The sequence below is a fragment of the Scandinavium sp. genome (genome assembly GCF_032012665.1).
GTDB lineage: Bacteria > Pseudomonadota > Gammaproteobacteria > Enterobacterales > Enterobacteriaceae > Scandinavium.
In genome coordinates, this window is record NZ_DALZVG010000003.1 from 57,672 (window position 1) to 112,862 (window position 55,191).

Sequence of the window (55,191 nt, forward strand, 5' to 3'; positions counted from 1 at the left end):
TGGAAGATGGCAGCGATCCGGACGCGCTCTACACCATCGAGCACCATTTCTCGGCAGATGATTTCGACACGCTGGAAAAAGTGGCGGTTGAGGTCTTCAAGCTGGGTTACGAAGTGACCGAGCCGGAAGAGCTGGAAGTTGAAGAGGGCGGTGAAGTGGTTATCTGCTGCGACGCCCTCAGCGAATGCGCGCTGAACCCGGAACTTATCGACGCTCAGGTTGAGCAACTGATGAACCTGGCCGAGAAATTCGGCGTGGAATACGACGGATGGGGCACCTACTTCGAAGATCCGAACGGTGAAGGCGAAGAAGGCGACGACGAAGACTATATCGACGAAGATGACGATGGCGTCCGCCACTAAATAACGACCGGTGCGGCAGCATTTGTTGCCGCATCCTTTCATGAGATCGTGCCAGATAGATGGATTACCCCCAACTCCTCGCGCCCGTTTTAGCTTTCCTCCAGTGCCCGACACCGCAGGCGTGGATCGACAAAGCCCGTTCCCCCGAACATTTGCCTCTGTTGCTCACCGATCATCTGGTGTGCGAGCTGAAAGCTGCACAGACCGCAATGCTGCTGGTGCGTAAATACGTGGCCGACAAAGCCGGTGCCGACGCGCTACTGGCCTGGCTCCAGCCTTACGAAGCCTTTGCCTTTCGCGGTGGCCCGGAGCCGGATTTTGCGGCGCTGCAAAAGCAGATAGGCAAAAGCGTGATGCCGCAGACCGACGATCCCTGGGGCCGGCAGCTTATTGACAGTATGGTGCTGCTCATCAAAGAGGAGCTACATCACTTCTGGCAGGTGCGGGAAATCATGATTGAGCGTGAGATCCCCTATGTGAAAATCACCGCCAGTCGTTATGCCAAAGGAATGCTTAAAGAAGTGCGCACGCATGAACCGCTGACGCTCATCGATAAGCTGATTTGCGGGGCGTACATTGAAGCGCGCTCCTGCGAGCGCTTTGCCGCGCTGGCACCCTATCTGGATGAGCCATTACAGAAGTTTTACCTGTCGCTGTTGCGCTCCGAAGCGCGGCACTATCAGGATTATCTGGCACTGGCGCAGCAGATATCGGACACGGATATCACGCCGAGAGTGCGTTTCTTTGGTGAAGTGGAAGCCACGCTGATTTCGACCCCGGATGCGGAGTTTCGCTTCCACAGTGGGGTGCCAGCGTAGTTTTCCCTGAGTGAGAGCTGAGGCGCAGAGACGAAGAAGGACAGATTCAGTCTTCGTCAAACCCGGCGTTGAACAGCGCAATAACCGCCGCCAGGGCTTCTTCTTCCTGCGGGCCGCTGGCCTCGATCTCAATCTGGCGACCTTTGGCGGAATCCAGCATCAGCAGGGCGATGACGCTGCTGGCTTCAGCCTCAGTGCCCTCATCGTTTCGAAGCCACACTTCGGCGTCAAAATTCTGAACCAGCTCAAACAGCTTCATCGCCGGGCGGGCATGCATGCCCAGCTTGTTGGTGATCTCAACGGTGTGCTTTACGCTCATGTTTTACGTTTTTCCAGCGTCCGGTGACGAGACTGAACGTTTTTGCCGCGCGAGCGGAAATAGTCAGCCAGCTGTTCGGCAATGTAGACCGAACGGTGTTTACCGCCGGTGCAGCCAATCGCGACCGTCAGGTAGCTTCGATTGTTGGTTTCCAGCATGGGTAACCATAGCTCAAGATAGCTGCGGGTCTGGTAGATAAAATTGTGTACTTCTGTGTGTCGGTCGAGGAAGGCGGCGACCGGCTTATCGAGGCCGGTCATTGGGCGTAGCTTCGGGTCCCAGTGCGGGTTTGGCAGGAAGCGTACGTCAAACACGTAGTCGGCATCGATGGGAATGCCGTGCTTAAAGCCAAAGGATTCAAATACCATCGTCAGTTCGCGTTCACGTTTGCCCAGCAGACGCGTGCGCAGCATTTCCGCCAGCTCATGGACGGACATTTCAGACGTATCGACGATAAGATCCGCGCGCGATCGCAGCGGCTCAAGCAGATCGCTTTCCTGATCGATGGCGCTTTCCAGCGAGAGATTTTTGCTGGACAGCGGGTGCAGACGACGCGTATCGCTGTAGCGACGAATCAGCGTGTTGCGATCGGCATCGAGGAACAGCAGCTGCGGCGAGAAACAATCAGGCAGGTTTTCCATCGCCTGTTCGAAAATCTCCGGCGACTCCGGCATATTTCGTACATCAATGCTGACCGCGGCCGATATTTGTCGGTCGGCAAGGCTTTTGGCGAGCTCGGGCAGCAGCACAACTGGCAGGTTATCCACGCAGTAAAAGCCCATGTCTTCCAGCGCGCGCAGAGCCACAGATTTGCCTGATCCCGAGCGACCGCTGACGATCATCAGTACCATCAGTTGCTTCTCCTTACGACAACCGGGTTATCCTCAGGCCTCTTCATCGCCGTTCTCTTCTCCGGTGATGATTTCATACAGTTCCTGATCGCTTTGAGCGCTGCGTAAGCGGCGGCAAATCGTTTTATCCGCCAGGCGTTTTGCGACCAGGGACAGGGTATGCAAATGCGTTTTGGTCTGGTCTGCTGGCACCAGCAGTGCGAACAACAGATCAACCGGCTGGTTATCAATCGCGTCAAAGGCTATCGGCGTTTCGAGCTGCACAAACACGCCAACGGCGCGCAGCGTATCCTCTTCCAGCTTACCGTGCGGAATGGCGATGCCGTTACCGATGCCGGTACTGCCCATTTTTTCACGCGTCAGGATAGCTTCAAACACCACCTGTGGCGGCAGACTCAGCTGTTTTGCCGCCAGTTCGCTGATGATTTCCAGCGCGCGCTTTTTACTCTGGCAGTGAACGCCACTGCGGGTACATTCCTGGTTCAGGACATTGCTCAGTTGCAGAGCGGAATCGTTGTTCATCATAAATTCACCTGCGTGCCGCCTGGCCCGAAACGTCGGGTCAGGCGCACGCCCGGACAATTAGTGTTGTTTCAGTTTATCTTTATGTTTGGTTAGCTGTCTTGCAAGCTTATCGATAAGACCATCTATTGCGGCATACATATCCTGCCCTTCCGCACTGGCATGAATTTCGCCCCCATTAACATGCAGGGTAGCGTCCGAGATATGAGTCACCTTTTCCACTTTTAACACAACATAGACCTGATTAATCCGTTCGAAAAACTGTTCGAGCTTGGCGAATTTCGTTGTCACAAATTCGCGCATTGCATCGGTGATTTCAACGTTGTGTCCTGTGATATTGAGCTGCATAGTGTCTTCCTTATCGGTTGTGTCAGACCAGCTGTTTACGCTGATTTGACGGCGGAATGGATAAAGACTCTCGGTACTTTGCAACGGTACGGCGTGCCACCATGATACCCTGTTCGGACAGCATGGAGGTCAGCTTACTGTCACTCAGTGGCTTCGCGGGATTCTCCGCGGCAATTAACTTCTTCACCAGGGCGCGAATGGCTGTTGACGAGGCTTCGCCACCGCCTTCGGTATTCACATGACTGGAGAAGAAATACTTAAGCTCAAAAATGCCCCGTGGGCTGTGAAGATACTTTTGCGTTGTCACACGCGAGATGGTTGATTCATGCATCTCGACGGCCTGGGCGATATCCGCCAGCACCATCGGCTTCATAAACTCTTCGCCCTGTTCAAAGAAGGCCTGCTGCTGTTCTACGATGCAGCGGCTAACCCGCAACAGCGTGTCGTTGCGGCTCTCCAGGCTTTTAATCAGCCATTTGGCTTCCTGGAGGTTGCTGCGAATAAACTGGCTGTCAGCGTCGTTGCGTGCGGTGTTGCACATCCCGGCGTAGTGCTGATTGATTTGCAAGCGCGGAATACTGTCGGAGTTGAGTTCGACAGCCCAGCGTCCGCTGATCTTGCGTACCAGCACATCCGGGATCACGTACTCCGGCTCGCTCGTCTGGATCGACTGACCCGGGCGAGGATCGAGAGACTGAATCAGCGACACCGCTTCCTTCAGCACGTCTTCTTTCAGGCGCGTGACGCGCATCAGCGTGCGGAAATCATGGTTTGCCAGCAGATCGAGATGATCGCAGATGATAGTTTGGGCTTCCGTCAGCCACGGCGTGTCTTTCGAGAACTGAGAAAGCTGGATCAGCAGGCAGTCGCGCAGATCTTTCGCCGCTACGCCGATCGGATCGAAACGCTGGATGCGTTTGAGGACGGCTTCAACTTCATCAAGATCGAGATCGTCATTGCCAATGCTTTCGAGGATCTCTTCAACGGAGGTGGTGAGATAACCCGTTTCATCCACCGCATCGACAATCGACGTCGCAATGGCACGATCGGTATCAGAAAACGGCGTCAGCCCAACCTGCCACATCAGATAATCCTGAAGCGACTGCGTAGTTTCACCTTGATAGACAGGGAGCTCGTCGTCCTGATAATCGGTGCCCGTGCCGGACGGCGTGCCTGCGGTGTAAATCTCATCCCAGCTGGCATCGAGCGGCAGTTCATCGGGCATCTCCTTTTGCTCGAGGGCATCGACGGTATCAAAGGCTTCGGTATCGGTTTCTTCCTGTGAATCGATTTCTTCGTGAAGATCGGTTTGCTCAAGCAGGGGATTGCTCTCCAGCGCTTGCTGAAGTTCCTGTTGCAGCTCGAGCGTTGAAAGCTGCAACAGACGAATGGCCTGTTGCAACTGTGGCGTCATGGCGAGCTGTTGGCTGAGCCTTAATTGCAAACCTTGCTTCATAATCAGGGCAAATTTCTCCGGCCAGAAATGTCTGTACTCACTACCCTATCAGAGTCTGAAGTCTTCCCCAAGATACACACGCTTAACGTGTTCGTCTTGCAGGATTTGTTCCGGTGTACCGTGAGCAATCAGGTGTCCCTGACTCACGATATAAGCGCGTTCGCAGACGGCTAACGTTTCACGAACGTTATGGTCGGTGATAAGCACGCCCAGGCCGCTGTCGCGCAGGTGTTCAATGATGCGCTTGATGTCGATGACCGAGATGGGGTCGACGCCCGCAAAGGGTTCATCCAGCAGGATAAATTTAGGATTTGCCGCAAGCGCACGAGCAATCTCCACGCGGCGGCGTTCACCGCCTGAGAGAGCCTGCCCGAGGCTGTCGCGCAGATGTTCGATGTGGAACTCTTCCATCAGCTCGTTCGCACGATCAACGCGCTGCTCATTGCTCAGATCGTCACGGATTTGCAGCACGGCCATCAGGTTATCGAACACGCTCAGGCGACGGAAAATGGACGCTTCCTGCGGAAGATAGCCGATACCACGGCGAGCTCGTGCATGCAGCGGCAGCAGGCTGATGTCTTCGTCATCAATAATGATGTTGCCCGCGTCGCGTGAAACAATGCCCACGACCATGTAGAAGGTGGTGGTTTTACCCGCACCGTTCGGGCCAAGCAGACCAACGATTTCGCCGGAATTCACCGTCAGGCTGACGTCTTCAACAACCCGACGTCCTTTATAGGCTTTCGCCAGATTCTTTGCAGTTAAAGTAGCCATAACGTCTTAGTTACTCTTCTTTGGCTGAGCCGGTGCGGCGGTGTTGCCGCTCTTGTCCTGCAGCTGCGAAGGTACCAGAACCGTGGTCACGCGCTTACCTTTTTCGCTAAATGCCTGCATTTTCTGCTCTTTCACCAGATAGGTGATTTTGTCGCCAGTAATGTTGCTGTCCAGCTGCTCGAGGTAGGCTTTGCCGGTCAGAACCACGAGGTCATTCGCCACTTCGTAATGCATCTTCGACGCATGACCTTTGACCGGTTTGCCGTTGTCCTGCATCTGGTAGAAGGTCGCCGGATTGCCATAGCCATCCATGGTTTCTTTCCCTTTTTCACCGCCAGGACGCGTGACGACGACTTTGTCGGCGTTAATTTTGATGGTGCCCTGGGTCACAATCACGTTGCCGGTGAAGGTGGCGACGTTGCCCTGCATGTCCAGAGACTGCTGATCGGATTCAATGTGAATCGGCTGATCGGTATCGCCCGTCAAGGCCAGCGCAGGCAGGCTGGCGGCCAGCAAAGTGCTGGCGAGGGCAAGCTTAAAGCTGAATTTATTTGTTCTGAATTTCATAAGAGGTTCTCACCTTTTCAATCAGCTCGGCTTTTTTGCTGCGTAAGTTGCCGCGCATTTTGAGGCCGCTGGAATTAAATGTTGTGCCGTACAAAGTCACTAAATCGTCGGAGTTGACGTCCTGAGTGACCAAATTCACGATGGCGTTGTCCGTTGTGACTTTGCGAAGCTGAGAGTCGTCCGTCAGGGCGTTGATCTCAACGTGCCCGTAAAGATACAGCATACGGTCATTCGTCAGTTTGGCCTTATCGGCCTTAATGGACCACGTCGGGACTTTATTGGCATCGAACGTGGTCAGCACTGGTCGGGTAAACCAGGAGATCGCCTGGTCAGAAAAATACTCGACGTGCTCTGCAACCAACCGATAGTTCAGCGCACCTTCTGGGCTGTAGACCACGGTATCAGTATGTTCACTCTTGTATGTCGGGTCGTTGTTATTCACGACCGTTGGGGCAGTGTCGTCATTGTCGACCAGATTGAAACCAATCAGCACCAGCGCCAGCAGCGACAGCAGGATGATAACCCAACGTCTGGTTTTACTCATATTGATTGCCCTTTGGCTTCATCCAGTTTGCCCTGAGCCAGCAGCAACAAATCACACACTTCACGAACGGCACCACGACCTCCGGCAATACGCGTGACGTAATCGGCACGTGGCGGAAGCAGCGGGTGCGCATCGGCCACGGCCACGCTCAGGCCGACATCAGCCATTACCGGCCAGTCGATGAGATCGTCGCCGACGTAAGCCACTTCGTCCGGGCGCAGGGAGAGCGTGTCCAGCAGTTCGCGGTAAGCGATAAGCTTATCGGACTGTCCCTGCCACAGATGAGTGATCCCCAGCGTTTTGCAGCGGTCTTCTACCAGTTTAGCTTTTCGTCCGGTGATGATTGCAACTTCTATGCCTGACGTCAGCGCACAGCGAATGCCGTAGCCATCGCGCACGTTGAAGGCTTTCAGTTCTTCACCGTTGTTGCCCATGTAAATCAGTCCGTCAGACAGCACGCCGTCGACATCCAGAATCAGCAGGCGGATTTTCTCCGCTTTTTCCATGACTCGAGAACTGACCGGTCCATAGCAGGTCGTTACCGACGCGCCAGCATTACTCATTGTTTTTTCCTTACTTACACTACGCCTGCGCGCAGCAGATCATGCATATGTATCACACCCAGCAGATGGTCGCCATCGGCAACCATGACGCAGGTGATGTGGCGGGACTGCATCAGGTTCAGCGCATCCACGGCCAGAATACCTGGACGCACGCGCACTCCGCCGCGGGTCATCACGTCGGCAATGCTGAGATTACGCACGTCGACGCCCATATCAAACACCCGGCGCAGGTCACCGTCGGTGAAGATGCCTTCGATCTGCATCTGGTCGTCGCAGACAACCGTCATACCGAGGTTTTTACGGGTGATTTCCAGTAGCGCATCGCGCAGAGTGGCATCCGGGCTAACGTGAGGAATTTCATCGCCGGTATGCATGATGTCATTCACGCGCAGCAGCAGTTTGCGGCCCAGCGCGCCGCCTGGATGCGAAAGCGCGAAATCTTCGGGGGTGAAGCCGCGTGCTTTAAGTAAAGCGACGGCGAGCGCATCCCCCATCACCAGCGCTGCGGTGGTGCTGGACGTTGGCGCGAGGCCAAGCGGACAGGCTTCTTTAGGCACGCTGACGCACAGATGAATGTCTGCGGCTTTCGCCATGCTGCTTTCCGGGCGGCTGGTCATACAGATGAGTGGCACCTGAAGACGCTTAAGCACCGGGATCAGTGCCAGGATCTCGTTGGATTCACCGGAGTTAGAAAGTGCGATCACGACATCCTGCGGTGAAACCATGCCGAGATCGCCGTGGGCGGCTTCACCTGGATGAACAAAGAACGACGGTGTGCCTGTGCTGGCGAACGTCGCGGCCATCTTCCGGCCAATATGTCCGGATTTACCCATCCCCATCACTACAACTTTTCCGCCGCAGTAAGCCATTTTTTCACAGGCGAGGGTGAAATCCTGATTAATGTATTGATCGAGCTGGGCCAGACCTTCACGTTCAATCTCCAGCACCTCAAGGCCTGCCTGCTGAAAGTCAAAACCCGGCTGCAAATCTATTTGCGACATAATGTTATCCCGATTCACTCAGTGAAAAACGGCGTGCCCCACCAGAGAAACGCCAGCCAAACAAAAAAGCACCCAATCAGAAATGCCCCTGCGCCTTTACCAATTTGCGGTTTTCGGCTCCAGCAGAGCAGGGCGAAAATCACGCTGACCAGTACCATCACGCCATAATCACGGCTGAACGCCAGCGGGTTGAACGGCCCGGGCGCAATCAGCGCCGGCATGCCCATCACGATGGCGAGGTTGAAAATGTTAGACCCGATAATATTGCCAATGGCGATATCGTCCTCGCCTTTCCGTGCGCCCGCAATGGCAGTGGCAAGCTCCGGCAGGCTGGTGCCAATCGCAATCACCGTCAAACCGATGGTCAGTTCGCTCATCGCGAAATAATTCGCCAGCACCGTGGCGTTATCCACGACCATCCTTGTTGCCATCGGCATAATAATCAGCGCCACGCCGAGCCATAAACAGGCGACCGGCAGTGAACCTTCACGAGGCAGTTCCGCCAGTTGGTCACGGGTGAGACTGTCATTGCCTTGCCGTTCCGCCAGGCGCGCAATCTTAACAATATACAGCAGCCACAGCACGGCGAGGGCGAACAGAAAGACGCCATCCGCTCTTGTCAGCTGCCCATCATACAGCACAAAGCCCGCCAGCAGGCTTACGACTAACATTAGCGGCAATTCCCGACGCAGGATATCGGAATGGACGGTAAATGAGTGCAGCAGCGCACCGAGCCCAAGGATCAGCAAAATATTGACGATATTGGAGCCGATTGCGGTGCCGATAGCGAGATCGATCTGCCCGTGTACAGAAGCGGTGACGGACACGATAATCTCCGGAAGCGACGTGCCGACGCTGACCACGGTCATGCCGATTATCAGCGGCGGAATGTTCATACTGCGGCAAAGAATCGATGCGGCAAAAACCAGACGATCGGCACTGTAGACCACCAGAAGTAAACCAATAATTAACAGAGCCGTCGCTAAAAGCATCTAAAGTCCTTTATTCAGGTATAATCGCCAGCTGCTTTGCGCCACATGCACTGCGCAGACGAATTCTTAATTTTGACTTTATGCGTTGAAAAAGTAAAACAAATGCCTGCTTTCGCTAACCGCGACAGGTAAGATTCTGTAAAAATGATGGGTTAGTAGCGTGATTACACGCCATGCTTAACCTGAAGAGGTTTTTCAAGGGACACCTATGAACGAGACACCGGATAATTTAGTCGATGTGCGCGGGGTCAGCTTTACGCGCGGCGCCCGATGTATTTTCGATAACATCTCGTTGTCGGTACCTCGCGGTAAAATCACAGCCATCATGGGACCGTCAGGGATCGGCAAGACCACGCTGCTGCGATTGATCGGCGGTCAAATTCCGCCTGACAGCGGCGAAATCCTTTTTGACGGAGAAAATGTGCCGGGGATGTCGCGCTCGCGTTTGTACGCGGTGCGTAAGCGCATGAGTATGCTTTTTCAGTCTGGCGCCCTGTTTACCGATATGAACGTTTTTGACAACGTTGCTTATCCGCTGCGTGAACACACCCGTTTGCCTGCGCCGCTGCTGAAAAGTACCGTCATGATGAAGCTGGAAGCGGTAGGTTTGCGCGGGGCTGCTAAACTGATGCCTTCTGAACTCTCCGGCGGCATGGCGCGCCGTGCCGCGCTGGCGCGTGCTATTGCGCTCGAACCGGATCTCATTATGTTCGATGAACCCTTCGTTGGGCAGGATCCGATTACCATGGGCGTGCTGGTCAAGCTGATTTCTGAGCTAAACAGCGCGCTGGGCGTCACCTGTGTTGTGGTGTCGCATGACGTGCCGGAAGTGCTGAGCATCGCCGATTACGCGTATATCGTGGCGGACAGAAAAATTGTCGCCCACGGCAGCGCGCAGTCGCTCCAGGAAAACAGCGATCCGCGCGTGCGTCAGTTCCTTGATGGCATTGCCGACGGCCCGGTGCCTTTCCGCTTCCCGGCGGGCGATTATCATCACGATTTACTCGGAACAGGGAGTTAAGTTGCTCATGCTGTTAAATGCACTGGCCGCGCTCGGGCATCGGGGGATTAAGACGCTCTCGACCTTTGGCCGCGCCGGGTTAATGTTATTCAACGCGATCGTCGGCAAACCGGAGTTCCGCAAGCACGCCCCCTTGTTAGTGCGCCAGCTGTATAACGTTGGCGTACTGTCGATGCTGATTATTCTGGTGTCGGGCGTGTTTATTGGCATGGTGCTGGGCCTGCAAGGCTACCTGGTGCTGACCACCTACAGCGCCGAAACCAGCCTTGGCATGCTGGTGGCGCTCTCGCTGCTGCGTGAACTCGGCCCGGTGGTTGCCGCTTTGTTGTTTGCTGGTCGTGCCGGTTCTGCGTTAACCGCTGAAATCGGGCTAATGCGCGCCACTGAGCAGCTGTCGAGTATGGAAATGATGGCTGTCGATCCGCTGCGCCGCGTTATTGCGCCACGTTTCTGGGCGGGGGTTATCTCGCTGCCGTTGCTGACCATTATTTTTGTTGCCGTCGGCATCTGGGGCGGCTCGCTGGTTGGCGTGAGCTGGAAAGGCATCGATGCAGGTTTCTTCTGGTCCGCAATGCAAAATGCCGTCGACTGGCGGATGGACCTGGTGAACTGCGTGATTAAAAGCGTGGTATTTGCCATTACGGTGACGTGGATTGCGTTGTTCAACGGTTACGATGCTATCCCCACTTCCGCAGGGATCAGCCGCGCAACGACCCGCACCGTGGTGCACTCGTCGCTGGCGGTACTGGGGCTGGATTTTGTGCTGACTGCACTGATGTTTGGGAATTGAGTTCATGCAAACGAAAAAAAGTGAAATCTGGGTAGGCGTGTTTTTGCTGGTGGCATTTCTGGCCGCGCTGTTTGTTTGCCTGAAAGCGGCGGACGTGACTTCGTTTAAAACGACGCCGACGTATCAGGTGTATGCCACCTTCGATAACATTGGCGGCCTGAAAGTAAGGTCTCCGGTGCGCATCGGCGGAGTAGTGATTGGCCGCGTGGCGGACATTTCGCTCGATCCGAAAACCTACCTTCCGCGCGTAACGCTGGATATCGAAGAGCAATATAACCAGATCCCGGACACCAGTTCGCTGGCGATCCGCACCTCCGGCCTGCTGGGTGAGCAATACCTCGCGCTGAACGTCGGTTTTGACGATCCGGAAATGGGCACGGCGATGTTGAAAGAAGGAAGCACGATTCAGGATACGAAATCCGCGATGGTGCTTGAAGACCTGATTGGTCAGTTCCTCTACAACAGCAAAGGTGGCGACAATGAGAATTCTGGCGATGCGCAAAGCCCGTCGCCAGACCATACTGACGCGACGGCGCCTGCTGCAACGACGCACTAATTTCAGGAGAAATGAGCCATGTTTAAACGTTTACTTATGGTTGCCATGCTGGTGATTGCCCCGCTGACCGCCGTCCATGCGGCCGATCAGTCGAACCCTTACAGCCTGATGAATGAAGCCGCACAGAAGACCTTCGATCGTCTTAAAAATGAGCAGCCAAAAATTCGTGCTAATCCGGATTATCTGCGTCAGATTGTTGACCAGGAACTGTTGCCTTATGTGCAGGTAAAATATGCCGGTGCGCTCGTGCTTGGTCGTTACTATCGCGATGCAACGCCTGCTCAGCGTGAAGCCTACTTCGCGGCGTTCCGGGAATACCTGAAACAGGCTTACGGTCAGGCGCTGGCGATGTATCACGGTCAGACCTATCAGATTGCCCCTGAAAAACCGCTCGGTGACGCCACTATTCTGCCGATCCGCGTCACTATCGTCGATCCTAACGGTCGTCCTCCGGTACGTCTGGACTTCCAGTGGCGTAAGAACAGCCAGACCGGGAACTGGCAGGCGTTTGATATGATTGCCGAAGGCGTCAGTATGATTACGACTAAACAGAACGAATGGAGCGATCTGCTGCGCACCAAAGGTATTGACGGTCTGACCGCTCAGCTGCAGTCCATTTCCAAACAGCCGATCACGCTGGAACAGAAAAAATAATGGCCGACGCTCTGCGCTGGACGCGTGATAACGGTCGACTGTTGCTGCAAGGGGAGCTGGATCAGGATTACCTGGTTTCCCTGTGGGACGTGCGGGAAGAGATGACTCAGGGCGTCGATACCATCGATCTCAGTGACATCATCCGCGTGGATACTGCGGGAGTCGCGCTGCTGATGCATCTGGTGGCGCTGATTCGTCAGCAGGGTCGGAGCGTCACTGTCACCGGGAAGAGTGAAAAGATGAACACGCTGGTGCAGCTTTATAATCTTCCGGCCGATCTGATCCCTTAATCGATTCAATGTATTACTCCTAAAAGCCCCAACGTTTTGTGCGTCGGGGCTTTTTGCTTGTTTAAGACCGCCGCACTTTCCTCTAAGATGTTGGGCTGTTTTCTTTATCAGATGAAATTATCCCATGGAAAATCATGAAATTCAGACCGTGCTGATGAACGCACTCTCCCTTAAGGAAGTCCACGTCTCTGGCGATGGCAGTCACTTTCAGGTTATTGCCGTGGGCGAACAGTTCGAAGGGATGAGCCGGGTGAAAAAGCAGCAGTCCGTCTATGCTCCGCTGATGGAATACATTGCTGATAACCGTATTCATGCCCTGTCGATCAAGGCGTATACCCCACAGGAGTGGGAACGCGATCGCAAACTCAACGGTTTTTAAGTAACGGGCCGTCGCCCGTTGCAGAGATAAATTTAAAAGAGATTTCAACGAATGGATAAATTTCGTGTTCAGGGTCCAACGCGTCTCCAGGGCGAGGTGAGCATCTCCGGTGCCAAAAATGCGGCGCTGCCAATTCTTTTCGCCGCGCTGCTGGCCGAAGAGCCCGTCGAAATTCAGAACGTGCCGAAGCTGAAAGATATCGACACGACCATGAAGTTACTGAGTCAACTTGGCACCAAAGTGAGCCGCAATGGATCGGTCTGGATTGATGCCAGCGATGTTAACGTGTTCTGCGCGCCGTATGAGCTTGTGAAAACTATGCGAGCCTCCATTTGGGCGCTCGGTCCGTTGGTGGCGCGTTTTGGCCAGGGCCAGGTTTCCCTGCCTGGCGGCTGTGCTATCGGCGCACGTCCGGTCGACCTGCACATTACCGGCCTTGAGCAGTTGGGCGCAGAGATCAAACTGGAAGAAGGCTACGTAAAAGCATCTGTTGATGGTCGCCTGAAAGGCGCGCACATCGTGATGGACAAAGTCAGCGTGGGCGCCACTGTCACCATCATGAGTGCCGCAACGCTTGCGGAAGGTACCACGATTATCGAGAACGCCGCGCGCGAGCCGGAAATTGTCGATACCGCGAACTTCCTGAACGCGCTGGGTGCGAAAATTACCGGTCAGGGCACCGATCGCATCACCATTGAAGGCGTTGAGCGCCTCGGTGGCGGGGTATACAGCGTTCTGCCAGACCGTATTGAAACCGGAACCTTCCTTGTGGCTGCTGCTATCTCTGGCGGTAAAATCGTTTGCCGTAACGCGCAACCCGATACTCTGGATGCCGTACTGGCGAAGCTGCGTGAAGCCGGTGCTGACATCGAAGTGGGCGAAGACTGGGTAAGCCTTGATATGCACGGAAAGCGTCCGAAAGCGGTGAATGTGCGTACTGCGCCGCATCCGGGTTTCCCTACCGACATGCAGGCTCAGTTCACCCTGCTGAACATGGTGGCTGAAGGGACAGGTGTGGTCACGGAGACGATCTTTGAAAACCGTTTCATGCACTTGCCTGAACTCATCCGTATGGGCGCCCGCGCAGAAATTGAAAGCAATACCGCGATTTGCCATGGCGTAGAGAAACTCTCTGGTGCTCAGGTAATGGCAACCGATTTACGTGCTTCTGCAAGCCTGGTACTGGCTGGTTGTATCGCGGAAGGGACGACGGTGGTGGAACGTATCTATCACATCGATCGTGGCTACGAGCGCATCGAAGACAAACTGCGCGGTCTTGGCGCAAGCATCGAACGTATCAAGGGCGAATAATTTCGCTTTCTGCTCAGGCATCCCCCCGTCCTTGTGACGTGGGGGCTGTTTTCCTGTTCACTTCTTTTTTGGGTATCTTCTCTGCTGAGTTCGGTCGATGAATTCGTGCGTCAGCGGATCATGATACCGCGACGGCCAGATAATCCACGGTTGAGTGCCAAGTGCGGCCGCAATGATCATTTCGCCTTTCGGCCAGGGGCGGGTTAATGCATTTGCGAGTGTAGAAGAACTCAGTCCATTTTTTCGTGATTCAGCCGCCAGCGACGTTCCTTTTTTACGTAATCCGGCAATGATGTCTGCAGGATGCCAGTCGATAAATTTATCCATACTCTCTCCCTGTTGATACACAACCCACATCTGTTTTGTGGTTTATCCACTATACCGTCTAAATCGTTAGGGTTCTAAAAAGTTCAAGTAAGTTGAAGCGATATTCGGATTAAATAAAGATGGCGTCATGCACAGGGAGAATAGGATGTTTTTGCCTGAACTTTCCCGCGCATTGCGCGGGAAGGGATCAGCGATCGCGTTGAACGGCGATGTGGGCGAGGGCAATAAGCGCTTCGCGCCATGGCGTATCGGGGAGAGAATGGAGAGACTGAATCGCTTTATCCGCCTCTTCTTCGGCACGCTGGCGAGTCCACTCCAGCGATCCGCTGGTGGCCATTGCTTCCAGCACGGGTTCAAGTAAATGCCGACCGTTACCTTCTTCGATGGCCTGGCGAATCATCGCAGCCTGTTCTGGCGTGCCGTTGCGCATTGCGTGAAGCAGAGGGAGGGTCGGTTTGCCTTCGTTTAAGTCATCACCGACGTTCTTACCGAGCGTTTCGCCATCTGCGCTGTAATCAAGAAGATCGTCGATAAGCTGAAATGCGGTGCCAAGATAGCGCCCGTAATCCTGCAGGCCTTTCTCTTGCTCTTCAGAACAACCCGCCAGCATGCCGGAACACTGGGCCGCCGCTTCGAACAGTCGCGCAGTCTTGCTGTAAATCACGCGCATGTAGTTTTCTTCAGTGATGTTCGGATCGTTAACGTTCATCAGCTGCAGGACTTCACCTTCAGCAATGACGTTGACCGCCTCTGACATCACTTCCAGAATGCGGAGTGAACCCAGGCTTGTCATCATCTGGAATGCGCGGGTATAGATGAAGTCGCCAACCAGCACGCTTGCTGCATTGCCAAACGCGGCGTTGGCGGTGGCTTTACCACGACGCATATCGGACTCATCCACGACATCGTCGTGCAACAGAGTGGCTGTGTGAATAAATTCGATAAGCGCAGCAATGGTGACGTGAGCATTTCCTTCATAGCCAACTGCACGTGCAGCCAGCACCGCGATCATGGGACGAATGCGCTTCCCGCCTCCGCTGACGATGTAATACCCTAACTGATTGATCAGCTGGACGTCAGAATTGAGTTGCTCAAGGATTGCCGCATTGACACCCGCCATATCTTGCGCGGTTAACTCATTGATTTTTTCTAAATTCATCGCAAAAGCCGGGCTTAATGTCCTGTTTACCGCTTATCCGTAAGGGATAACGAAGAGTCTGGGTTAGAATTGTAGACCTGATTGTACTGAAAAAACGACGCAGATAAACGTTACCTTGTGCGTTGTGTTTTTTTTCTGCATTGATCGATGATGGTACTTGTCAAAGGCTCACCTTTTGCGTAATATTCGCGCCCTATTGTGAATATTTATAGCGCACTCTGAATCACACGAGGACGTGCGCGGAAGCGGAGTTTTATATGTACGCGGTTTTCCAAAGTGGTGGTAAACAACACCGAGTAAGCGAAGGTCAGACCGTTCGCCTGGAAAAGCTGGACATCGCAACTGGCGAATCTATTGAGTTCGCTGAAGTTCTGATGATCGCAAACGGTGAAGAAGTCAAAATCGGCGTTCCTTTCGTTGATGGCGGCGTAATCAAAGCTGAAGTTGTTGCTCATGGTCGTGGCGAGAAAGTTAAAATCGTTAAGTTTCGTCGTCGTAAACACTACCGTAAGCAGCAGGGCCATCGTCAGTGGTTCACTGATGTGAAAATTACTGGCATCAGCGCCTAAGACCTGAGGAGAGATTTAAATGGCACATAAAAAGGCTGGCGGCTCAACTCGTAACGGTCGCGACTCAGAAGCTAAACGTCTGGGTGTTAAACGTTTCGGTGGCGAAACTGTACTGGCAGGTAGCATCATCGTTCGTCAACGTGGTACCAAATTCCACGCTGGCAACAACGTTGGTTGCGGCCGTGACCACACTCTGTTTGCGAAAGCAGACGGTAAAGTGAAATTCGAAGTTAAAGGTCCGAACAACCGTAAGTACATCAGCATCGTTGCTGAGTAAGTTTTTCGGTCCGGTAACGGATGAAAGCCCCGCAACGTGTTGCGGGGCTTTTTACATTAGACGTCCGGAAAATGTCTTACAGGATTAAACGGGCATGAAACAGCAGGCGGGCATTGGGATTGTATTGGCGCTCACCACAGCGATGTGTTGGGGGGCATTGCCCATTGCCATGAAGCAGGTGCTGGAAGTCATGGAGCCGCCCACCGTGGTGTTCTATCGCTTTCTGATGGCAAGTATTGGACTCGGTTCGATTCTCGCGATTAAGGGCAAACTACCACCGCTGCAGCTGTTTCGTAAACCTCGTTGGCTGGTGCTCCTGGCTATTGCTACCGGAGGACTGTTCGGCAATTTTATCCTGTTCAGTTCGTCGCTACAGTATTTAAGTCCTACCGCCTCCCAGGTGATTGGCCAACTTTCGCCCGTCGGGATGATGGTTGCCAGCGTCTTCATTCTTAAAGAGAAGATGCGCGGAACGCAGGTCATTGGCGCGATAATGCTGCTCTGTGGTCTGGTGATGTTCTTTAACACCAGCCTGGTGGAGATCTTTACCCGCCTGACGGATTACACCTGGGGCGTTATTTTTGGCGTTGGAGCGGCAACGGTATGGGTCAGCTACGGCGTAGCGCAAAAGGTGTTATTGCGACGGTTAGCCTCACAGCAGATCCTGTTTTTGCTGTACACTTTATGTACGATAGCATTGCTGCCGCTGGCAAAGCCGGGTGTGATTACCCAGTTGAGCGACTGGCAGCTGGCCTGCCTGATTTTCTGCGGGCTGAATACCCTGGTGGGTTACGGTGCGCTGGCTGAGGCTATGGCGCGCTGGCAGGCGGCGCAGGTGAGCGCGTTGATTACGCTGACTCCCCTGTTTACGCTGCTATTTTCAGATTTATTATCTATGGCCTGGCCCGATTTCTTCGCCAGACCGATGTTGAACCTTTTAGGTTATCTCGGTGCGTTTGTCGTGGTTGCGGGCGCGATGTATTCCGCCATTGGTCATCGTCTATGGGGACGGTGGCGTCAGCGTGAAGCGGTTGTTCCGCTCCCCCGCTCAGGCGAATGATTTACGGAGAGTAAAATGAAGTTTGTTGATGAAGCAACGATCCTGGTTGTGGCAGGGGATGGCGGCAATGGCTGCGTCAGCTTCCGTCGTGAAAAATATATTCCACGTGGCGGCCCGGACGGCGGCGACGGCGGTGACGGCGGTGACGTATGGCTGGAAGCCGATGAGAACCTGAATACCCTCATCGACTATCGCTTTGAAAAATCTTTCCGCGCCGAGCGTGGTCAGAACGGCCAGAGTCGTGACTGTACCGGTAAACGCGGTAAAGATGTCACCGTGAAGGTGCCGGTCGGTACGCGCGTTATCGACCAGGGCACCGGCGAAACAATGGGTGATATGACCAAACATGGTCAGCGCCTGATGGTCGCAAAAGGTGGCTGGCACGGCCTGGGTAACACCCGTTTCAAATCCTCTGTTAACCGTACTCCGCGTCAGAAGACGATGGGCACGCCGGGCGACAAGCGCGATCTGCAGCTAGAACTAATGCTGTTGGCAGACGTCGGGATGCTGGGGATGCCGAATGCCGGTAAATCGACCTTTATTCGTGCCGTCTCTGCGGCGAAGCCAAAAGTGGCTGACTATCCGTTTACCACGCTGGTGCCAAGCCTTGGCGTTGTGCGTATGGACAACGAAAAGAGCTTTGTGGTTGCCGATATCCCAGGCCTGATTGAAGGCGCAGCGGAAGGCGCAGGTCTGGGCATTCGCTTCCTGAAACACCTTGAGCGCTGCCGCGTGCTGCTGCACCTGATCGACATCGATCCAATCGATGGTTCCGATCCGGTTGAGAATGCCCGCATTATCATTGGCGAGCTGGAAAAATACAGCGAAAAACTGGCCGAAAAACCGCGCTGGCTGGTGTTCAACAAAATCGATCTGATGGACAAAGCGGAAGCCGAAGAGAAAGCGAAAGCTATCGCTGAAGCGCTGGGCTGGGAAGAGAAGTTCTACCTGATCTCCGCTGCCAGCCAGCAGGGCGTGAAGGATCTTTGCTGGGACGTGATGACCTTCATCATCGAAAACCCGGTCGCGAAAGCAGAAGAAGAGAAGCAGCCAGAAAAAGTCGAATTCATGTGGGATGACTATCACCGCCAACAGCTTGAAGAAGCCGAAGTGGAAGATGACGAAGACTGGGATGACGACTGGGATGAAGATGACGAAGAAGGCGTCGAGTTCATCTACAAGCACTAAGTTTGCTGCAAAGAAAAGGCTCCCATCGGGAGCCTTTTTGTTTTAGTTGTTCTGGTAAATATCTTTGTACAACCGGCTTTCGAAGCGCACTAACGGAATACGACGGTTGCGTTGAGCGGCTGGTTCTACCGCATAGCCTGAAAGGTATTGCACGAACGCCATGCGCTGGCCGCTGGCCGTCGTAATAAAGCCAGCCAGGTTGTAGACGCCCTGTAATGATCCAGTCTTCGCCGATACTTTCTTGTCTACGCCCGCCTGGTGTAATCCCGCACGGTACTGCAGAGAACCATCAACGCCGGCCAGAGGCAGCATGGAGATGAAGTTCAGCTCGGTGTCATGTTGGGCGATGTACTGCAACACCTGCATCATGGTGGCTGGCGCAATCAGGTTATGACGAGAGAGCCCGGAACCATCAACGATGATCGTGTTGCCTAAATCCACGCCTGCCTGCTGGCGGAGGATCTGCCGGACGGCATCCGATCCTGCGCGCCACGTACCAGGCACACCGAAGCGGGCATGGCCGATGGTACGGAAGACGGTGTCGGCGATCATGTTGTCTGACTTTTTCAGCATGATCCTCAGCAGATCGTGCAGCGGCGCTGATTGTTTACTGGCGAGCACCGTGCCCGGCTCGTTGACCAGCGTCTGACGCAGCAGCGTGCCGCTGTAGGTTATGCCCGCCTGGTTAAGCTCATCTTTCAGGATCGCCCCTGCGTAGCTGGCGCCATCCTGAATGGCAAAGGCCAGTGGCAAGGGTTCAGAGCGTTGCGGTAAACACCCCGTCAGCGTATAGCGGTTGAGATCGCCTGGCACGACGTCCAGCTCACAATACTGCGCCTCGCCAGAACCGCGTTGCAGCGTTCTGACCTGGCTGAACATAGTTACCGGATAGTAGGACGCTACGCGAATAAAGGCCAAATCACCGGGTTTTTGCGCGCTGTAAAGAGAGACGGAGAAGCAGTTACGGTCGACAATGGCGGCGGCGGGAGGGGCGCTGAAGCACTGAGTCAGATCGTTCCACGGCCAGCCGGGCGCTTTGTCGTGGCTGGCGAACACGGAGGTATCGATCAGCACATTGCCGTCAATTTTCTGCACGCCTGATTTTTTCAGGACGGCAACCATATTGCGAATATCCTGACGTTTTAGCGTCGGATCGCCGCCAAATCGCGCCACAAGATCGCCTTTCAATACGCCGCTTTCAATGCTGCCTTTGCTTTCCAGCGTCGTGGTAAATCGGAAATCCGGGCCCAGCTGTAGCAGCGCCGCGAGCGCGGTGATCACTTTTTGCGTACTGGCGGGTAACGCCATTTGCTGGCTGTGATAGTCGATATCCGGCGCTTTTGCGCCGATCTTCTGAACCATGAGTGCCAGATTCGCGCCTGCCGGGAGCTGATTGACATACTCCTCGACGTTCGCGGCCTGCACGCTAAAGGCTAAACTGGTGGTCAATCCGATGATAAATCTGGAAAATCGCATAATCTCGCGCTAACAGCCTGGAAACAAGCCGTCATACTACGGCGCAACGCCCTGTAAAGTAAACGATGACCCATAGTGAACTTCAGGGTAAAATACGCATCAAACAGAAAAATTGCCGCTGGCCTGGAATTTTCGTTCCGGGTCAGTTTTCTTTTTGCTTAACTTCTGGCTTCCGATGAGTCGCAGAAGGACGTGCAGGGCTGCAGCGTACGCTGTGCCTGAAAGAATGATGAAGAGGTATAACTCATGCAAGCAATTCCGATGACCTTACGTGGTGCCGAAAAACTGCGCGAAGAACTGGAGTTCCTGAAATCCGTTCGTCGCCCTGAAATCATTGCAGCGATTGCCGAAGCTCGTGAACATGGTGACCTGAAAGAAAATGCCGAATACCACGCGGCACGTGAGCAGCAGGGCTTCTGTGAAGGGCGTATCAAGGACATTGAAGCGAAACTCTCTAACGCTCAGGTTATCGATATCACCAAAATGCCTAACACCGGGCGCGTGATTTTTGGTGCCACCGTGCAGGTGCTGAACCTGGACAACGACGAAGAGACCAGCTGGCGTATCGTGGGCGATGATGAAGCTGACTTTAAGCAGAATCTCATCTCCGTGAACTCTCCGATTGCACGTGGCCTGATCGGCAAAGAGCAGGATGACGTCGTGACTATCCAGACGCCAGGCGGAGAAGTGGAATACGAAATCGTCAAGGTCGACTACCTGTAAACACTTTTGTTTACAAAATGTAAAGATAAGAAAAAGGCCGCTTAGCGGCCTTTTAACAACGTTAAGAGCGTGGCATTTTGCTCACCTGCCCGCGGAAACCCCTCGTTTTACACATCAAATGTGTTCAATTCAGGTTACTCTTAACGTGGCAGCGAGATTTTGCGCTCTGCTGTTGGGCGATACAGAACCAGCGTTTTACCGATGACCTGTACGTTACAGGCGCCGGTTTCGCGAACGATAGCTTCCACGATAAGGAGTTTAGTCTCGCGATCTTCCGAGGCGATTTTCACCTTGATCAGTTCGTGGTGTTCTAACGCTTGTTCAATCTCGGCCAGTACCCCTTCGGTCAAACCATTGTTGCCAAGCATAACTACCGGCTTGAGCGGATGTGCCAGACCTTTCAGGTGCTGTTTTTGTTTAGTACTCAGATTCATCGTATATTTTTGCTTACGTTGGGATTGAAAACGGTTCATTCTACCGCCATCTCTCAATTATCGCCAAATCGGCCGTTAAAATTTACGCTGCCGGGTACGAGGATCTGCCCCGATGGGAAAGTTAAATGACAGGTAAAAAGCGTTCTGCCAGCTCCAGCCGCTGGCTCCAGGAACACTTTAGCGATAAATATGTTCAGCAGGCACAGAAAAAGGGGTTACGTTCCCGTGCCTGGTTTAAACTTGATGAAATACAGCAAAGTGACAAACTTTTTAAACCGGGAATGACGGTGGTCGATCTCGGTGCTGCCCCCGGCGGATGGTCACAGTATGCCGTGACGCAGATCGGCGGCGGTGGTCGCATCATCGCTTGCGATCTTTTACCGATGGATCCAATCGTTGGTGTGGACTTCCTTCAGGGCGACTTTCGTGATGAATTAGTGCTGAAAGCGTTACTTGAACGTGTAGGTGACAGTAAAGTCCAGGTTGTCATGTCCGATATGGCTCCAAACATGTGCGGAACACCAGCGGTGGATATTCCCCGTGCCATGTATCTGGTAGAGCTGGCGCTTGAGATGTGTCGTGATGTACTGGCACCGGGCGGCAGTTTTTTAGTGAAGGTGTTTCAGGGCGAAGGTTTCGAGGAGTACCTTAAGGAAATTCGCTCCCTGTTTACGAAAGTCAAAGTTCGTAAGCCGGACTCTTCCCGCGCACGTTCGCGAGAAGTGTACATTGTAGCGACCGGGCGAAAACCATAACCTGACGCTTTTAAGCCTTTGCCGTTCCGGCAGCGGTTTGAAATGCGTCGGATGTATAGTAACCTGACGCTGTTATTAACACAGTTGTAATAAGAGGTTAATCCCTTGAGTGACATGGCGAAAAACCTAATACTCTGGCTGGTCATCGCAGTTGTGCTGATGTCAGTCTTCCAGAGCTTTGGGCCCAGCGAGTCAAATGGCCGTAAGGTGGATTACTCTACCTTCCTGCAAGAGGTCAATCAGGACCAGGTTCGCGAAGCGCGTATCAACGGACGTGAGATCAACGTTACCAAGAAAGATAGTAACCGTTACACGACTTATATTCCGGTTAACGATCCTAAACTGCTTGATAACCTGCTGACCAAAAACGTGAAAGTCGTGGGTGAACCGCCTGAAGAACCAAGCCTGCTGGCTTCTATCTTCATCTCCTGGTTCCCAATGCTTCTGCTGATTGGTGTCTGGATCTTCTTCATGCGTCAGATGCAGGGCGGCGGTGGCAAAGGTGCCATGTCGTTCGGTAAAAGCAAAGCGCGGATGCTGACCGAAGATCAGATCAAAACCACTTTTGCTGACGTTGCAGGCTGCGATGAAGCGAAAGAGGAAGTTGGCGAGCTGGTTGAATACCTGCGTGAGCCAAGCCGTTTCCAGAAGCTGGGCGGTAAAATTCCAAAAGGCGTGCTGATGGTCGGCCCTCCGGGGACCGGTAAAACCCTGCTCGCTAAGGCTATCGCTGGCGAAGCGAAAGTGCCTTTCTTCACTATTTCCGGTTCTGACTTCGTTGAAATGTTCGTGGGTGTCGGTGCATCTCGTGTGCGTGACATGTTTGAACAGGCGAAGAAAGCGGCACCTTGCATTATCTTCATCGATGAAATCGACGCCGTAGGCCGCCAGCGTGGCGCAGGCCTGGGCGGTGGTCATGATGAACGTGAGCAGACGCTGAACCAGATGCTGGTTGAAATGGACGGCTTCGAAGGTAACGAAGGTATCATCGTTATCGCGGCAACTAACCGTCCGGACGTGCTTGACCCGGCGCTGCTGCGCCCAGGCCGTTTCGACCGTCAGGTTGTGGTTGGTCTTCCGGATGTTCGTGGCCGTGAGCAGATCCTGAAAGTGCACATGCGTCGCGTACCGCTGGCACCTGATATCGACGCGGCAATCATCGCGCGTGGTACGCCAGGCTTCTCCGGTGCAGATCTCGCGAACCTGGTTAACGAAGCTGCTCTGTTTGCCGCTCGCGGCAACAAGCGTGTGGTTTCCATGGTCGAGTTTGAGAAAGCGAAAGACAAAATCATGATGGGTGCGGAACGCCGCTCCATGGTGATGACGGAAGCGCAGAAAGAATCTACGGCTTACCACGAAGCAGGCCACGCGATTATCGGTCGCCTGGTACCGGAACACGATCCTGTGCATAAAGTGACGATCATTCCTCGCGGTCGTGCGCTGGGTGTGACCTTCTTCCTGCCTGAAGGCGACGCGATTAGCGCCAGCCGTCAGAAGCTGGAGAGCCAAATCTCCACGCTGTACGGTGGCCGTCTGGCTGAAGAGATCATCTACGGTGCAGAACATGTTTCCACCGGTGCGTCTAACGACATTAAAGTGGCGACGAACCTGGCGCGTAACATGGTGACCCAGTGGGGCTTCTCCGACAAACTCGGTCCGCTGCTGTATGCGGAAGAGGAAGGTGAAGTGTTCCTCGGCCGCTCCGTTGCCAAAGCGAAGCATATGTCTGATGAAACGGCACGTATCATCGACCAGGAAGTGAAAGCGCTGATTGAACGCAACTATGCTCGCGCTCGTCAAATCCTTAATGACAACATGGACATCCTGCACTCGATGAAAGATGCGCTCATGAAGTATGAGACCATCGATGCGCCGCAGATTGATGACCTGATGGCTCGCCGAGATGTTCGCCCACCTGCGGGTTGGGAAGATCCAGGCGCGTCCAATAACTCTGACAGCAATGGTACCCCGAAAGCGCCGCGTCCGGTTGATGAACCACGCACGCCAAACCCGGGTAACACCATGTCAGAGCAGTTGGGCGACAAATAAGCTATCCGCTATTGATGACGCTGCTTTAACTGAAAACCCTGGGGCGATGGCTCCGGGGTTTTTTTATTCTCATTTCGCCAGAATTTACCAGGGATCCGTCATGAAACTTTTCGCCCAGGGCACCCATCTCGACCTCGCTTATCCTCATGTGATGGGTATCCTCAACGTTACACCTGATTCCTTTTCGGATGGCGGCACGCACAACACGCTGATTGAAGCGGTTAAGCATGCCAACCTGATGATCAATGCCGGGGCGACTATCATTGATGTCGGCGGCGAATCAACGCGCCCTGGGGCGGCGGAAGTGAGCGTGGAGGAGGAACTTTCTCGCGTGATCCCGGTGGTTGAGGCGATTGCCCAGCGTTTTGAGGTCTGGATTTCAGTCGATACCTCCAAACCTGAGGTGATCCGCGAGTCTGCACGCGTTGGCGCGCATATCATCAACGATATCCGTTCGCTGACGGAGCCTGGGGCGCTGGAAGCCGCTGCCGAAACAGGCCTGCCGGTGTGCCTGATGCATATGCAGGGTGAACCGCGCACGATGCAGGAAGCGCCGAAGTATGACGATGTCTTTACCGATGTGAGCCGCTTCTTTATTGACCAGATTGCACGCTGCGAAGCTGCGGGCATCACAAAAGATAAATTGTTGCTCGACCCGGGATTCGGTTTCGGTAAAAATCTTTCCCACAATTACGCGCTGCTTGCTCGTTTATCTGAGTTTCACCACTTCGGCCTGCCGCTATTAGTGGGAATGTCACGAAAAACGATGATTGGACAATTACTCAACGTCGGTCCGTCTGAACGCCTTAGCGGTAGCCTGGCCTGTGCAGTGATTGCCGCAATGCAGGGGGCGCACATTATCCGCGTTCACGACGTGAAAGAGACAGTTGAAGCGATGCGCGTGGTCGAAGCCACCCTTGCTGCGAAGGAAAACAAACGCTATGAGTAACCGTAAATATTTTGGCACCGACGGCATTCGCGGTCGCGTAGGTGATGCGCCAATTACCCCCGATTTCGTTCTGAAGCTCGGCTTTGCCGCCGGTAAAGTGCTGGCCCGCCACGGTTCACGCAAAGTGATCATCGGCAAAGATACCCGCATTTCCGGCTATATGCTGGAATCTGCCCTTGAGGCGGGGCTGGCTGCGGCTGGTTTATCTGCTTCCTTCACCGGCCCGATGCCAACGCCTGCGGTGGCATACCTCACGCGCACCTTCCGCGCTGAGGCCGGGATCGTGATTTCCGCCTCCCATAACCCGTTCTACGACAACGGCATTAAATTCTTCTCCATCGATGGGACGAAACTGCCCGATGCGGTGGAAGAAGCGATTGAAGCGGAACTGGAAAAAGAGATCACCTGCGTGGACTCTGCAGAACTCGGCAAAGCCAGTCGAATTGTGGATGCCGCAGGCCGCTACATCGAATTCTGCAAAGCCACATTCCCGAATGAGCTCAATCTGAATGAGCTAAAAATTGTCGTCGATTGTGCCAACGGCGCAACTTATCACATCGCACCAAACGTCTTCCGTGAGCTGGGGGCGAAGGTTATCGCTATCGGCTGTGAGCCAGACGGTGTGAACATCAATGAAGAAGTCGGTGCAACCGACGTTCGCGCGCTTCAGGCTCGCGTGTTGGCAGAGAAGGCGCATCTGGGTATCGCCTTTGACGGTGACGGTGACCGCGTGATCATGGTCGATCACGAAGGTAACAAAGTCGATGGCGATCAGATCCTCTACATCATCGCTCGTGAAGGATTGCGTCAGGGCCAGCTGCGCGGCGGCGCCGTCGGCACATTGATGAGCAACATGGGCCTTGAGGTAGCGCTTAAGCAGCTGGGTATTCCGTTTACCCGCGCGAAGGTCGGTGACCGTTACGTGCTGGAAGCCATGCAGGAAAAGGGCTGGCGTATTGGGGCTGAAAACTCCGGTCACGTGATTCTGCTTGATAAAACCACCACCGGTGACGGCATTGTTGCGGCGCTGCAGGTTGTGGCCGCAATGGCGCGTAACCATATGACGTTGCAGGATCTGTGCAGCGGGATGAAGATGTTCCCGCAGGTGCTGGTCAACGTTCGCTATACCGACGGCAGCGAAAACCCGCTGGAAAATGAAACGGTGAAAAAAGTGACCGCTGAAGTGGAAGCGGCCCTGGGAAGTCGTGGTCGCGTGCTGCTGCGTAAATCCGGTACCGAACCGCTGATTCGCGTAATGGTTGAAGGCGAAGATGATGCTCAGGTAAATGCCTTCGCGAATCGTATTGCCGATGCGGTGAAAGCCGTCTGATAGTGACGATAACTGCTTAAAAAGGCGGCTTTTGCCGCCTTTTTGTTGCGCGCGGTTTTGCTTTTTGCTGTTTTTTTCCGCACTTGATACAATGCGTCAAAATTGCCCTTGCGAAGCCCATTCGCTTTGGTTAGTATTCACACCCGCTTCAGTGGGAAACGTTAAAAAGTCCCGCTTTAATGGTTGAAGCAATTGGTATGCGGTAATACCGCAAGGAACAGGTTGATTATGTACGAAGCTCTTCTGGTCGTTTTCCTTCTTGTTGCGATTGCCCTCGTAGGGTTTATCATGCTGCAGCAGGGTAAAGGCGCTGATATGGGAGCCTCCTTCGGAGCAGGCGCATCCGCTACGCTGTTTGGTTCAAGTGGTTCTGGTAACTTCATGACCCGCATGACGGCGATTCTGGCAGCCTTGTTCTTCATCATCAGTCTGGTTCTGGGTAACATCAATACCAACAAAACCAGTAAAGGAAGCGAGTGGGATAATCTGACTGCACCTAAAACGGAGCAGACTCAGCCAGTAGCACCGGCGCAGCCGGGCAGCGATATCCCGCACTAAGGGTTGTATACCGAGGTGGTGGAATTGGTAGACACGCTACCTTGAGGTGGTAGTGCCCTAACGGGCTTGTGGGTTCGAGTCCCATCCTCGGTACCAATATTCCAGAAAAAAGACGTCGAAAGACGTCTTTTTTTGTTTTTGTCCTCCCCTGAGGCCCTCTGTTTTTTAATAAACAAATCTCTCCTGTAGACCTTCTTAATTAATCGATAAAGTCGGCTTCGTCTATTTTTACATCATCATGCAGGAACGAAGACGCCGTGACTCTCTCTAAAATGGTAATGCTTACGGGCATATTTATGCTCACCGCTTGCAGCAATTCATCTCCCTTAAAGACCGTCAATGAAATACAGGAAATGCCAGTACCGGTAGTTCGTGTGCAAAATAGCTCCACGGCAAACTGTCGTGACGTGACGAATTGTTATAAAGAGAATGCTGACCGTCTCAGCAAATTGCGGTTTTCGCTAAAATCGCATTTAGGTGAGGGTGTGAAGCCTTCAGAGGTATTTGACACCCGCAGCGACGCACACCGTATTTTTGTCGCGTTGTCGAAGCTTGAGCAGATTTCGGCCATGAACGAAGGCTATCGTAAAGAGGGGAACCTGGCAGGGCTGAAGGCAATCAATGATATGCTGAAACCGATTAACGTTGCTGCCTGAGGAAGCATTGCACGCAGTAAAGATTGCCGGGAGCCGGCAATCTTTGGCAAGGTTCAGAAGCTGAAGTTGAAGCCTGCATAGGCGCCGTCAGCCAGGGTGTTATCCCGATGACCGTTCTTACCCGGCATATCAATATAGCGATAGCCTGCCTCGATGTTCATGGATTTGATAACCTTCAGCCGCACGCCCGCGTTGGCTTCCACATAGTCTTCAACGCCGCTTGAAAACGAATCAGGCGAATAGTAGTAATCTCCAAAGACGGTAATGAAATCGTCCAGAGGAACCTGAGCGCCTCCACCGACGGCAACGGCATAGCCTTCGTCGCCGTCTTTCGGATTCAGGTACAGTGCCTTTCCACCGACGGTAAACAGTACAGGTCCTAAAGGCAGGTTAAATCCCATTCTCAATCCCGCGACATCACCGTCATCGTCACTGTGCCCCCAGCTGCCGTTAAACGTCAGACCTGGATCGTTGGCACCAAAGCTTGCAGAAAGGTCAGTGAATTTTTCACCCGCTTCGGCATGGAGGTTCACCGCAGCATTTACGTTGGCAGTGGTGCTAAGTGTCGCGAGCAGTAGCGCGGTTTTGAATCTGAATATACGCATGGATTGATCCTTCAAATGTAAAAAAGCCCGATGTGCGCGATCGGGCAAATGAATCAAGTGGTTGCTGTTGCGTATAAAAATTATTGGCCGGAGATTTGCACGAAAACCGACGATCGGGAGAGAGGCAGCTAATCAGCGCATTACCTGTCCGGTTATCGCAGGTGCTGGAGCTGGCGCTGCGTCATCATGCTGACCAAAACGGTAAACAATACCGGCGGTTACAGAGTGAACATCGGAGTTCAGGCCGATCTGGTTAGCATTGCCCACGTTGCTGACCCACTGATATTCCAGACGGCCTGCCCAGTTTTTGGCAAAGGCATATTCGGTACCTGCGGCGACAACCGGACGCACGCCAGTTTCAAAGTTGTTATGACCGGCAACGTCGGTTTCTGCACGGTAGCCCATCGCACCGAAGCGGCTATAGAGATCCCAGCTATCGGTCAGCGCGTAGCTGGTTTTCAGAGACAGCTGCAGGCCCTGGCTCTTCATTTTGGCACCGTTCACGCCGTGGTTGCCGTTGTACTGCATGTTGCCCAGGTAGTCGTAGCCGCCTTCAATCGCCAGCCAGTCATTAATCTGGTAGCCACCGAACACGCCGCCGCCGACGTTATCTTGGTCGACGCTAAAGTCGTCAGAACGTCAGCCGCTAAGATAGCGATGATTGCTATTTTGGGTTATTTCAAAGACGTTTAAATTTAAATAACGGCCGGGTTTTAAGCGGTTTATTGTCCGTGTGTTTGCAGATGTATTGAAATGTAAAATCTTTCTGCGCTTATTTAAGCGCAGAAAGTGTAGGCTACATCAGAATTTTTCAGGAAGGGATTCGATATGCTGCAAATATCCACCGCGGATAAACTGAATATATTTTCCTTTCTTTAGGGCAGACAAAACGTTCAGGATGCTGCTCCGGGAGAGATGCGTTCTGTCCTGAATATAATCAAGAATGGAAACCCGCATTCGCATCTCCTCAGGGAGCAGGATCATTTCCATCAGGTGATTGCGGATAACGGCGTAAGTACGCTGTTGCAATACCAGCGCATCGCGGTAGGCCAGATAGGCGGTGTGGTAAGCCAGAAGCGCGGTGGCCTCTTTCCAAAGGTTGAGTTCGCTGATGATCTTTATGGCTTCTTCGGCATCAATGCGAAGAAGCACGGAATCGGTTTCAACGCGCAGCTGATGCCCCTGCATGGGTTGAAGAGTTTCGGCAACGCCAAAGATGTGTGCTTCATAGACCGTTATCATCAGCAAGCCATCGGATGCGCGAAGAATGGAGATTTCGCCCTTCTTAAATAGTCACATTTGCTGTTTACCTTTGTAGTTCCAGTTCAGCTTTTTTCTGGCAATGGCGTTGATTGGCGTGGCGTAGGGTTCAAGCGCGTCCAGAAGTCGGTTTATGACCTGTTGGGGGCGAACAGGCGGTGAGATGTGCATAGAGATCCTCATGAAAAATGACGATTTCTGCCGTCAGAATTATAGAAGATAGGGTAATGCACGCGTGAATATACTGACAGGTAAATTCGGCTGAAATACCGTTCAGGAGCAAAAATTGTGATGTACTGGCAAGCGTTAATACGGCTAAAAATAATAAAGGCCGGCGAGCCGGCCTTGAGGAAGATTATTTCTTCGTCAGGTTTTCCAGATTTTCAACCTGCGGCAGACCATTGCCGGAAGAGGCTGAGAGGAGGCCCGTTTTAGCGTAGCCAAACAGCTTCTCGCGGGTGTCGGTAATATCCAGATTACGCATGGTCAACTGGCCGATACGATCGTCTGGTGAGAAGACGGATTCACCTTTTTCCATGGTCAGACGTTCCGCTTTGTAAGTCAGATTATCGGATACCGTGTTCAGAATGGAATAGTCATTCCCGCGACGCAGCTCCAGCGTCACTTCACCGGTGATCTGGCTGGCCACCCAACGCTGCAGACCGTCGCGCAGCATTAGCGCCTGGGAATCAAACCAGCGCCCCTGGTAGAGCAAGCGACCAAGCTGACGGCCATGCGCATGGTATTGCTCAATGGTGTCTTCGTTGTGGATACCGGTCAGCAAACGTTCGTAGGCGATGTGCAGCAGTGCCATCCCAGGCGCTTCATAGATGCCACGGCTTTTGGCTTCGATGATACGGTTTTCAATCTGATCGCTCATGCCAAGGCCATGGCGGCCGCCAATACGGTTAGCTTCGAGCATCATTTCTACGTCATCGCTGAAGGTTTTGCCGTTAAGCGCGACCGGGTGGCCTTGTTCAAAGCGTACGGTTACTTCTTCAGCCGGGATTTTCACGCTCTCATCCCAGAACTTCACGCCCATAATCGGGTTCACAATCTTGACGCTGGAGTTCAGGAACTCGAGATCTTTGGCTTCGTGCGTTGCGCCCAGCATGTTGGAGTCGGTGGAGTAAGCCTTTTCGACGGACATTTTGTAGTCGAAGCCGCAGGCAATCATAAACTCAGACATTTCCTGACGCCCGCCGAGCTCATCGATAAAGTCGGTATCGAGCCATGGCTTGTAAATTTTCAGCTCGGCGTTGGTCAGCAGGCCGTAACGATAGAAGCGTTCGATATCGTTGCCTTTATAGGTGCTGCCATCGCCCCAGATGTTGACGCCGTCTTCTTTCATTGCGGCAACGAGCATGGTGCCGGTAACGGCACGGCCCAACGGCGTGGTGTTGAAATAGGTCAGGCCGCCGGTGGTGTTGTGGAATGCGCCACACTGAATGGCGGCAATGCCTTCTGCAACCAGCTGCTTGCGGCAATCAATAAGACGCGCATTTTCAGCGCCATATTCCATTGCACGGCGAGGGATAGCATCGTAGTCCTCTTCATCTGGCTGGCCGAGATTTGCGGTGTACGCATACGGCACGGCGCCTTTTTTTCGCATCCACAGCAGCGCGGCGCTGGTGTCCAGGCCACCGGAGAAAGCGATACCAATACGTTGACCAGATGGAAGATGCTTGAGAATCGTCGTCATAAAGTAAAACCCTGCTTGCCAGACTGTAGTGAGGTAAGTGCCTTAGCGCCTACTGCATGTTTATGCAAAATAAGTGAGTTTTCATTTAATCATTTTTTGTCGGGAACAGGAAGTGATTCATGCGTTTTAGCGAAAATTTTCCCGTTTCAATGCGATAACATTATGCATAACAGCAGGTTTTCTATGCTGCTTCAATTATCAATTTGAATGAGTTGACACGCTCGATGTGTTTTCAATATACTGCAGGCCGATTTTACGTCCCGTCCTCGGTACCAAATCCCAGCAGTATTTGCGTTTTTTGCTCAGAATGAGTAAAATATGCCACGTTTCAGGCGCGGGGTGGAGCAGCCTGGTAGCTCGTCGGGCTCATAACCCGAAGGTCGTCGGTTCAAATCCGGCCCCCGCAACCACTTTCCCTTTGAGTTTTTTCAAATAGTCTCTTCGAAATCGTCGCTGGATTTGAAAAAATTCTCATGGAAAGGTTTCTAAACCGCACTTGCGGTTATAGGGTTCAGTTATCTAAAGCCCCGATTTATCGGGGTTTTTTGTTATCTGACTAAAGAATAACTGGGCTTTACGCCCTTTTTTTATGTCTTGGGGGTGGGCTTGTCCACATTAGAACAGAAATTAACAGAGATGCTTACGGCGCCGGTTGAGGCACTGGGCTTCGAGCTGGTCGGCATCGAATTTATTCGTGGTCGCACATCTACGCTGCGCATCTATATTGATAGTGAAGATGGCATCAATGTTGATGATTGTGCTGATGTGAGCCACCAGGTCAGTGCCGTCATGGATGTCGAAGACCCCATTACCGTCGCTTATAACCTGGAAGTTTCCTCACCAGGGCTCGACCGTCCTATGTTCACCGCTGAACATTACACGCGATTCCTCGGTGAAGAGGTCGCCGTCGTCCTGCGTATGGCGGTTCAGAACCGTCGCAAATGGCAGGGCATTATCAAAGCGGTAGACGGTGAGATGATCACTGTTACTGTCGAAGGCAAAGATGAAGTGTTCGCGCTGAGTAACATCCAGAAGGCGAACCTGGTTCCCCACTTTTAACAGTCTGGATTGAGGTGAAAGGCCCCGATGAACAAAGAAATTTTGGCTGTTGTTGAAGCCGTTTCCAATGAAAAGTCGCTGCCGCGCGAGAAGATTTTCGAAGCGCTGGAAAGTGCGCTGGCAACGGCAACAAAGAAAAAATACGAACAAGAGATTGATGTTCGCGTTGAGATCGATCGCAAAAGCGGTGATTTCGATACCTTCCGCCGTTGGGTTATCGTTGAGGAAGTGACTCAGCCGACGAAAGAGATCACCCTGGAAGCCGCGCGTTTTGAAGATGAAAGCTTCAACGTCGGCGACTATGTTGAAGACCAGATTGAATCTGTGACCTTCGACCGTATCACTACGCAAACCGCGAAACAGGTTATCGTGCAGAAAGTCCGCGAAGCGGAACGTGCAATGGTAGTTGACCAGTTCCGTGAACACGAAGGTGAGATCATCACCGGCGTGGTGAAGAAAGTGAACCGCGATAACATCTCTCTGGACCTGGGCAACAATGCTGAAGCCGTGATCCTGCGTGAAGATATGCTGCCGCGTGAAAACTTCCGTCCGGGTGACCGTATTCGTGGCGTGCTGTACTCTGTACGCCCGGAAGCACGTGGTGCACAGCTGTTCGTGACCCGTTCTAAACCAGAAATGCTGGTTGAACTGTTCCGCATTGAAGTGCCGGAAATCGGTGAAGAAGTTATCGAGATTAAAGCGGCAGCCCGCGATCCGGGTTCACGTGCGAAAATCGCCGTGAAAACCAACGACAAGCGTATCGACCCGGTCGGTGCCTGCGTCGGTATGCGTGGCGCGCGCGTTCAGGCTGTTTCTACTGAGCTTGGCGGCGAGCGTATCGATATCGTGCTGTGGGACGACAACCCGGCGCAGTTCGTGATTAACGCAATGGCTCCGGCTGACGTGGCGTCTATCGTCGTTGACGAAGATAAGCACACCATGGACATCGCGGTTGAAGCGGGCAACCTGGCGCAGGCGATCGGTCGTAATGGCCAGAATGTGCGTCTGGCTTCTCAGCTGAGCGGTTGGGATCTCAACGTCATGACCGTTGACGATCTGCAGGCGAAGCATCAGGCAGAAGCTCACGCGGCGATCGATACCTTCACCAAATATCTCGATATTGATGAAGATTTCGCGACCGTACTGGTCGAAGAAGGCTTCTCAAGCCTGGAAGAACTGGCCTACGTGCCAATGAAAGAACTGCTGGAAATTGACGGCCTGGACGAACCGACCGTTGAAGCACTTCGTGAACGTGCGAAAAACGCACTGACCACGCTGGCGCTGGCACAGGAAGAAAGCCTCGGTGATAACAAACCGGCTGACGATCTGCTGAACCTTGAAGGTCTGGATCGCGCAATGGCATTTAAGCTGGCTGCCCGCGGCGTTTGTACGCTGGAAGATCTCGCCGATCAGGGCATTGATGACCTGGCTGACATTGAAGGGTTAACCGACGAGAAAGCCGGTGAGCTCATCATGGCCGCACGTAATATTTGCTGGTTCGGCGACGAAGCGTAATAAACTGTAGCAGGAAGGAACAGCATGACAGATGTAACCGTAAAAACGCTGGCCGCAGAAATTCAGACTTCCGTGGACCGCCTGGTACAGCAATTCGCTGACGCAGGTATCCCAAAGAAAGCTGATGATTCTGTGACCGCGCAAGAAAAACAAACCTTATTGGCGCACCTGAACCGTGAACACGGCTCCGCGCCAGACAAGCTGACGCTGCAACGTAAAACCCGCAGTACCCTGAGCGTTCAGGGCACGGGTGGCAAAAGCAAATCGGTGCAGATTGAAGTCCGTAAAACGCGTACCTTTGTAAAACGTGATCCGCAGGAAGCTGACCGTCTGGCGGAAGAAGAAGCGAAGCGTGAAGCGGAAGAACAGGCCCGTCGTGAGGCTGAAGAAGCAGCCAAACGTGAGGCACAGGCAAAAGCTGAACGTGAGGCCGCAGAACAGGCGAAACGTGAATCCGCTGATAAAGCGAAACGTGACGTTGCGGAAAAAGACAAAGTGAGCAATACAGACGATATGACTAAAACCGCCCAGGCTGAGAAAGCCCGCCGTGAAGCCGAAGCCGCAGAGCTGAAGCGTAAAGCGGAAGAAGAAGCGCGCCGCAAGCTTGAAGAAGATGCGCGTCGCGTTGCGGAAGAAGCACGCCGCATGGCAGAAGAGAACGAAAAGAACGGCAATGCGAACGCTGAGCCGACTGAAGACACCAGCGACTATCACGTCACCACCTCTCAGCATGCTCGTCAGGCTGAAGATGAAAACGACCGTGAAAGTGAAGCTGGTCGTGGCCGTGGTCGTAACACCAAAGCCGCGCGTCCAGCGAAGAAAGCCAACAAACATGCTGAATCCAAAGCCGATCGCGAAGAAGCTCGCGCTTCCCTTCGTGGCGGTAAAGGTGGCAAACGTAAAGGTTCCACTCTGCAGCAGGGCTTCCAGAAGCCAGCTCAGGCCGTTAACCGTGACGTTGTGATCGGCGAAACCATCACCGTTGGCGATCTGGCTAACAAGATGGCGGTTAAAGGTTCTCAGGTCATCAAAGCGATGATGAAGCTGGGCGCAATGGCCACCATCAACCAGGTCATCGACCAGGAAACCGCACAGCTGGTTGCCGAAGAGATGGGCCACAAAGTTATCCTGCGTCGTGAAAACGAGCTGGAAGAAGCGGTAATGAGTGACCGTGATACCGGCGCTGCGGCTGAACCGCGTGCACCGGTTGTGACCATTATGGGTCACGTTGACCACGGTAAAACGTCTCTCCTCGACTACATTCGTTCAACGAAAGTGGCCTCTGGCGAAGCAGGCGGCATTACCCAGCATATCGGTGCTTATCACGTTGAGCATGCTAAAGGGATGATCACCTTCCTCGATACTCCGGGCCACGCCGCGTTTACCTCCATGCGTGCTCGTGGTGCTCAGGCGACGGATATCGTCATCCTGGTTGTTGCTGCTGACGATGGCGTGATGCCACAAACTATCGAAGCTATTCAGCACGCGAAAGCGGCGAACGTGCCTGTTGTCGTTGCGGTGAACAAAATCGATAAGCTGGAAGCCGATCCAGACCGCGTGAAGCAGGAACTGTCCCAGTACGGCATCATGCCGGAAGAGTGGGGCGGCGAGAGCCAGTTCGTCCACGTGTCTGCGAAAGCAGGTACCGGTATTGACGATCTGCTCGACGCTATCCTGCTGCAGGCTGAAGTTCTGGAGCTAAAAGCCGTTCGCAACGGCATGGCAAGCGGTGCCGTAATCGAATCCTTCCTGGATAAAGGTCGTGGTCCGGTTGCTACCGTGCTGGTTCGTGAAGGTACCCTGCACAAAGGCGACATCGTGCTGTGTGGCTTCGAGTACGGTCGCGTTCGTGCGATGCGTAACGAACTGGGTCAGGAAGTACTGGAAGCAGGTCCGTCTATTCCGGTGGAAATCCTCGGTCTGTCAGGCGTTCCGGCTGCCGGTGACGAAGTAACGGTTGTTCGTGACGAGAAGAAAGCGCGTGAAGTTGCGCTGTATCGTCAGGGCAAATTCCGTGAAGTTAAACTGGCGCGTCAGCAGAAGTCCAAGCTGGAAAACATGTTTGCCAACATGACCGAAGGCGAAGTTCACGAAGTGAACGTTGTGCTGAAAGCCGACGTACAGGGCTCTGTCGAAGCGATCTCCGATTCTCTGCTGAAGCTTTCTACTGACGAAGTGAAAGTGAAGATCATCGGTTCTGGCGTAGGTGGTATCACCGAAACCGACGCGACGCTTGCTGCGGCATCCAACGCGATTCTGGTTGGCTTCAACGTCCGTGCAGATGCCTCTGCGCGCCGCGTAATCGACGCCGAAAGCCTGGATCTGCGTTACTACTCCGTCATCTATAACCTGATCGACGAAGTGAAAGCAGCAATGAGCGGCATGCTGTCACCAGAGCTGAAACAGCAGATCATCGGTCTGGCTGAAGTGCGTGACGTGTTCAAATCGCCGAAATTTGGTGCTATCGCAGGCTGTATGGTTACCGAAGGTGTGGTCAAACGTCACAACCCAATCCGCGTCCTGCGCGACAACGTGGTTATCTATGAAGGCGAGCTGGAATCTCTGCGCCGCTTCAAAGATGATGCCAACGAAGTCCGTAACGGCATGGAATGTGGTATCGGCGTGAAGAACTACAACGACGTTCGCGTCGGCGATATGATCGAAGTGTTCGAGATCATCGAGATCCAGCGCAGCATCGATTAATCTACCGCAGATTAGTTCAGATTGTAGGCCGGGTAAGCGAGGCGCCACCCGGCATGAATTTCAAAAGGGGCTGATAGCCCCTTTTTTGTCTGGAGAATTTATTATGGCGAAAGAATTTGGTCGCCCGCAGCGCGTATCCCAGGAGCTGCAAAAAGAGATTGCTATCATCCTGCAGCGCGAAATCAAAGATCCTCGTCTGGGCCTGATGACGACCGTTTCCGGTGTGGAAGTCTCCCGCGATCTGGCATATGCCAAAGTGTTCGTGACCTTCCTGAACGATAAAGATGAAGCTGCGGTGAAAGCGGGCATCCGCGCGCTGCAGGACGCATCAGGCTTCATCCGTAGCCTGCTCGGTAAAGCAATGCGTCTGCGCATCGTGCCTGAGTTGACCTTCTTCTACGATAACTCGCTGGTAGAAGGGATGCGCATGTCTAACCTGGTGACTAACGTGGTGCGTCATGACGATGAGCGTCGTGTGAACCCGGACGACAACAAGGAGGACTGATGAGTCGTCCTCGTCGTCGTGGCCGCGACATTCATGGCGTGCTTCTGCTGGATAAACCGCAGGGGGCGTCCAGCAACGATGTGCTGCAAAAGGTGAAGCGTCTCTATAACGCTAACCGCGCCGGGCACACCGGCGCGCTGGATCCGCTGGCGACCGGTATGCTGCCGGTCTGTCTTGGCGAAGCCACCAAGTTTTCCCAGTACCTGCTGGACTCCGATAAGCGCTATCGCGTGATTGCGAAGCTTGGACAGCGTACCGATACGTCGGATGCCGATGGGCAGGTGGTGGAAGAGCGTCCGCTGACGTTCAGCGCTACCGATCTGGCGAGCGCGCTGGAAAGCTTCCGCGGCGATACCATGCAGGTGCCATCGATGTATTCGGCGCTGAAATATCAGGGTAAAAAGCTCTACGAATATGCCCGTCAGGGCATTGCTGTGCCTCGCGAAGCTCGTCCAATTACGGTGTATGAGCTGCTGTTCCTTCGCCACGAAGGTGATGAACTGGAGCTGGAGATCCACTGCTCAAAAGGGACTTACATCCGGACGATTATCGACGATCTCGGTGAAAAGCTTGGCTGCGGTGCGCATGTGATCATGCTGCGTCGTCTGGCCGTCAGCCGCTATCCGGTCGAGCGGATGGTGACGCTGGAGCATTTGCAGGCGCTGGTCGCACAGGCGGAATCTCAGGATATTCCTGCAGCACAGCTGTTGGATCCTTTGCTGATGCCCATGGACAGCCCGGCAGCCGACTTCCCGGTCGTCAATCTGCCGCTGACCTCCTCCGTTTACTTTAAAAACGGCAATCCGGTGCGTTCGGCGAACGTGCAGGTGAGTGGTCTGGTTCGCGTGACGGAAGGCGATGACGGCAAGTTTATCGGTATGGGTGAAATTGATGACGAAGGCCGCGTTGCCCCGCGTCGTCTGGTGGTTGAGTATTCGGAATAATCGCCTGCCTTGCGATAACAGGTCGCTGCGGGTAGAATATTGCCGCTTAACGCCTGAACAAAGGCCAGCCTGCGTCAGTGCGTTAATCCTGGGGTCGCTGAATTAGAGATCGGCACCCTTTTTCCTATTTTATTCTGGAGTTTAAAATGTCTCTAAGCGTTGAAGCTAAAGCAAAAATCGTTTCCGAGTTTGGTCGTGGTTCTAACGACAGCGGTTCTACCGAAGTTCAGGTTGCACTGCTGACCGCTCAGATCAACCACCTGCAGGGTCACTTCTCTGAGCACAAAAAAGATCACCACAGCCGTCGTGGTCTGCTGCGTATGGTTTCTCAGCGTCGTAAACTGCTCGACTACCTGAAACGTAAAGATGTAGCACGCTACACTGCGCTGATCGAGCGTCTGGGTCTGCGTCGCTAATTCTGGCGAGTTTCAGAAAGAGGGGCCTTTATGGCCCCTTTTTTCAACCAGATGGCAGCAATCAGGCTGAAACTCATGTATTGTTTGTATTGATGCGATAAATGATCTTCATTGCAGAGTTTCGCGCGACTAATGACAGCCTTACCAGTCGTTAAGGCTGTCATTAGTCGCGAGGATGCAAGAGGATCGGTTCTCTGAGCGGTGCATTCGCTAATGCGCGCTCACCATTTTGAAAGGATAAAAATTTTGCTGAATCCGATCGTTCGTAAATTCCAGTATGGCCAGCACACGGTCACTCTGGAAACCGGCATGATGGCACGTCAGGCGACGGCTGCCGTTATGGTTAGCATGGATGACACTGCGGTCTTCGTGACCGTTGTTGGTCAGAAAAAAGCGAAACCAGGCCAGGACTTCTTCCCTCTGACCGTTAACTACCAGGAGCGTACCTACGCTGCCGGTAAAATCCCGGGTGGTTTCTTCCGTCGTGAAGGCCGTCCAAGCGAAGGCGAAACCCTGATCGCGCGTCTGATTGACCGCCCGGTTCGCCCGCTGTTCCCGGAAGGCTTCGTTAACGAAGTTCAGGTTATCGCGACCGTTGTTTCCGTAAACCCACAGGTTAACCCGGATATCGTGGCAATGATCGGTGCATCCGCTGCGCTGTCGCTGTCCGGTATTCCATTCAACGGCCCAATTGGTGCCGCTCGCGTTGGTTACATCAACGACCAGTACGTGCTGAACCCAACCCAGGAAGAGCTGAAAACCAGCAAACTGGATCTGGTTGTTGCCGGTACTGAAGCCGCTGTGCTGATGGTTGAATCCGAAGCAGAGCTGCTGAGCGAAGATCAGATGCTGGGCGCTGTGGTGTTCGGTCACGAGCAGCAGCAGGTTGTTATTCAGAACATCAACGACCTGGTGAAAGAAGCCGGTAAACCACGTTGGGACTGGCAGCCAGAAGCCGTTAACGAAGCGCTGAATGCACGCGTTTCTGAACTGGCTAAAGCACGTCTGAGCGATGCTTACCGCATCACCGACAAGCAGGAGCGTTATGCCCAGGTTGATGCTATCAAATCTGAAGTCATCGCGACTCTGGTTGCAGAAGACGAATCGCTGGACGCAAACGAGTTGAGCGACATCCTGCACGACATCGAGAAAAATGCCGTTCGTAGCCGCGTACTGGCTGGCGAACCGCGTATCGATGGCCGTGAAAAAGACATGATCCGTGGTCTGGACGTGCGCACTGGCGTACTGCCGCGTACTCACGGTTCCGCGCTGTTCACCCGTGGCGAAACTCAGGCGCTGGTAACGGCAACTCTGGGTACGGCGCGTGACGCACAGAACATCGACGAACTGATGGGCGAGCGTACTGACAGCTTCCTGTTCCACTACAACTTCCCTCCGTACTCCGTAGGCGAAACCGGCATGGTCGGTTCTCCGAAGCGTCGTGAAATTGGTCACGGTCGTCTGGCGAAGCGCGGCGTGCTGGCAGTCATGCCAACCACCGAAGAATTCCCGTACACCGTACGTGTGGTTTCTGAAATTACCGAATCCAATGGTTCTTCCTCCATGGCTTCCGTATGCGGTGCTTCTCTGGCACTGATGGACGCAGGCGTGCCGGTGAAATCTGCCGTTGCAGGTATCGCAATGGGTCTGGTGAAAGAAGGCGACAACTTCGTTGTGCTGTCTGACATCCTCGGTGATGAAGATCACCTGGGCGATATGGACTTCAAAGTAGCGGGCTCCCGCGACGGTATCTCTGCGCTGCAGATGGATATCAAAATTGAAGGTATCACCAAGGAGATCATGCAGGTTGCTCTGAATCAGGCTAAAGGTGCGCGTCTGCATATCCTGGGCGTGATGGAACAGGCAATCAACGCACCGCGTGGCGATATCTCTGAGTTCGCACCGCGTATCCACACGATTAAGATCAGCCCAGATAAGATCAAAGATGTTATCGGTAAAGGCGGTTCTGTGATCCGTGCGCTGACGGAAGAAACTGGCACCACCATCGAAATCGAAGATGACGGTACCGTTAAAATCGCAGCGACCGACGGTGACAAAGCGGCCTACGCCATTCGCCGTATTGAAGAGATCACTGCTGAAATCGAAGTGGGTCGTATCTACAACGGTAAAGTGACTCGCATCGTCGACTTCGGTGCATTCGTGGCGATCGGTGGCGGTAAAGAAGGTCTGGTTCATATCTCTCAGATCGCCGATAAGCGCGTAGAGAAAGTGACTGACTATCTGCAGATGGGCCAGGAAGTACCGGTGAAAGTTCTGGAAGTTGATCGTCAGGGCCGCGTACGTCTGAGCATTAAAGAAGCGACCGAGCAGACTCAGCCTGCGGCCGCGCCGGAAGCACCGGCAGCGGAACAGGGCGAGTAAGGTTGCCGTTAGCCCTCCGCCGTTGCGGAGGGCGTATCCCGGGCAGGACGCTTGTTAGCAGCCGGGGAACAGGACGTTCATCCAATTGTTGTCTTCGGGAGTGGGAAATGAAGCCTTTTTTGCGCTGGTGTTTCGTTGCGACAGCACTCACGCTGGCAGGATGCAGCAACTCTGCCTGGCGTAAGAGTGAAGTTCTGGCGGTACCATTGCAACCGACTTTACAGCAGGAAGTGATTCTGGCCCGTATGGAACAGATTCTTGCCAGTCGGGCTTTAACCGATGATGAACGCGCACAGCTTTTATATGAGCGCGGAGTGTTGTATGATAGTCTCGGTTTGAGGGCACTGGCGCGTAACGATTTTTCGCAAGCGCTGGCTATCAGACCCGATATGCCTGAAGTATTCAATTACTTAGGCATTTATTTAACGCAGGCAGGCAATTTTGATGCTGCCTATGAAGCGTTTGATTCTGTACTTGAGCTTGATCCAACTTACAATTACGCATACTTAAATCGCGGCATCGCATTGTATTACGGTGGTCGTGATAAGTTAGCGCAAGATGATCTGCTGGCGTTTTATCAAGACGATCCCAATGATCCTTTCCGTAGTCTGTGGCTTTACATCGTTGAGCAGAAGCTCGATGAGAAGCAGGCTGTTGTAGCGCTTAAGCAGCGCTTCGAAAAATCGGACAAAGAGCAATGGGGATGGAACATTGTCGAGTTCTACCTCGGTAACATTAGCGAAGCAACGCTGATGGACAGACTGAAGGCAGACGCAACGGATAACACCTCGCTCGCTGAGCATCTCAGTGAAACAAACTTCTATTTAGGTAAGTACTACCTAAGTCTGGGGGACAAGGACAGCGCTGCGGCACTGTTCAAACTGGCGGTTGCTAACAACGTTCATAACTTCGTTGAGCACCGATACGCATTGTTGGAATTAGCGCTCTTGGGCCAGGAGCAAGATGACCTGGCAGAATCGGACCAGCAATAGCTGACGAACAAATCAGCCCATAATCTTTTTTGATTGCCATCACCTTCACGGGTGAGGGCTTTATTGTTCGTTAATCCACCTAATTTGAGCCGGTTCACACTTTTCAATGAAAATGACCCTAAGTTTTCACGATGAGTTATGTAGACTGGCCGCCATTGATTTTGAGGCACACGTACTACATGGCTGAATTCGAAACCACTTTTGCAGATCTGGGCCTGAAGGCTCCTATCCTTGAAGCCCTTACCGATCTGGGTTACGAAAAACCATCTCCAATCCAGGCTGAGTGTATTCCTCACCTGCTGGGTGGCCGCGACGTTCTGGGTATGGCCCAGACCGGCAGCGGGAAAACTGCAGCGTTCTCTCTTCCGCTGCTCAACAATCTTGATCCTGAGCTGAAAGCACCACAGATTCTGGTGCTGGCACCGACCCGCGAACTGGCGGTACAGGTTGCTGAAGCGATGACGGATTTCTCCAAACACATGCGCGGCGTAAACGTGGTTGCCCTTTACGGTGGCCAGCGTTATGACGTGCAGTTACGCGCTCTGCGTCAGGGCCCACAGATCGTCGTCGGTACGCCGGGTCGTCTGCTGGATCACCTGAAACGCGGCACTCTGGACCTCTCTAAGCTGAGCGGTCTGGTTCTGGATGAAGCTGACGAAATGCTGCGCATGGGCTTCATCGAAGACGTAGAAACCATTATGGCGGAGATCCCGGAAGGTCATCAGACCGCGCTGTTCTCCGCAACGATGCCGGAAGCTATCCGTCGCATTACCCGTCGCTTCATGAAAGAGCCGCAGGAAGTTCGCATTCAATCCAGCGTAACGACCCGCCCTGACATCAGCCAGAGCTACTGGACCGTCTGGGGCATGCGTAAGAACGAAGCGCTGGTGCGTTTCCTGGAAGCAGAAGATTTTGACGCGGCGATTATCTTCGTTCGTACCAAAAATGCGACCCTGGAAGTGGCTGAAGCGCTGGAGCGCAGCGGTTACAACAGCGCCGCGCTGAACGGTGACATGAACCAGTCCCTGCGTGAGCAGACTCTGGATCGCCTGAAAGACGGTCGTCTGGACATCCTGATCGCGACCGACGTTGCGGCTCGTGGCCTGGACGTTGAGCGTATCAGCCTGGTGGTTAACTACGATATCCCTATGGATACCGAGTCTTACGTTCACCGTATCGGTCGTACCGGTCGTGCGGGTCGTGCTGGCCGTGCGCTGCTGTTCGTTGAGAACCGCGAGCGTCGTCTGCTGCGCAACATCGAACGTCTGATGAAGCTGACCATTCCTGAAGTCGAACTGCCAAACGCAGAACTGCTGGGCAAACGTCGTCTGGAAAAATTCGCGGCCAAAGTACAGCAGCAGCTGGAAAGCAGCGATCTGGATCAGTACCGTAACCTGCTGACCAAAATGCAGCCGGAAGGGTCTGAAGGCGAACTGGATATGGAAACTCTGGCCGCAGCATTGCTGAAAATGGCCCAGGGCGAACGTACCCTGATCGTTCCACCAGATGCGCCGATGCGTCCTAAGCGTGAATTCCGCGATCGTGACGATCGTTTCGAACGTCGTGGAGACCGTAACGACCGTAACGATCGTGGTCCGCGTGGCGATCGTAACGGTGAAGATCGTCCGCGTCGCGAACGTCGTGACGTGGGCGATATGCAGCTGTATCGCATTGAAGTGGGTCGTGATGACGGTGTTGAAGTACGTCACATCGTTGGTGCTATCGCGAACGAAGGTGACATCAGCAGCCGTTATATCGGCAACATCAAGCTGTTCGGCACCCACTCTACGATCGAACTGCCGAAAGGCATGCCGGGCGAAGTACTGCAGCACTTCACGCGTACCCGCATCCTGAACAAGCCGATGAACATGCAGCTGCTGGGTGATGCACAGCCTCACAGCGGCGGTGAGCGTCGTGGCGGTAACGGTGGTCGTGGCTTTGGCGGTGAGCGTCGTGAAGGCGGTCGCGGTGAAGGTCGTCGCTTCAGCGGTGAACGCCGTGAAGGTGGCGCAGGCCGTTTCAGCGGTGAGCGTCGCGAAGGTGGTCGTGCACCACGTCGTGATGATGCGCCAGTACGTCGTCGTCCGACTGAAGCGTAATTGCCCGATAAAAAACTACGTTTGCTGACGTAAAGTAAACGATACAGCCCCGGTTATAGTTATCGGGGCTTTTTTTATTCCAATTGTACTCGTGTACTGGTACAGTGCTTCGCGTAAACAGGCAGCACGATTTTTCAGGAGAGCAGTAACATGGCGACACTCACTACCACAGCCACCCGGCCATCATTGATTGGCGGAGTGGTGATCATCGGCGGCACCATTATCGGGGCAGGCATGTTCTCGCTGCCGGTGGTCATGTCCGGGGCGTGGTTCTTCTGGTCGCTGGCGGCGCTGGTATTTACCTGGTTTTGTATGCTGCACTCCGGGCTGATGATCCTTGAGGCTAACCTTAACTACCGCACAGGTTCGAGCTTTGACACTATCACCAAAGATCTGCTGGGCAAGCGCTGGAACCTGATTAACGGCCTGTCGATCGCCTTTGTGCTCTATATCCTGACCTATGCCTATATCTCGGCGAGCGGCTCGATCCTGCACCACACGTTCAGTGAAATGTCGCTGAATGTTCCGCCGCGCCTTGCCGGTTTTGGTTTTGCCCTGCTGGTGGCCTTTGTTGTGTGGCTCAGTACTAAAGCGGTCAGCCGCATGACGGCGATTGTGCTGGGGGCGAAAGTGATCACTTTCTTCCTGACGTTTGGCAGCCTGCTCGGCCACGTTGAAGCACCCACGCTGTTCAACGTCGCGCAGCAGAACACCTCGTATCTGCCTTATCTGCTGATGACGCTGCCGTTCTGCCTGGCATCCTTCGGCTACCACGGCAACGTGCCGAGCCTGATGAAGTATTACGGCAAAGACCCGCAGACCATCGTGAAGTGCCTGGTCTACGGTACGCTACTGGCGCTCGGTCTGTACGTTGTCTGGCTGCTGGGTACGATGGGGAATATCCCTCGTCCTGAATTTATCGGCATCGCCCAGAAGGGCGGCAACATTGACGTGCTGGTACAGGCGCTGAGCGGTGTTCTGAACAGCCGCAGCCTGGATCTGCTGCTGGTTGTGTTCTCTAACTTTGCGGTGGCCAGCTCTTTCCTTGGCGTGACGCTTGGCCTGTTCGACTACCTGGCCGATCTGTTCAAGTTTGATGATTCGGGATTGGGACGTTTTAAGACGGCGTTACTGACCTTCGCGCCGCCAATCGCTGGCGGCCTGCTGTGGCCAAATGGGTTCCTGTACGCGATTGGTTATGCAGGCCTCGCGGCAACCATCTGGGCGGCAATCGTTCCGGCACTGCTGGCACGTAAATCCCGCAAGCGCTTTGGCAGCCCGCAGTTCCGCGTCTGGGGCGGCAAACCGATGATTGCGCTGATCCTGGTCTTTGGTATCGGCAATGCGGTAGTGCATTTCCTGTCGAGCTTTAACCTGTTGCCGGTTTATCAGTAACCAAAATGCCCGGTGGCGCTACGCTTACCGGGCCTACAGCATCCAACAGGCCGGATAAGGCGTAGCCGCCATCCGGCAAAAAATTACCCCACTAATTCTTCTTTCACCTGCATCGCCAGATCGAATGAATGCAAGCGCGCCTGATGATCGAAGATCTGCCCGTTAACCATGATTTCGTCCGCCTGCGTTTCACGCAACACTGACTCAAGCCCGTGGCGAATCTTCGCTTTATCACCCACCAGCGACATACCGAGCGCGTTATCGACGCCGTATTTTTCAGAGGGCGACCAGAACTGATCCATATTCTGAATCGGCGGCGGCAGCTGCGAGGTTTCACCGCGACGTAAATTCGTAAACGCCTGCTGCATGGAAGTAAAAAGGAATTCCGCGTCGCGGTTGCTGTCGGCGGCGATGATATTGATGCACACCATCGCATAAGGTTTTGCCAGGCGCTCAGAGGGTTTGAACTGCGTGCGGTAGAGATGCAGCGCCTGGAACAGCATGTCCGGCGCGAAGTGAGAGGCGAAGGCAAACGGCAGACCGAGCTGAGCGGCAAGCTGGGCGCTGTACAGGCTCGAGCCCAACAGCCATACCGGAATTTTTTCACCATAGCCCGGCACCGGGCGCACCTGCGGGTGCGGGTCACGGGCATCAAACCAGTCAACCAGTTCCGCCACATCGCGTGGGAAGTTATCAATATCGCCGCCCATATGGCGACGCAGTGCGCGCATGGTCGGCTGATCGCTGCCCGGCGCGCGGCCTAAGCCCAAATCGATACGGCCAGGATAGAGCGTGTTCAGCGTACCGAACTGCTCAGCAATCACCAGCGGGGAGTGGTTAGGCAGCATTACGCCGCCCGAGCCCAGATGCAGCGTCGTGGTATTGGCGGCCAGATAGCCAATCAGCACGGAGGTGGCGGCGCTGGCGATCCCGGTCATGTTGTGGTGTTCGGCTAACCAGTAGCGATGATAGCTGCCCTTCTCGGCGAGGCGGGCGAGATCGAGCGAATGAGAAAAGGCTTCTTTTGCGGAAGAACCCTGGGGGATCGGTGCCAGATCGAGCACCGAAAACGCAATTTGTTTGTCAGTCATAACGGCTCACTTTGTCATCGGCATATTTTTTAATAGTGCATTAAAAAATGATAACCGTAGTTAACAAAGTGAGCTTTATAAAATGGCTAACGGGCAGAAAATGCCTGATGGAGCTGCGCTTATCAGGCCTGTAATTCCAGCCCAGCCAGACGCTTCCAGTAGCCGTTACAGTCGCTGTGCGCTTCCAGGGCGAGCGGGGCTGCGCCGTTTTCATTAGCGCGGAAGGCGTCGATCATGGCGAACGTCTCCATCCCGAGCGGTGACAGGCGCACCATATCCACCAGTCCCTGCATCGATTTGAGCTCGTTGCCAAGGTTATAGACGTAGCCGCTCATGGTCTGAATGCCGTTCAGCACAAACACCTGCTGGTTTTCCTGCGACAGCATATCGCGCCCGTTCGGGTACTTGATGCAGCAGGTTTCACACTCGTCCTTCGGTTTATCTTCCGAACGCGCGGTGAAACAGCGGGCAGAATACGCGAGCGGCAGATGGCCATAGCTCAGTACTTCGACCTCAAACTTATCGCGGATCCCCAGCGCTTCGCACTGCTGGAGTAAATTCACCAGCCAGTCGCGGGAAAGCTCCACCGGCATGCACCAGCGCATCATGCCCTGCTTTTGCAGCAGGCGGAGCGTGACCGCGTTGTAGCAGTTCAGCGCATGACCGGCGACGAAGGGCAGCTTGCGATCGGCGCACAGGTTCACTACCCCAAGATCGCTGGCTTCCAGCAGGAAATCACCGTTGTCGACGTAGCGCTTCAGCTCGTTAAGTTCAGACGATGCCTGCACCAGCGCCAGCGTTGAAATGACGACCTGTTTGCCGCTGCCCGCAAGCGACTTTGCCATCTCCAGCCAGTCGCCCACTTTGGTGGAGCGGCGCTTGCTGCACACCGCTTCACCGAGGTAAATCGTGTCGGCGCTGCTCTGAGCCGCCTGCTGGTAGAAATCCTCCAGCGTCTCTTTTGACCAGTAGTAAAGGACTGGTCCCAATGAATATTTCATCGTATTCCTTACTGCCACTTGCGGTGGTAGGCTCCAAGCGTGGTCTGGGTGCCTTCGGACATGGCGCCGAGCGCCTCCATCCAGGCGGGCTGCGGCACGAAGTTTTGCGGATTGGCCATGCAGCGGTCGATGGCCTGACGCCACACTTTCGTCACCTGGCTGACGTACGCCGGGCTACGCTGGCGGCCTTCGATTTTCACCGAGGCGATGTTGGCAGCAAGCAGTTCCGGCAGCAGCTCCAGCGTGTTGAGGCTGGTCGGTTCTTCCAGTGCGTGATAGCGCTCGCCGTCCACCAGATAGCGGCCTTTACACAGGGTTGGATAGCCTGCGTTCTCGCCGTCCTGATAGCGGTCAATCAGCACGTCGTTCAGGCGTGACTCCAGGCCCTGAGGCGTTTGCTGCCAGCGAACATACTTCGCCGGGGAACATGCCCCCACGGTATTCGGCGACTCCCCCGTTAAATAAGAGGAGAGATAGCAGCGGCCTTCAGCCATAATGCACAGGCTGCCGAAAGCAAAAACTTCCAGCGGAACTGGCGTGGTGCGCGCGAGTTGCTTAACCTGATGAATAGAAAGTACGCGCGGCAGCACAACGCGAGCCACGTCAAAGTGACGATGATAGAAGCGAACGGCCTCTTCATTGGTGGCCGAAGCCTGAACGGAAACGTGACGCTCGATGTGTGGGTAGCGCTCGGCGGCATATTCAAGCATCGCGATGTCGGCAAGAATCAGCGCATCGGCGCCGAGCTGAGCGGCCATATCCACCGCGCGCTGCCAGCGGGCGTAGCCGTCCGGGTGAGCGAACGTATTAATGGCAATATGCAGCTTGCGGCGATGCTGGTGAACAAAATTGACCGCTTCCTGCAGTTTTTTTTCGGTAAAGTTCAGACCGGCAAAATGGCGGGCGTTGGTATCATCTTTCAGTCCGATATACACCGCATCGGCACCGTTTTCGATGGCCGCCTTAAGCGCCGGGAGGTTTCCGGCAGGACAGAGCAGCTCCATAATGTTTCCTGAAAGCAGCGACCCAAGGGCCGCGATTGTTAACGAACGAGGATTTTAGTTAACCTCTCGTCGACAATTTTTGATTTGAGGCAGTTAAAAGCGCATTCAGGGTGTCATTCGTACGTAATGGCTACTGACAGAATTGTTGATATACGCCGCTATGTTGTCTGGCGGATATGGCAAAATAAACGGACTATTGCATTGAGGGAGTAAAGCTCGTGTTGGATAAACTGCGTTCACGCCTGGTACAAATGGGCCCGACTCTGATGAGCGTTCCGGTAAAAGTCACACCGTTCGCGCTAAAACGTCAGGTCCTGGAACAGGTGCTAAGCTGGCAGTTCCGCCAGGCACTGGCGGATGGCGAACTGGATTTTCTGGAAGGCCGCTGGTTAAGCATTGAGGTGCGCGACATCGGCCTGCGCTGGTTCACCTCCGTTGAGAATGACCGCCTGGTCGTCAGCCATAGCGCTGATGCCGACGTGAGCTTCAGCGCAGACGCCAGCGATCTGCTGATGATTGCGGCCCGTAAGCAGGATCCGGATACGCTCTTCTTCCAGCGCCGCCTGGTGATTGAAGGCGACACGGAGCTTGGGCTGTATGTCAAAAACCTGATGGACGCCATTGAGCTTGAGCAGATGCCAAAAGCACTGCGTATCATGCTGATGCAGCTGGCGGACTTTGTTGAGGCCGGATTGCAGAATCCGCCACAAACCAGAAACACATCGGTAGGTGAGCCATGCTGATTCGAGTGGAAATTGGAATCGACGCGCCAGGTATTGACGCGCTGCTGCGCCGTGAATTTGCGGGCGACGGCGAAGCGGATCTGGTGCATTCCCTACGGGAAGATGGCCTGATTACGCTGGGCCTGGTCGCGACGGATGACGAGGGGCAAGTGGTTGGCTACGTGGCCTTCAGCCCGGTCAGCGTTGAGGGCGAAGAGCTTCAGTGGGTTGGCCTGGCGCCGCTGGCTGTGGCGAAGGAGTACCAGGGGCAGGGCATTGGTCGTCAGCTGGTGTTCGAAGGGCTCGATTCGCTCAACGAGTTTGGCTACGCCGCCGTTGTCACTCTTGGCGACCCGGCGCTGTACGGCAAGCTCGGTTTCGAACCGGCTGCACGCTTTGATTTACGCTGCCGCTGGCCGGGCACCGAAGCGGCGTTCCAGGTTCGTCCTCTGGCCGACGATGCCCTTAACGGCGTGCATGGCCTGGTCGAATACTGCGACCACTTCAATCGCTTCTGAGACCCGACAGCAGCGTCTCAAACGATTCATCCCCGAGGACGAGGCGCTCTTTCTGGCGCTTCGTCAACTGCTTTATCTGATATTCCACCCGTAAGGCCAGTGAGCGATCGCCCACTTCTTTGGCAAAGGCCAGCGTAAGCTCACCTTTTCCTCGCAGCGCCTTCGCGCCTTTTCCTGACTGATGCTCTGAAAGGCGGCGTTCCACGTCGGTGGTGATGCCCGTATACAGGCGGTTATCCGCGCTTCGAACCAAATAGACAAACCAGCACACGTTTCGGCTCCTGTGTTAAGGTGAGCGCACCATAGCACGGGGGAGAGCAAAAATGGAGTCACTGGCAATCGCCAGCCGATGGCTGGAAAAACAGCACGTTGTCAGTTGGAGCGTGGCAAAGGATGGCAATCTGTGGGCTGCCAGCGCGTTTTATCTCTACGATCGTGAAAAAGTGGTGTTCTGGCTGCTCAGCGAAGAGTCTACCCGCCATGCGCAAATGAGCGGCAGACGTGCGACCGTTGCCGGCACCGTTAACGGGCAGCCTAAAAACGTAGCGCTAATTCGTGGAGTGCAGTTTTGCGGAGAGATTCGTCTGCTGGAAGGCGAAGAGAGCACCGCTGCTCGCCAGCGCTACCTTCGCCGTTTTCCTGTTGCCAGAATGATGCCCGCGCCGGTCTGGGAAATTCGTATTGATGAACTGAAATTCACCGACAACACGCTGGGCTTTGGAAAAAAATTCCACTGGCAACGTCAGTTATCTGCCGAGTAGCACCAGCGCCTCGCGGTTAAACGCCGGTAAATCGTCCGGCGTGCGGCTGGTCACCAGCTGATTGTTGTCGACCACCACTTCGCGATCGTAAAAATCCCCCCCGGCGTTTTTCACATCCACCACAATCGGCTTCACGGCAGTCAGTTTCCTGCCCCGAATCACATCGGCGCTGATCAGCAGCTGTGGGCCATGGCAAATGGCAAAGACGGGCTTACCGCTGTTCACAAAGTCGCGCGTGAAAGTGACAAAACGCTCATCGCCGCGAAGCTGGTCCGGCGAATAGCCGCCGGGCAACAGCAGCGCATCAAAGTCTGCCGGGCGTACATCATCAATGGCTTTATCGATAACCACCACGGCATCGCCCTTTTTGCCTTTAACCTGTTTACCCGCCTGCTTTTCAATAGTGATAACTTCATGACCTGCTTTTTTGAACTCGGTGGCGGGCGAGGTAAACTCTGAATCTTCAAACTCATCGGTGATCAGGACTGCGATTTTCTTGCTCATCATTCCTCCGTTGTTCTGATTTCAGAGATATAGATTCTCCAGAATGGTCAATAATGACTCAGAGTATTAAGTCTGGGTGCTGTCGTTGAATTCTCAACACGGAATAATCTGCAAAGGAGGAATGATGAGTCATGTACTGATTACTGGTGCCACGGGGCTGGTTGGTGGGCACTTACTGCGAATGATGGTTCAGGAACCGCGCATCACCCGGATTACCGCCGCGACCCGGCGTCCTCTCCCGGATAAGCCGGTCGATGTTCTCAATCCCTGGGATCCCCAGCTCACCGATGCGCTGGCGCAGGTGACGGCCCCGGTTGATATTGTTTTTTGCTGTCTGGGCACCACGCGTCGTGAAGCGGGGAGCAAAGAGGCTTTCGTGCACGCCGATTACACGCTGGTGGTGGACACTGCGCTAACCGGGCAGCGCCTTGGAGCCAAACACATGCTGGTGGTCAGTGCGATAGGAGCGAATGCTCACTCACCATTTTTATATAATCGTGTGAAAGGCGAAATGGAAGAGGCGCTGATCGCCCAGAACTGGCCGCAGCTGACGATTGCTCGCCCGTCTATGTTGCTTGGCGATCGCGATCGACGACGCCTGAACGAATCCCTTTTGGCTCCGGTGTTCTCACTTCTGCCCGGAAACTGGAAATCCATTGAAGCGCGCGATGTGGCACGGGCGCTGCTGACCGAGGCGCTGGAACCCGCCAGACCCGGCGTCACCGTGTTAACCTCAGCAAAATTACGTGAAATAGCGGCACGCCAGGCGTAAGATTCGGCTCCACTATCACTTTCCTTTCCGGAGTACGGTATGGCTGGTCAGTCTTCCTCTCAGGCGGCATCTCCACTGGCGTGGTGGAAGCCTGCCCTGTTTTTCCTCGTTGTTATCGTCGGCCTTTGGTATGTGAAATGGCAGCCCTATTACGGTAAAGCTTTCACCGCCGCAGACACCCACAGCATCGGAAAATCCATCCTGGCTCAGGCGGCTGAGAATCCGCTGCGGGCGGCACTGGATTACGCGATGGTTTATTTTCTTGCCGTATGGAAAGCCGCTGTGCTGGGCGTATTGCTGGGTTCGCTGATACAGGTATTGATCCCACGCGACTGGTTGATGCGCACACTTGGACAACCACGGTTTCGCGGCACGCTGTTTGGCACGCTGTTTTCCCTGCCGGGCATGATGTGTACCTGCTGTGCTGCGCCGGTTGCGGCCGGAATGCGCCGCCAGCAGGTTTCGATGGGCGGGGCGCTGGCGTTCTGGCTTGGCAATCCGCTGCTGAACCCGGCCACGCTGATTTTTATGGGGTTTGTACTTGGCTGGCAGTTTACCCTGATCCGGTTAGTCGCAGGATTCGCGACGGTGCTGATTGTCGCCACGCTGGTGCAGAAATGGGTAAAAGAGCCCGCCGCCGTGCAGCCCGTAGTGCCTGACGTTTTGTCAGAGGCTGAGACCACGCCGTTTCTGGTTCGCTGGGGAAAAGCGCTGTGGGTGCTGTTCTGGAATACGATCCCGGTTTATATCGTGGCGGTGCTGATCCTCGGGGCCGCGCGCGTCTGGCTGTTCCCGCATGCCGATGGCGCAGTGGGCAATACGCTGTTCTGGGTGATTGCGATGGCGGTCGCTGGTTGCCTGTTTGTGATCCCCACCGCAGCGGAAATCCCTGTTGTTCAGACTATGATGCTTGCCGGAATGGGCGTGGCGCCCGGGCTTGCGTTACTGATTACGCTGCCTGCGCTAAGCCTGCCGTCGCTCATCATGCTGCGTAAAGCGTTTCCGGCTAAAGCGCTGTGGCTCTCTGCCGGGCTGGTGGCGCTGGCGGGGATTGTGACGGGCGGGATTGCGCTGCTGTAGTAAACATTTGCCGGGCTTCAGATGGAGACAAACCGCTTTGTGTTTCTGCCGGATGGCGGCGTAAACGCCTTATCCGGCCTGTGATTCCCTTTAATTCGAATCCTCCAGGCCTGATAAGCGTAGCGCCATCAGGCAACTAAAGTCTCAAGCCCGGCAAGGGTTTACTGGATAATGGTAAAGGCGGTGGTGACGTGCTTCACTCCGCTAACGCGGCTGGCAATATCCGCCGCGGCTTTGCCTTCGCGTTCGGTCAGGCTACCCATCAGGAACACTTCTGCGTTTTCCGTAGTGACTTTTACCGCCGAGGATTTCACCTGATCGCTGCCCAACAGCTGGGAGCGAACTTTGGTGGTGATCCAGGTATCCGAAGAGGCGGTGCCCAGACCAATCGGCTGGCCCTGACGAATTTCGTTAAATACTTCGGTCGTGCCTTCGACGCCCATGGCGATCTGCTTAGCCTGAGCGGCCAGATCGGTTGTCGGTGACTGGCCGGTCAGCAGGACTTTGCCCTGCCATGCCATCACGTTCACGCGTGCTTCTTTCTTCAGCTGTTCATCTTTGTTCAGGGCGCTGTTCACGCGCAGTTCGAGCGTGCTGTCATCGACCTGGGTTCCCACGGTGCGGGGATCGGTGGCTGCTTTAGTGCCGACCGCAGCTGTACCAACTACCGCTGCCGCAACGCATCCCTGAAGCAGCAGCGCGGAAATAATAACCGCGAGGGGCGAAAATGCCTTCATGAGTACTCCTTAATCGTCCTGGTGTGGGAAGAGGGTGTTATCAATCAGATCGCATAAACAGTTTACCGTCAGCATGTGCATCTCCTGAATGCGTGCTCCACGGTGCGAGGGAATGCGGATTTCCACATCCTGAGGGCCGAGCAGCCCGGCGAGCTCACCGCCGTCATAGCCGGTGAGCGCCACAATGGTCATGTCGCGCGTCACGGCAGCCTCCACGGCTTTCACGATGTCGCGGCTGTTGCCTTTGGTGGAAATTGCCAGCAGCACGTCCCCCGCGTGGCCGAGCGCACGAACCTGTTTGGCATACACTTCGTCGTGCAGACGGTCGTTTGCAATCGCCGTTAAGACCACATTATCGGTATTAAGTGCAATCGCAGGTAAACCAGGGCGCTCTGTCTCAAAACGGTTGATCATACAGGCAGCAAAATGCTGTGCGTTGGCGGCGGAGGTGCCATTGCCACAACAGAGGATTTTGTTGCCGTTAAGCAGGGACTGTACCAGCGTCATCGCGGCCCGGGAAATAGCGTCCGGAAGCGCTTCTGCGGCGGCGATTTGGGTCTGAATGCTTTCGGTAAAGCAGGCTTTAATTCTGTCGAGCACGATATCCCTTACATTCTTAATTGACGCTATTCGCCAAAGGCGTTTTTCAACCATTCGATCTGACTGCCGGTGAAGGCTACCACATCGAAACGACAATCCGTAGTTTCAAAACTCCCATTGTGGCGGGCAAGCCACAAGCGAGCGGTCTGTAATAATTTTGATTGTTTGCTGCGCGTCACGCTGGCGGCCGCGCCGCCAAAGCGGGCGGAAGTGCGATAACGGACTTCCACAAATACTGTTACTGCTCCGTCTTTCATTATCAGATCGATCTCGCCGCCGCGCGCATGCACGTTGGCGGCGATAAAGCGCAGTCCTTTGCTTTCCAGATAGCGACGCGCCTGCTGTTCCCACGCCTCGCCGGTCTGTTTACGGCTTAGTTTGCCGGCACCATCTGTCCCTGCTGGTATTTGAGCCATGACAACTTCCTGTTGATCACACAATCCTGATCGGCGGTCAGATCGCCGGTGTTACCGTTGACTTCGAAACCCGGCACCTGGCGCATCTGCGAGAAGTGGTTCGCTAACGTCCAGGCGTCTACGCCCATGGCGTACAGGCGGGCCAGCGAGTAGTCGTTACGTACGGCGCTCAGCGCCTGCTGCATCAGCGCCGGGTTGCTGCCTGCCAGCATCGGAATTTCGCTGAACTGCAGGCCATCCATCTCCAGACGGAAATCCGGGCCAGCGGTGCCCTGTGCGCTGCGGGAGCTGGCATAAAGCGTTGCGCCGCTCTGGCTGCCGTTGCGCATCGCAATCATCGGCTTGATGTAGGCAATTTCTTCCGGTGTGGCCACGATATATACCGCATCCACTTTACCACCGCCGGTGATTTGCGCGTCGCTCGGTGGGGCCGGGATCGTCAGGCCGCCGATGGTTACGCTCTGCTGCTGAGGCAGGCTGGCGCTCACCGGGCTACCGGTCAGGGCGATACCGCCGCCGCCGTTCACGTTGCCGCGCAGTTCATTGGCCGAGCCAAATTTCTGCTGCAGGACAACGCCGCCGCCGTTTTTCTGCCACTCCTGAGCGAACGCTGTGGCGACACGATCGCCAAAGGCGCTGCGCGGGATCAGGATCAGCGGAGACTGCTTGCCCTGATCGTGGATATGGCGCGCGGCATCGCGGGCTTCATCTTCCGGCGAGAGCGCAAAATAGCAGACGTTCGCTTTATTCTGCACGCTTTCCGGCTGGTTCAGCGCCAGG

The 55,191-nt window shown here is 54.4% G+C and carries 62 protein-coding genes, 2 tRNA genes and 2 pseudogenes (2 of these 66 running past the window's edge); 38 read left to right on the top strand and 28 right to left on the bottom strand.

What is annotated here, in order from left to right:
* On the top strand, window positions 1-362 hold the 3' portion of the coding sequence (gene rraB / locus RTU33_RS03645; protein WP_312625369.1) for a ribonuclease E inhibitor RraB. The gene continues 64 nt to the left of window position 1, outside the view; only the last 362 of its 426 coding nucleotides appear in the window; its start codon lies off the left edge, out of view; it ends in the stop codon at window positions 360-362.
* Between the two features lie 59 nt (window positions 363-421).
* Entirely contained in the window at window positions 422-1,180 is a 759-nt protein-coding gene (gene miaE / locus RTU33_RS03650; RefSeq protein WP_312625371.1) for a tRNA isopentenyl-2-thiomethyl-A-37 hydroxylase MiaE, read from the top strand.
* A gap of 46 nt (window positions 1,181-1,226) precedes the next feature.
* Here miaE and npr read toward each other — a convergent pair whose 3' ends face one another.
* From npr to RTU33_RS03705, 11 genes are read right to left on the bottom strand one after another with little or no spacing between them, the layout of a single operon-like run.
* Window positions 1,227-1,499: a PTS phosphocarrier protein NPr gene (gene npr, locus RTU33_RS03655; RefSeq protein WP_154158954.1), complete on the bottom strand. Its 273-nt coding sequence runs from the start codon at window positions 1,497-1,499 to the stop codon at window positions 1,227-1,229.
* Entirely contained in the window at window positions 1,496-2,350 is an 855-nt protein-coding gene (gene rapZ / locus RTU33_RS03660; protein ID WP_312625375.1) for an RNase adapter RapZ, read from the bottom strand. Before rapZ ends, npr begins: the two co-directional genes overlap by 4 nt.
* A gap of 33 nt (window positions 2,351-2,383) precedes the next feature.
* Window positions 2,384-2,875: a PTS IIA-like nitrogen regulatory protein PtsN gene (ptsN, locus tag RTU33_RS03665; RefSeq protein WP_312625377.1), complete on the bottom strand. Its 492-nt coding sequence runs from the start codon at window positions 2,873-2,875 to the stop codon at window positions 2,384-2,386.
* A 57-nt stretch (window positions 2,876-2,932) separates the two neighbouring features.
* The gene (hpf, locus tag RTU33_RS03670) at window positions 2,933-3,220 is read right to left on the bottom strand and encodes a ribosome hibernation promoting factor (RefSeq protein ID WP_312625378.1); all 288 of its coding nucleotides are present in this window, start codon (window positions 3,218-3,220) and stop codon (window positions 2,933-2,935) included.
* A 22-nt stretch (window positions 3,221-3,242) separates the two neighbouring features.
* Complete coding sequence (gene rpoN, locus RTU33_RS03675; RefSeq protein ID WP_312625380.1) at window positions 3,243-4,676, bottom strand: RNA polymerase factor sigma-54; 1,434 nt, start codon at window positions 4,674-4,676, stop codon at window positions 3,243-3,245.
* 48 nt (window positions 4,677-4,724) lie between these two features.
* The gene (lptB, locus tag RTU33_RS03680) at window positions 4,725-5,450 is read right to left on the bottom strand and encodes an LPS export ABC transporter ATP-binding protein (protein ID WP_312625382.1); all 726 of its coding nucleotides are present in this window, start codon (window positions 5,448-5,450) and stop codon (window positions 4,725-4,727) included.
* A gap of 6 nt (window positions 5,451-5,456) precedes the next feature.
* Window positions 5,457-6,017 (bottom strand): lipopolysaccharide ABC transporter substrate-binding protein LptA, encoded by a 561-nt coding sequence (gene lptA / locus RTU33_RS03685; RefSeq protein WP_312625383.1) that lies wholly within the window; start codon window positions 6,015-6,017, stop codon window positions 5,457-5,459.
* Window positions 5,998-6,561, bottom strand: coding sequence for an LPS export ABC transporter periplasmic protein LptC (gene lptC / locus RTU33_RS03690; RefSeq protein WP_312625384.1), 564 nt, complete (start codon window positions 6,559-6,561; stop codon window positions 5,998-6,000). The genes lptA and lptC overlap by 20 nt, the downstream gene beginning before the upstream one ends.
* The gene (gene kdsC, locus RTU33_RS03695; RefSeq protein ID WP_312625385.1) at window positions 6,558-7,124 is read right to left on the bottom strand and encodes a 3-deoxy-manno-octulosonate-8-phosphatase KdsC; all 567 of its coding nucleotides are present in this window, start codon (window positions 7,122-7,124) and stop codon (window positions 6,558-6,560) included. The genes lptC and kdsC overlap by 4 nt, the downstream gene beginning before the upstream one ends.
* Before the next feature lie 14 nt (window positions 7,125-7,138).
* Entirely contained in the window at window positions 7,139-8,125 is a 987-nt protein-coding gene (kdsD, locus tag RTU33_RS03700) for an arabinose-5-phosphate isomerase KdsD (RefSeq protein ID WP_312625386.1), read from the bottom strand.
* Window positions 8,126-8,139: 14 nt separating this feature from the next.
* A complete protein-coding gene (locus RTU33_RS03705; protein ID WP_312625388.1) occupies window positions 8,140-9,117 on the bottom strand; it encodes a calcium/sodium antiporter in 978 nt (325 codons plus the stop codon).
* 208 nt (window positions 9,118-9,325) lie between these two features.
* On the opposite strand from RTU33_RS03705, the gene mlaF reads away from it, so the two are divergent.
* The 7 genes from mlaF (at window position 9,326) to murA (ending at window position 14,118) form a co-directional block, all read left to right on the top strand.
* Window positions 9,326-10,138, top strand: a complete 813-nt coding sequence (gene mlaF / locus RTU33_RS03710; protein WP_312625390.1) for a phospholipid ABC transporter ATP-binding protein MlaF — start codon at window positions 9,326-9,328, stop codon at window positions 10,136-10,138.
* A gap of 7 nt (window positions 10,139-10,145) precedes the next feature.
* A complete protein-coding gene (mlaE, locus tag RTU33_RS03715; RefSeq protein ID WP_312625392.1) occupies window positions 10,146-10,928 on the top strand; it encodes a lipid asymmetry maintenance ABC transporter permease subunit MlaE in 783 nt (260 codons plus the stop codon).
* A 4-nt stretch (window positions 10,929-10,932) separates the two neighbouring features.
* Window positions 10,933-11,484 carry an outer membrane lipid asymmetry maintenance protein MlaD gene (mlaD, locus tag RTU33_RS03720; RefSeq protein WP_312625394.1) on the top strand — a complete coding sequence of 184 codons (552 nt, stop codon included), beginning with the start codon at window positions 10,933-10,935 and terminating at the stop codon, window positions 11,482-11,484.
* An 18-nt stretch (window positions 11,485-11,502) separates the two neighbouring features.
* Window positions 11,503-12,138, top strand: a complete 636-nt coding sequence (gene mlaC, locus RTU33_RS03725; protein WP_312625396.1) for a phospholipid-binding protein MlaC — start codon at window positions 11,503-11,505, stop codon at window positions 12,136-12,138.
* Entirely contained in the window at window positions 12,138-12,428 is a 291-nt protein-coding gene (gene mlaB, locus RTU33_RS03730; RefSeq protein WP_312625397.1) for a lipid asymmetry maintenance protein MlaB, read from the top strand. Before mlaC ends, mlaB begins: the two co-directional genes overlap by 1 nt.
* 124 nt (window positions 12,429-12,552) lie before the next feature.
* Window positions 12,553-12,807 (top strand): BolA family iron metabolism protein IbaG, encoded by a 255-nt coding sequence (ibaG, locus tag RTU33_RS03735; RefSeq protein ID WP_312625398.1) that lies wholly within the window; start codon window positions 12,553-12,555, stop codon window positions 12,805-12,807.
* A 51-nt stretch (window positions 12,808-12,858) separates the two neighbouring features.
* Window positions 12,859-14,118: a UDP-N-acetylglucosamine 1-carboxyvinyltransferase gene (gene murA, locus RTU33_RS03740; RefSeq protein WP_312625400.1), complete on the top strand. Its 1,260-nt coding sequence runs from the start codon at window positions 12,859-12,861 to the stop codon at window positions 14,116-14,118.
* Between the two features lie 57 nt (window positions 14,119-14,175).
* Here murA and sfsB read toward each other — a convergent pair whose 3' ends face one another.
* Together sfsB and ispB are read right to left on the bottom strand one after the other, a co-directional pair.
* Window positions 14,176-14,445, bottom strand: a complete 270-nt coding sequence (gene sfsB, locus RTU33_RS03745) for a DNA-binding transcriptional regulator SfsB (protein WP_312625401.1) — start codon at window positions 14,443-14,445, stop codon at window positions 14,176-14,178.
* Between the two features lie 187 nt (window positions 14,446-14,632).
* Entirely contained in the window at window positions 14,633-15,604 is a 972-nt protein-coding gene (ispB, locus tag RTU33_RS03750; protein ID WP_312625402.1) for an octaprenyl diphosphate synthase, read from the bottom strand.
* 257 nt (window positions 15,605-15,861) lie between these two features.
* Here ispB and rplU point away from each other — a divergent pair, with 257 nt between their 5' ends.
* From rplU to cgtA, 4 genes are all read left to right on the top strand, one after another.
* The gene (gene rplU / locus RTU33_RS03755) at window positions 15,862-16,173 is read left to right on the top strand and encodes a 50S ribosomal protein L21 (protein ID WP_042325074.1); all 312 of its coding nucleotides are present in this window, start codon (window positions 15,862-15,864) and stop codon (window positions 16,171-16,173) included.
* Between the two features lie 19 nt (window positions 16,174-16,192).
* Window positions 16,193-16,450, top strand: coding sequence for a 50S ribosomal protein L27 (rpmA, locus tag RTU33_RS03760; protein ID WP_007673187.1), 258 nt, complete (start codon window positions 16,193-16,195; stop codon window positions 16,448-16,450).
* Window positions 16,451-16,544: 94 nt separating this feature from the next.
* Entirely contained in the window at window positions 16,545-17,510 is a 966-nt protein-coding gene (locus RTU33_RS03765; RefSeq protein ID WP_312625403.1) for a DMT family transporter, read from the top strand.
* A gap of 15 nt (window positions 17,511-17,525) precedes the next feature.
* On the top strand, window positions 17,526-18,698 hold the full coding sequence (cgtA, locus tag RTU33_RS03770) for an Obg family GTPase CgtA (protein WP_312625404.1): 1,173 nt from the start codon (window positions 17,526-17,528) through the stop codon (window positions 18,696-18,698).
* 42 nt (window positions 18,699-18,740) lie between these two features.
* Here the strand turns inward: cgtA and dacB are convergent, their stop codons facing one another.
* Window positions 18,741-20,174 (bottom strand): serine-type D-Ala-D-Ala carboxypeptidase, encoded by a 1,434-nt coding sequence (gene dacB, locus RTU33_RS03775; RefSeq protein WP_312625406.1) that lies wholly within the window; start codon window positions 20,172-20,174, stop codon window positions 18,741-18,743.
* 246 nt (window positions 20,175-20,420) lie between these two features.
* Between dacB and greA the strand changes: the two genes are divergently transcribed.
* Window positions 20,421-20,897: a transcription elongation factor GreA gene (gene greA, locus RTU33_RS03780; RefSeq protein WP_312625408.1), complete on the top strand. Its 477-nt coding sequence runs from the start codon at window positions 20,421-20,423 to the stop codon at window positions 20,895-20,897.
* Window positions 20,898-21,037: 140 nt separating this feature from the next.
* Here greA and yhbY read toward each other — a convergent pair whose 3' ends face one another.
* Entirely contained in the window at window positions 21,038-21,331 is a 294-nt protein-coding gene (gene yhbY / locus RTU33_RS03785) for a ribosome assembly RNA-binding protein YhbY (protein WP_312625410.1), read from the bottom strand.
* Between the two features lie 125 nt (window positions 21,332-21,456).
* Here yhbY and rlmE point away from each other — a divergent pair, with 125 nt between their 5' ends.
* The 7 genes from rlmE to RTU33_RS03820 all read left to right on the top strand — a co-directional run bounded on the left by rlmE (window position 21,457) and on the right by RTU33_RS03820 (window position 27,628).
* Window positions 21,457-22,086: a 23S rRNA (uridine(2552)-2'-O)-methyltransferase RlmE gene (rlmE, locus tag RTU33_RS03790; RefSeq protein ID WP_312625412.1), complete on the top strand. Its 630-nt coding sequence runs from the start codon at window positions 21,457-21,459 to the stop codon at window positions 22,084-22,086.
* Between the two features lie 114 nt (window positions 22,087-22,200).
* Window positions 22,201-24,135 carry an ATP-dependent zinc metalloprotease FtsH gene (gene ftsH / locus RTU33_RS03795; protein ID WP_312625414.1) on the top strand — a complete coding sequence of 645 codons (1,935 nt, stop codon included), beginning with the start codon at window positions 22,201-22,203 and terminating at the stop codon, window positions 24,133-24,135.
* Between the two features lie 100 nt (window positions 24,136-24,235).
* Complete coding sequence (gene folP / locus RTU33_RS03800; RefSeq protein WP_312625415.1) at window positions 24,236-25,084, top strand: dihydropteroate synthase; 849 nt, start codon at window positions 24,236-24,238, stop codon at window positions 25,082-25,084.
* A complete protein-coding gene (glmM, locus tag RTU33_RS03805) occupies window positions 25,077-26,414 on the top strand; it encodes a phosphoglucosamine mutase (protein ID WP_312625416.1) in 1,338 nt (445 codons plus the stop codon). The genes folP and glmM overlap by 8 nt, the downstream gene beginning before the upstream one ends.
* Before the next feature lie 228 nt (window positions 26,415-26,642).
* The gene (gene secG / locus RTU33_RS03810) at window positions 26,643-26,972 is read left to right on the top strand and encodes a preprotein translocase subunit SecG (protein ID WP_312625417.1); all 330 of its coding nucleotides are present in this window, start codon (window positions 26,643-26,645) and stop codon (window positions 26,970-26,972) included.
* Between the two features lie 9 nt (window positions 26,973-26,981).
* Window positions 26,982-27,068: transfer RNA gene (locus tag RTU33_RS03815), tRNA-Leu, on the top strand.
* A gap of 161 nt (window positions 27,069-27,229) precedes the next feature.
* Complete coding sequence (locus RTU33_RS03820; RefSeq protein WP_312625418.1) at window positions 27,230-27,628, top strand: hypothetical protein; 399 nt, start codon at window positions 27,230-27,232, stop codon at window positions 27,626-27,628.
* 53 nt (window positions 27,629-27,681) lie between these two features.
* Here the strand turns inward: RTU33_RS03820 and RTU33_RS03825 are convergent, their stop codons facing one another.
* From RTU33_RS03825 to argG, 4 genes and pseudogenes are all read right to left on the bottom strand, one after another.
* On the bottom strand, window positions 27,682-28,233 hold the full coding sequence (locus RTU33_RS03825) for a YfaZ family outer membrane protein (RefSeq protein ID WP_312625420.1): 552 nt from the start codon (window positions 28,231-28,233) through the stop codon (window positions 27,682-27,684).
* Between the two features lie 132 nt (window positions 28,234-28,365).
* Window positions 28,366-28,854 (bottom strand): annotated as a pseudogene (locus RTU33_RS03830) (outer membrane beta-barrel protein); the annotation flags it as partial.
* 180 nt (window positions 28,855-29,034) lie between these two features.
* Window positions 29,035-29,664 (bottom strand): annotated as a pseudogene (locus RTU33_RS03835) (helix-turn-helix domain-containing protein).
* 184 nt (window positions 29,665-29,848) lie between these two features.
* The gene (argG, locus tag RTU33_RS03840; protein WP_312625422.1) at window positions 29,849-31,195 is read right to left on the bottom strand and encodes an argininosuccinate synthase; all 1,347 of its coding nucleotides are present in this window, start codon (window positions 31,193-31,195) and stop codon (window positions 29,849-29,851) included.
* 333 nt (window positions 31,196-31,528) lie between these two features.
* Here argG and RTU33_RS03845 point away from each other — a divergent pair.
* From RTU33_RS03845 to mtr, 12 genes are all read left to right on the top strand, one after another.
* Window positions 31,529-31,605, top strand: a tRNA-Met gene (locus RTU33_RS03845).
* Window positions 31,606-31,801: 196 nt separating this feature from the next.
* Window positions 31,802-32,254, top strand: a complete 453-nt coding sequence (rimP, locus tag RTU33_RS03850; protein ID WP_312625424.1) for a ribosome maturation factor RimP — start codon at window positions 31,802-31,804, stop codon at window positions 32,252-32,254.
* Between the two features lie 27 nt (window positions 32,255-32,281).
* A complete protein-coding gene (gene nusA / locus RTU33_RS03855) occupies window positions 32,282-33,769 on the top strand; it encodes a transcription termination factor NusA (RefSeq protein ID WP_312625426.1) in 1,488 nt (495 codons plus the stop codon).
* 24 nt (window positions 33,770-33,793) lie between these two features.
* Window positions 33,794-36,472, top strand: a complete 2,679-nt coding sequence (gene infB, locus RTU33_RS03860; protein ID WP_312625428.1) for a translation initiation factor IF-2 — start codon at window positions 33,794-33,796, stop codon at window positions 36,470-36,472.
* 103 nt (window positions 36,473-36,575) lie between these two features.
* Window positions 36,576-36,977, top strand: a complete 402-nt coding sequence (gene rbfA / locus RTU33_RS03865; protein WP_312625429.1) for a 30S ribosome-binding factor RbfA — start codon at window positions 36,576-36,578, stop codon at window positions 36,975-36,977.
* Window positions 36,977-37,921: a tRNA pseudouridine(55) synthase TruB gene (gene truB, locus RTU33_RS03870; protein WP_312625431.1), complete on the top strand. Its 945-nt coding sequence runs from the start codon at window positions 36,977-36,979 to the stop codon at window positions 37,919-37,921. The genes rbfA and truB overlap by 1 nt, the downstream gene beginning before the upstream one ends.
* Window positions 37,922-38,067: 146 nt before the next feature.
* Window positions 38,068-38,337: a 30S ribosomal protein S15 gene (gene rpsO / locus RTU33_RS03875; protein WP_312625433.1), complete on the top strand. Its 270-nt coding sequence runs from the start codon at window positions 38,068-38,070 to the stop codon at window positions 38,335-38,337.
* A gap of 246 nt (window positions 38,338-38,583) precedes the next feature.
* Window positions 38,584-40,719, top strand: a complete 2,136-nt coding sequence (pnp, locus tag RTU33_RS03880; protein WP_312625434.1) for a polyribonucleotide nucleotidyltransferase — start codon at window positions 38,584-38,586, stop codon at window positions 40,717-40,719.
* A 107-nt stretch (window positions 40,720-40,826) separates the two neighbouring features.
* On the top strand, window positions 40,827-41,711 hold the full coding sequence (gene nlpI / locus RTU33_RS03885) for a lipoprotein NlpI (RefSeq protein WP_312625435.1): 885 nt from the start codon (window positions 40,827-40,829) through the stop codon (window positions 41,709-41,711).
* Window positions 41,712-41,817: 106 nt separating this feature from the next.
* Window positions 41,818-41,898 (top strand): protein YrbN, encoded by an 81-nt coding sequence (yrbN, locus tag RTU33_RS03890; RefSeq protein ID WP_312625690.1) that lies wholly within the window; start codon window positions 41,818-41,820, stop codon window positions 41,896-41,898.
* Window positions 41,891-43,810, top strand: coding sequence for a DEAD/DEAH family ATP-dependent RNA helicase (locus RTU33_RS03895; RefSeq protein ID WP_312625437.1), 1,920 nt, complete (start codon window positions 41,891-41,893; stop codon window positions 43,808-43,810). Before yrbN ends, RTU33_RS03895 begins: the two co-directional genes overlap by 8 nt.
* Before the next feature lie 150 nt (window positions 43,811-43,960).
* The gene (gene mtr, locus RTU33_RS03900; protein WP_312625439.1) at window positions 43,961-45,205 is read left to right on the top strand and encodes a tryptophan permease; all 1,245 of its coding nucleotides are present in this window, start codon (window positions 43,961-43,963) and stop codon (window positions 45,203-45,205) included.
* Window positions 45,206-45,288: 83 nt separating this feature from the next.
* On the opposite strand, the gene RTU33_RS03905 is transcribed toward mtr, so the two are convergent.
* From RTU33_RS03905 to RTU33_RS03915, 3 genes are all read right to left on the bottom strand, one after another.
* Complete coding sequence (locus tag RTU33_RS03905) at window positions 45,289-46,296, bottom strand: luciferase-like monooxygenase (protein ID WP_312625440.1); 1,008 nt, start codon at window positions 46,294-46,296, stop codon at window positions 45,289-45,291.
* 122 nt (window positions 46,297-46,418) lie between these two features.
* Window positions 46,419-47,297 (bottom strand): U32 family peptidase, encoded by an 879-nt coding sequence (locus tag RTU33_RS03910; RefSeq protein WP_312625442.1) that lies wholly within the window; start codon window positions 47,295-47,297, stop codon window positions 46,419-46,421.
* 8 nt (window positions 47,298-47,305) lie between these two features.
* Window positions 47,306-48,301, bottom strand: a complete 996-nt coding sequence (locus RTU33_RS03915; protein WP_312625444.1) for a peptidase U32 family protein — start codon at window positions 48,299-48,301, stop codon at window positions 47,306-47,308.
* Between the two features lie 218 nt (window positions 48,302-48,519).
* Between RTU33_RS03915 and RTU33_RS03920 the strand changes: the two genes are divergently transcribed.
* Together RTU33_RS03920 and RTU33_RS03925 are read left to right on the top strand one after the other, a co-directional pair.
* Entirely contained in the window at window positions 48,520-49,044 is a 525-nt protein-coding gene (locus RTU33_RS03920; RefSeq protein WP_312625446.1) for an SCP2 domain-containing protein, read from the top strand.
* A complete protein-coding gene (locus tag RTU33_RS03925) occupies window positions 49,038-49,541 on the top strand; it encodes an N-acetyltransferase (protein ID WP_312625448.1) in 504 nt (167 codons plus the stop codon). Before RTU33_RS03920 ends, RTU33_RS03925 begins: the two co-directional genes overlap by 7 nt.
* Here RTU33_RS03925 and RTU33_RS03930 read toward each other — a convergent pair.
* A complete protein-coding gene (locus RTU33_RS03930) occupies window positions 49,528-49,812 on the bottom strand; it encodes a GIY-YIG nuclease family protein (protein ID WP_312625450.1) in 285 nt (94 codons plus the stop codon). The two genes, RTU33_RS03925 and RTU33_RS03930, sit on opposite strands and share 14 nt — an antisense overlap.
* A gap of 52 nt (window positions 49,813-49,864) precedes the next feature.
* On the opposite strand from RTU33_RS03930, the gene RTU33_RS03935 reads away from it, so the two are divergent.
* Window positions 49,865-50,302 (top strand): YhbP family protein, encoded by a 438-nt coding sequence (locus tag RTU33_RS03935; RefSeq protein ID WP_312625452.1) that lies wholly within the window; start codon window positions 49,865-49,867, stop codon window positions 50,300-50,302.
* Here the strand turns inward: RTU33_RS03935 and RTU33_RS03940 are convergent.
* Window positions 50,288-50,806: a type 1 glutamine amidotransferase domain-containing protein gene (locus tag RTU33_RS03940; protein ID WP_312625691.1), complete on the bottom strand. Its 519-nt coding sequence runs from the start codon at window positions 50,804-50,806 to the stop codon at window positions 50,288-50,290. The genes RTU33_RS03935 and RTU33_RS03940 overlap by 15 nt on opposite strands.
* 124 nt (window positions 50,807-50,930) lie before the next feature.
* Here RTU33_RS03940 and RTU33_RS03945 point away from each other — a divergent pair, with 124 nt between their 5' ends.
* Both RTU33_RS03945 and RTU33_RS03950 read left to right on the top strand, forming a co-directional pair.
* Window positions 50,931-51,578 (top strand): NAD(P)H-binding protein, encoded by a 648-nt coding sequence (locus tag RTU33_RS03945; RefSeq protein ID WP_312625693.1) that lies wholly within the window; start codon window positions 50,931-50,933, stop codon window positions 51,576-51,578.
* A 39-nt stretch (window positions 51,579-51,617) separates the two neighbouring features.
* Complete coding sequence (locus RTU33_RS03950) at window positions 51,618-52,658, top strand: permease (protein WP_312625455.1); 1,041 nt, start codon at window positions 51,618-51,620, stop codon at window positions 52,656-52,658.
* Between the two features lie 161 nt (window positions 52,659-52,819).
* Here RTU33_RS03950 and dolP read toward each other — a convergent pair whose 3' ends face one another.
* The 4 genes in view from dolP to RTU33_RS03970 are tightly spaced (at most 26 nt apart) and all read right to left on the bottom strand, a layout consistent with a single transcriptional unit that may run on beyond the window.
* On the bottom strand, window positions 52,820-53,395 hold the full coding sequence (gene dolP, locus RTU33_RS03955) for a division/outer membrane stress-associated lipid-binding lipoprotein (protein ID WP_312625457.1): 576 nt from the start codon (window positions 53,393-53,395) through the stop codon (window positions 52,820-52,822).
* 9 nt (window positions 53,396-53,404) lie between these two features.
* Window positions 53,405-53,995, bottom strand: coding sequence for a DnaA initiator-associating protein DiaA (gene diaA, locus RTU33_RS03960; RefSeq protein WP_312625459.1), 591 nt, complete (start codon window positions 53,993-53,995; stop codon window positions 53,405-53,407).
* 26 nt (window positions 53,996-54,021) lie between these two features.
* Window positions 54,022-54,411, bottom strand: a complete 390-nt coding sequence (locus tag RTU33_RS03965) for a YraN family protein (RefSeq protein ID WP_312625461.1) — start codon at window positions 54,409-54,411, stop codon at window positions 54,022-54,024.
* Window positions 54,369-55,191, bottom strand: the final stretch of a protein-coding gene (locus RTU33_RS03970) for a penicillin-binding protein activator (protein ID WP_312625463.1). It continues 1,349 nt past the right edge of the window; only the last 823 of its 2,172 coding nucleotides appear in the window; the start codon falls outside the window, past its right edge; it ends in the stop codon at window positions 54,369-54,371. Before RTU33_RS03970 ends, RTU33_RS03965 begins: the two co-directional genes overlap by 43 nt.

Bases quoted from the DNA above. Each gene is read 5' to 3' on its own strand.
- miaE (WP_312625371.1), top strand. From the start codon at position 422: ATGGATTACCCCCAACTCCTCGCGCCCGTTTTAGCTTTCCTCCAGTGC.
- npr (WP_154158954.1), bottom strand. From the start codon at position 1,499: ATGAGCGTAAAGCACACCGTTGAGATCACCAACAAGCTGGGCATGCAT.
- rapZ (WP_312625375.1), bottom strand. From the start codon at position 2,350: ATGGTACTGATGATCGTCAGCGGTCGCTCGGGATCAGGCAAATCTGTG.
- ptsN (WP_312625377.1), bottom strand. From the start codon at position 2,875: ATGATGAACAACGATTCCGCTCTGCAACTGAGCAATGTCCTGAACCAG.
- hpf (WP_312625378.1), bottom strand. From the start codon at position 3,220: ATGCAGCTCAATATCACAGGACACAACGTTGAAATCACCGATGCAATG.
- rpoN (WP_312625380.1), bottom strand. From the start codon at position 4,676: ATGAAGCAAGGTTTGCAATTAAGGCTCAGCCAACAGCTCGCCATGACG.
- lptB (WP_312625382.1), bottom strand. From the start codon at position 5,450: ATGGCTACTTTAACTGCAAAGAATCTGGCGAAAGCCTATAAAGGACGT.
- lptA (WP_312625383.1), bottom strand. From the start codon at position 6,017: ATGAAATTCAGAACAAATAAATTCAGCTTTAAGCTTGCCCTCGCCAGC.
- lptC (WP_312625384.1), bottom strand. From the start codon at position 6,561: ATGAGTAAAACCAGACGTTGGGTTATCATCCTGCTGTCGCTGCTGGCG.
- kdsC (WP_312625385.1), bottom strand. From the start codon at position 7,124: ATGAGTAATGCTGGCGCGTCGGTAACGACCTGCTATGGACCGGTCAGT.
- kdsD (WP_312625386.1), bottom strand. From the start codon at position 8,125: ATGTCGCAAATAGATTTGCAGCCGGGTTTTGACTTTCAGCAGGCAGGC.
- RTU33_RS03705 (WP_312625388.1), bottom strand. From the start codon at position 9,117: ATGCTTTTAGCGACGGCTCTGTTAATTATTGGTTTACTTCTGGTGGTC.
- mlaF (WP_312625390.1), top strand. From the start codon at position 9,326: ATGAACGAGACACCGGATAATTTAGTCGATGTGCGCGGGGTCAGCTTT.
- mlaE (WP_312625392.1), top strand. From the start codon at position 10,146: ATGCTGTTAAATGCACTGGCCGCGCTCGGGCATCGGGGGATTAAGACG.
- mlaD (WP_312625394.1), top strand. From the start codon at position 10,933: ATGCAAACGAAAAAAAGTGAAATCTGGGTAGGCGTGTTTTTGCTGGTG.
- mlaC (WP_312625396.1), top strand. From the start codon at position 11,503: ATGTTTAAACGTTTACTTATGGTTGCCATGCTGGTGATTGCCCCGCTG.
- mlaB (WP_312625397.1), top strand. From the start codon at position 12,138: ATGGCCGACGCTCTGCGCTGGACGCGTGATAACGGTCGACTGTTGCTG.
- ibaG (WP_312625398.1), top strand. From the start codon at position 12,553: ATGGAAAATCATGAAATTCAGACCGTGCTGATGAACGCACTCTCCCTT.
- murA (WP_312625400.1), top strand. From the start codon at position 12,859: ATGGATAAATTTCGTGTTCAGGGTCCAACGCGTCTCCAGGGCGAGGTG.
- sfsB (WP_312625401.1), bottom strand. From the start codon at position 14,445: ATGGATAAATTTATCGACTGGCATCCTGCAGACATCATTGCCGGATTA.
- ispB (WP_312625402.1), bottom strand. From the start codon at position 15,604: ATGAATTTAGAAAAAATCAATGAGTTAACCGCGCAAGATATGGCGGGT.
- rplU (WP_042325074.1), top strand. From the start codon at position 15,862: ATGTACGCGGTTTTCCAAAGTGGTGGTAAACAACACCGAGTAAGCGAA.
- rpmA (WP_007673187.1), top strand. From the start codon at position 16,193: ATGGCACATAAAAAGGCTGGCGGCTCAACTCGTAACGGTCGCGACTCA.
- RTU33_RS03765 (WP_312625403.1), top strand. From the start codon at position 16,545: ATGAAACAGCAGGCGGGCATTGGGATTGTATTGGCGCTCACCACAGCG.
- cgtA (WP_312625404.1), top strand. From the start codon at position 17,526: ATGAAGTTTGTTGATGAAGCAACGATCCTGGTTGTGGCAGGGGATGGC.
- dacB (WP_312625406.1), bottom strand. From the start codon at position 20,174: ATGCGATTTTCCAGATTTATCATCGGATTGACCACCAGTTTAGCCTTT.
- greA (WP_312625408.1), top strand. From the start codon at position 20,421: ATGCAAGCAATTCCGATGACCTTACGTGGTGCCGAAAAACTGCGCGAA.
- yhbY (WP_312625410.1), bottom strand. From the start codon at position 21,331: ATGAATCTGAGTACTAAACAAAAACAGCACCTGAAAGGTCTGGCACAT.
- rlmE (WP_312625412.1), top strand. From the start codon at position 21,457: ATGACAGGTAAAAAGCGTTCTGCCAGCTCCAGCCGCTGGCTCCAGGAA.
- ftsH (WP_312625414.1), top strand. From the start codon at position 22,201: ATGGCGAAAAACCTAATACTCTGGCTGGTCATCGCAGTTGTGCTGATG.
- folP (WP_312625415.1), top strand. From the start codon at position 24,236: ATGAAACTTTTCGCCCAGGGCACCCATCTCGACCTCGCTTATCCTCAT.
- glmM (WP_312625416.1), top strand. From the start codon at position 25,077: ATGAGTAACCGTAAATATTTTGGCACCGACGGCATTCGCGGTCGCGTA.
- secG (WP_312625417.1), top strand. From the start codon at position 26,643: ATGTACGAAGCTCTTCTGGTCGTTTTCCTTCTTGTTGCGATTGCCCTC.
- RTU33_RS03825 (WP_312625420.1), bottom strand. From the start codon at position 28,233: ATGCGTATATTCAGATTCAAAACCGCGCTACTGCTCGCGACACTTAGC.
- argG (WP_312625422.1), bottom strand. From the start codon at position 31,195: ATGACGACGATTCTCAAGCATCTTCCATCTGGTCAACGTATTGGTATC.
- nusA (WP_312625426.1), top strand. From the start codon at position 32,282: ATGAACAAAGAAATTTTGGCTGTTGTTGAAGCCGTTTCCAATGAAAAG.
- infB (WP_312625428.1), top strand. From the start codon at position 33,794: ATGACAGATGTAACCGTAAAAACGCTGGCCGCAGAAATTCAGACTTCC.
- rbfA (WP_312625429.1), top strand. From the start codon at position 36,576: ATGGCGAAAGAATTTGGTCGCCCGCAGCGCGTATCCCAGGAGCTGCAA.
- truB (WP_312625431.1), top strand. From the start codon at position 36,977: ATGAGTCGTCCTCGTCGTCGTGGCCGCGACATTCATGGCGTGCTTCTG.
- rpsO (WP_312625433.1), top strand. From the start codon at position 38,068: ATGTCTCTAAGCGTTGAAGCTAAAGCAAAAATCGTTTCCGAGTTTGGT.
- nlpI (WP_312625435.1), top strand. From the start codon at position 40,827: ATGAAGCCTTTTTTGCGCTGGTGTTTCGTTGCGACAGCACTCACGCTG.
- yrbN (WP_312625690.1), top strand. From the start codon at position 41,818: ATGAAAATGACCCTAAGTTTTCACGATGAGTTATGTAGACTGGCCGCC.
- RTU33_RS03895 (WP_312625437.1), top strand. From the start codon at position 41,891: ATGGCTGAATTCGAAACCACTTTTGCAGATCTGGGCCTGAAGGCTCCT.
- mtr (WP_312625439.1), top strand. From the start codon at position 43,961: ATGGCGACACTCACTACCACAGCCACCCGGCCATCATTGATTGGCGGA.
- RTU33_RS03905 (WP_312625440.1), bottom strand. From the start codon at position 46,296: ATGACTGACAAACAAATTGCGTTTTCGGTGCTCGATCTGGCACCGATC.
- RTU33_RS03910 (WP_312625442.1), bottom strand. From the start codon at position 47,297: ATGAAATATTCATTGGGACCAGTCCTTTACTACTGGTCAAAAGAGACG.
- RTU33_RS03915 (WP_312625444.1), bottom strand. From the start codon at position 48,301: ATGGAGCTGCTCTGTCCTGCCGGAAACCTCCCGGCGCTTAAGGCGGCC.
- RTU33_RS03925 (WP_312625448.1), top strand. From the start codon at position 49,038: ATGCTGATTCGAGTGGAAATTGGAATCGACGCGCCAGGTATTGACGCG.
- RTU33_RS03935 (WP_312625452.1), top strand. From the start codon at position 49,865: ATGGAGTCACTGGCAATCGCCAGCCGATGGCTGGAAAAACAGCACGTT.
- RTU33_RS03940 (WP_312625691.1), bottom strand. From the start codon at position 50,806: ATGAGCAAGAAAATCGCAGTCCTGATCACCGATGAGTTTGAAGATTCA.
- RTU33_RS03945 (WP_312625693.1), top strand. From the start codon at position 50,931: ATGAGTCATGTACTGATTACTGGTGCCACGGGGCTGGTTGGTGGGCAC.
- RTU33_RS03950 (WP_312625455.1), top strand. From the start codon at position 51,618: ATGGCTGGTCAGTCTTCCTCTCAGGCGGCATCTCCACTGGCGTGGTGG.
- dolP (WP_312625457.1), bottom strand. From the start codon at position 53,395: ATGAAGGCATTTTCGCCCCTCGCGGTTATTATTTCCGCGCTGCTGCTT.
- RTU33_RS03965 (WP_312625461.1), bottom strand. From the start codon at position 54,411: ATGGCTCAAATACCAGCAGGGACAGATGGTGCCGGCAAACTAAGCCGT.